64 protein-coding genes, 8 tRNA genes and 5 riboswitches (1 of these 77 running past the window's edge) are annotated in these 56,717 nt (G+C 36.2%); of the genes, 22 read left to right on the top strand and 50 right to left on the bottom strand.

Going from position 1 to position 56,717, the window contains the following annotated elements; translation table 11 throughout:
• Both AC1DS7_RS04665 and AC1DS7_RS04660 read right to left on the bottom strand, forming a co-directional pair.
• Positions 1-270: the start of a BglG family transcription antiterminator gene (locus AC1DS7_RS04665; RefSeq protein WP_471653273.1), read on the bottom strand. 1,671 nt of this gene lie to the left of the window's left edge; the window shows 270 of its 1,941 coding nt (coding positions 1-270); it begins with the start codon at positions 268-270; the stop codon falls past the left edge of the window.
• Positions 271-348: 78 nt separating this feature from the next.
• Positions 349-1,437: a DUF871 domain-containing protein gene (locus tag AC1DS7_RS04660; protein WP_002029923.1), complete on the bottom strand. Its 1,089-nt coding sequence runs from the start codon at positions 1,435-1,437 to the stop codon at positions 349-351.
• Positions 1,438-1,756: 319 nt separating this feature from the next.
• Here AC1DS7_RS04660 and AC1DS7_RS04655 point away from each other — a divergent pair, with 319 nt between their 5' ends.
• The 3 genes from AC1DS7_RS04655 to AC1DS7_RS04645 all read left to right on the top strand — a co-directional run bounded on the left by AC1DS7_RS04655 (position 1,757) and on the right by AC1DS7_RS04645 (position 6,302).
• Positions 1,757-2,959, top strand: coding sequence for an MFS transporter (locus AC1DS7_RS04655; RefSeq protein WP_016101757.1), 1,203 nt, complete (start codon positions 1,757-1,759; stop codon positions 2,957-2,959).
• Between the two features lie 186 nt (positions 2,960-3,145).
• Positions 3,146-4,135, top strand: a complete 990-nt coding sequence (locus AC1DS7_RS04650) for an NAD(P)-dependent alcohol dehydrogenase (RefSeq protein WP_016101758.1) — start codon at positions 3,146-3,148, stop codon at positions 4,133-4,135.
• A gap of 511 nt (positions 4,136-4,646) precedes the next feature.
• Positions 4,647-6,302, top strand: coding sequence for a Na/Pi cotransporter family protein (locus AC1DS7_RS04645; protein ID WP_002010739.1), 1,656 nt, complete (start codon positions 4,647-4,649; stop codon positions 6,300-6,302).
• Positions 6,303-6,336: 34 nt separating this feature from the next.
• On the opposite strand, the gene AC1DS7_RS04640 is transcribed toward AC1DS7_RS04645, so the two are convergent.
• Positions 6,337-7,335 carry a YhdH/YhfP family quinone oxidoreductase gene (locus AC1DS7_RS04640; protein ID WP_016101759.1) on the bottom strand — a complete coding sequence of 333 codons (999 nt, stop codon included), beginning with the start codon at positions 7,333-7,335 and terminating at the stop codon, positions 6,337-6,339.
• A 314-nt stretch (positions 7,336-7,649) separates the two neighbouring features.
• Here AC1DS7_RS04640 and AC1DS7_RS04635 point away from each other — a divergent pair, with 314 nt between their 5' ends.
• Both AC1DS7_RS04635 and AC1DS7_RS04630 read left to right on the top strand, forming a co-directional pair.
• A complete protein-coding gene (locus AC1DS7_RS04635) occupies positions 7,650-8,855 on the top strand; it encodes an LCP family protein (protein WP_002140463.1) in 1,206 nt (401 codons plus the stop codon).
• A gap of 148 nt (positions 8,856-9,003) precedes the next feature.
• Positions 9,004-9,444, top strand: coding sequence for a hypothetical protein (locus tag AC1DS7_RS04630; protein ID WP_002029912.1), 441 nt, complete (start codon positions 9,004-9,006; stop codon positions 9,442-9,444).
• A 33-nt stretch (positions 9,445-9,477) separates the two neighbouring features.
• On the opposite strand, the gene AC1DS7_RS04625 is transcribed toward AC1DS7_RS04630, so the two are convergent.
• The 10 genes from AC1DS7_RS04625 to AC1DS7_RS04580 all read right to left on the bottom strand — a co-directional run bounded on the left by AC1DS7_RS04625 (position 9,478) and on the right by AC1DS7_RS04580 (position 15,436).
• Positions 9,478-10,251, bottom strand: a complete 774-nt coding sequence (locus AC1DS7_RS04625) for a sulfite exporter TauE/SafE family protein (RefSeq protein ID WP_002029911.1) — start codon at positions 10,249-10,251, stop codon at positions 9,478-9,480.
• Positions 10,252-10,284: 33 nt separating this feature from the next.
• Positions 10,285-10,764, bottom strand: a complete 480-nt coding sequence (locus tag AC1DS7_RS04620; protein ID WP_002029908.1) for a DsrE/DsrF/DrsH-like family protein — start codon at positions 10,762-10,764, stop codon at positions 10,285-10,287.
• 72 nt (positions 10,765-10,836) lie between these two features.
• Entirely contained in the window at positions 10,837-11,133 is a 297-nt protein-coding gene (locus AC1DS7_RS04615) for a rhodanese-like domain-containing protein (RefSeq protein WP_002140461.1), read from the bottom strand.
• A gap of 15 nt (positions 11,134-11,148) precedes the next feature.
• Complete coding sequence (locus AC1DS7_RS04610; RefSeq protein WP_002140460.1) at positions 11,149-11,511, bottom strand: rhodanese-like domain-containing protein; 363 nt, start codon at positions 11,509-11,511, stop codon at positions 11,149-11,151.
• 38 nt (positions 11,512-11,549) lie between these two features.
• On the bottom strand, positions 11,550-11,780 hold the full coding sequence (locus AC1DS7_RS04605) for a sulfurtransferase TusA family protein (RefSeq protein WP_002029907.1): 231 nt from the start codon (positions 11,778-11,780) through the stop codon (positions 11,550-11,552).
• A 21-nt stretch (positions 11,781-11,801) separates the two neighbouring features.
• Positions 11,802-12,938, bottom strand: a complete 1,137-nt coding sequence (locus AC1DS7_RS04600) for an MBL fold metallo-hydrolase (protein ID WP_476998798.1) — start codon at positions 12,936-12,938, stop codon at positions 11,802-11,804.
• Between the two features lie 38 nt (positions 12,939-12,976).
• Positions 12,977-13,537: a sulfurtransferase TusA family protein gene (locus AC1DS7_RS04595; protein WP_002140458.1), complete on the bottom strand. Its 561-nt coding sequence runs from the start codon at positions 13,535-13,537 to the stop codon at positions 12,977-12,979.
• A gap of 88 nt (positions 13,538-13,625) precedes the next feature.
• Positions 13,626-13,889 carry a metal-sensitive transcriptional regulator gene (locus AC1DS7_RS04590; protein WP_000456201.1) on the bottom strand — a complete coding sequence of 88 codons (264 nt, stop codon included), beginning with the start codon at positions 13,887-13,889 and terminating at the stop codon, positions 13,626-13,628.
• Positions 13,890-14,130: 241 nt separating this feature from the next.
• Positions 14,131-14,715 carry a DUF3238 domain-containing protein gene (locus tag AC1DS7_RS04585; RefSeq protein ID WP_002140456.1) on the bottom strand — a complete coding sequence of 195 codons (585 nt, stop codon included), beginning with the start codon at positions 14,713-14,715 and terminating at the stop codon, positions 14,131-14,133.
• A 136-nt stretch (positions 14,716-14,851) separates the two neighbouring features.
• Positions 14,852-15,436, bottom strand: coding sequence for a DUF3238 domain-containing protein (locus tag AC1DS7_RS04580; RefSeq protein ID WP_002140455.1), 585 nt, complete (start codon positions 15,434-15,436; stop codon positions 14,852-14,854).
• A gap of 152 nt (positions 15,437-15,588) precedes the next feature.
• Here AC1DS7_RS04580 and AC1DS7_RS04575 point away from each other — a divergent pair, with 152 nt between their 5' ends.
• Positions 15,589-16,062 (top strand): MarR family winged helix-turn-helix transcriptional regulator, encoded by a 474-nt coding sequence (locus AC1DS7_RS04575; RefSeq protein WP_002140454.1) that lies wholly within the window; start codon positions 15,589-15,591, stop codon positions 16,060-16,062.
• 58 nt (positions 16,063-16,120) lie between these two features.
• Here AC1DS7_RS04575 and spoVR read toward each other — a convergent pair whose 3' ends face one another.
• Positions 16,121-17,536: a stage V sporulation protein SpoVR gene (spoVR, locus tag AC1DS7_RS04570; protein WP_002029894.1), complete on the bottom strand. Its 1,416-nt coding sequence runs from the start codon at positions 17,534-17,536 to the stop codon at positions 16,121-16,123.
• Between the two features lie 117 nt (positions 17,537-17,653).
• A complete protein-coding gene (locus AC1DS7_RS04565; RefSeq protein WP_159146255.1) occupies positions 17,654-18,214 on the bottom strand; it encodes a nitroreductase family protein in 561 nt (186 codons plus the stop codon).
• A 231-nt stretch (positions 18,215-18,445) separates the two neighbouring features.
• Between AC1DS7_RS04565 and AC1DS7_RS04560 the strand changes: the two genes are divergently transcribed.
• The 9 genes from AC1DS7_RS04560 (at position 18,446) to AC1DS7_RS04520 (ending at position 25,246) form a co-directional block, all read left to right on the top strand.
• Positions 18,446-19,042, top strand: a complete 597-nt coding sequence (locus AC1DS7_RS04560; RefSeq protein WP_002140453.1) for a hypothetical protein — start codon at positions 18,446-18,448, stop codon at positions 19,040-19,042.
• 234 nt (positions 19,043-19,276) lie between these two features.
• The gene (locus AC1DS7_RS04555) at positions 19,277-20,782 is read left to right on the top strand and encodes a spore germination protein (protein ID WP_159146253.1); all 1,506 of its coding nucleotides are present in this window, start codon (positions 19,277-19,279) and stop codon (positions 20,780-20,782) included.
• Positions 20,779-21,861 (top strand): spore germination protein GerYC, encoded by a 1,083-nt coding sequence (gene gerYC / locus AC1DS7_RS04550; RefSeq protein ID WP_002140451.1) that lies wholly within the window; start codon positions 20,779-20,781, stop codon positions 21,859-21,861. Before AC1DS7_RS04555 ends, gerYC begins: the two co-directional genes overlap by 4 nt.
• 12 nt (positions 21,862-21,873) lie before the next feature.
• Complete coding sequence (locus AC1DS7_RS04545; protein WP_372488997.1) at positions 21,874-22,983, top strand: GerAB/ArcD/ProY family transporter; 1,110 nt, start codon at positions 21,874-21,876, stop codon at positions 22,981-22,983.
• A gap of 45 nt (positions 22,984-23,028) precedes the next feature.
• A complete protein-coding gene (locus AC1DS7_RS04540; protein WP_002140449.1) occupies positions 23,029-23,538 on the top strand; it encodes a PCYCGC domain-containing protein in 510 nt (169 codons plus the stop codon).
• Between the two features lie 121 nt (positions 23,539-23,659).
• Positions 23,660-23,908 carry a YhdB family protein gene (locus AC1DS7_RS04535; RefSeq protein ID WP_001195459.1) on the top strand — a complete coding sequence of 83 codons (249 nt, stop codon included), beginning with the start codon at positions 23,660-23,662 and terminating at the stop codon, positions 23,906-23,908.
• Positions 23,909-24,073: 165 nt separating this feature from the next.
• Positions 24,074-24,493, top strand: coding sequence for a disulfide formation protein C (locus AC1DS7_RS04530; RefSeq protein WP_002140448.1), 420 nt, complete (start codon positions 24,074-24,076; stop codon positions 24,491-24,493).
• A gap of 12 nt (positions 24,494-24,505) precedes the next feature.
• Positions 24,506-24,958 carry a thioredoxin family protein gene (locus AC1DS7_RS04525; RefSeq protein WP_002029885.1) on the top strand — a complete coding sequence of 151 codons (453 nt, stop codon included), beginning with the start codon at positions 24,506-24,508 and terminating at the stop codon, positions 24,956-24,958.
• Positions 24,959-25,030: 72 nt separating this feature from the next.
• Entirely contained in the window at positions 25,031-25,246 is a 216-nt protein-coding gene (locus tag AC1DS7_RS04520; RefSeq protein ID WP_002029883.1) for a DUF1540 domain-containing protein, read from the top strand.
• Positions 25,247-25,278: 32 nt separating this feature from the next.
• Here AC1DS7_RS04520 and AC1DS7_RS04515 read toward each other — a convergent pair whose 3' ends face one another.
• The 3 genes from AC1DS7_RS04515 to AC1DS7_RS04505 all read right to left on the bottom strand — a co-directional run bounded on the left by AC1DS7_RS04515 (position 25,279) and on the right by AC1DS7_RS04505 (position 27,696).
• Positions 25,279-25,530, bottom strand: a complete 252-nt coding sequence (locus AC1DS7_RS04515) for a hypothetical protein (RefSeq protein ID WP_002029881.1) — start codon at positions 25,528-25,530, stop codon at positions 25,279-25,281.
• Positions 25,531-25,693: 163 nt separating this feature from the next.
• Positions 25,694-26,455 carry a L,D-transpeptidase gene (locus AC1DS7_RS04510; RefSeq protein ID WP_002029880.1) on the bottom strand — a complete coding sequence of 254 codons (762 nt, stop codon included), beginning with the start codon at positions 26,453-26,455 and terminating at the stop codon, positions 25,694-25,696.
• 374 nt (positions 26,456-26,829) lie between these two features.
• The gene (locus tag AC1DS7_RS04505) at positions 26,830-27,696 is read right to left on the bottom strand and encodes an SDR family oxidoreductase (RefSeq protein WP_476998855.1); all 867 of its coding nucleotides are present in this window, start codon (positions 27,694-27,696) and stop codon (positions 26,830-26,832) included.
• 224 nt (positions 27,697-27,920) lie between these two features.
• Between AC1DS7_RS04505 and AC1DS7_RS04500 the strand changes: the two genes are divergently transcribed.
• The 4 genes from AC1DS7_RS04500 to AC1DS7_RS04485 all read left to right on the top strand — a co-directional run bounded on the left by AC1DS7_RS04500 (position 27,921) and on the right by AC1DS7_RS04485 (position 33,083).
• A complete protein-coding gene (locus AC1DS7_RS04500) occupies positions 27,921-29,222 on the top strand; it encodes an NCS2 family permease (protein ID WP_002029878.1) in 1,302 nt (433 codons plus the stop codon).
• 92 nt (positions 29,223-29,314) lie between these two features.
• Positions 29,315-29,420, top strand: a riboswitch (SAM riboswitch).
• Between the two features lie 87 nt (positions 29,421-29,507).
• Positions 29,508-30,620: a sugar ABC transporter substrate-binding protein gene (locus AC1DS7_RS04495; protein ID WP_016101769.1), complete on the top strand. Its 1,113-nt coding sequence runs from the start codon at positions 29,508-29,510 to the stop codon at positions 30,618-30,620.
• Positions 30,617-32,104, top strand: a complete 1,488-nt coding sequence (locus tag AC1DS7_RS04490; RefSeq protein WP_016101770.1) for a sugar ABC transporter ATP-binding protein — start codon at positions 30,617-30,619, stop codon at positions 32,102-32,104. The genes AC1DS7_RS04495 and AC1DS7_RS04490 overlap by 4 nt, the downstream gene beginning before the upstream one ends.
• Positions 32,088-33,083, top strand: a complete 996-nt coding sequence (locus tag AC1DS7_RS04485; protein WP_001054974.1) for an ABC transporter permease — start codon at positions 32,088-32,090, stop codon at positions 33,081-33,083. Before AC1DS7_RS04490 ends, AC1DS7_RS04485 begins: the two co-directional genes overlap by 17 nt.
• Positions 33,084-33,110: 27 nt before the next feature.
• Here AC1DS7_RS04485 and AC1DS7_RS04480 read toward each other — a convergent pair whose 3' ends face one another.
• From AC1DS7_RS04480 to AC1DS7_RS04465, 4 genes are all read right to left on the bottom strand, one after another.
• Positions 33,111-33,383, bottom strand: coding sequence for a hypothetical protein (locus AC1DS7_RS04480; protein WP_016101771.1), 273 nt, complete (start codon positions 33,381-33,383; stop codon positions 33,111-33,113).
• 48 nt (positions 33,384-33,431) lie between these two features.
• Entirely contained in the window at positions 33,432-33,635 is a 204-nt protein-coding gene (locus AC1DS7_RS04475; protein WP_000432819.1) for a hypothetical protein, read from the bottom strand.
• A gap of 127 nt (positions 33,636-33,762) precedes the next feature.
• Positions 33,763-34,617 carry a patatin-like phospholipase family protein gene (locus AC1DS7_RS04470; RefSeq protein WP_476998797.1) on the bottom strand — a complete coding sequence of 285 codons (855 nt, stop codon included), beginning with the start codon at positions 34,615-34,617 and terminating at the stop codon, positions 33,763-33,765.
• 130 nt (positions 34,618-34,747) lie between these two features.
• A complete protein-coding gene (locus AC1DS7_RS04465; protein ID WP_369811978.1) occupies positions 34,748-35,188 on the bottom strand; it encodes a MarR family transcriptional regulator in 441 nt (146 codons plus the stop codon).
• A 161-nt stretch (positions 35,189-35,349) separates the two neighbouring features.
• Between AC1DS7_RS04465 and AC1DS7_RS04460 the strand changes: the two genes are divergently transcribed.
• Complete coding sequence (locus AC1DS7_RS04460; RefSeq protein WP_476998796.1) at positions 35,350-36,528, top strand: MFS transporter; 1,179 nt, start codon at positions 35,350-35,352, stop codon at positions 36,526-36,528.
• A gap of 19 nt (positions 36,529-36,547) precedes the next feature.
• On the opposite strand, the gene kdpDN is transcribed toward AC1DS7_RS04460, so the two are convergent.
• From kdpDN to tenA, 18 genes are all read right to left on the bottom strand, one after another.
• On the bottom strand, positions 36,548-37,702 hold the full coding sequence (gene kdpDN / locus AC1DS7_RS04455) for a KdpD-like non-kinase potassium sensor (protein ID WP_154214139.1): 1,155 nt from the start codon (positions 37,700-37,702) through the stop codon (positions 36,548-36,550).
• A 56-nt stretch (positions 37,703-37,758) separates the two neighbouring features.
• Complete coding sequence (gene kdpC, locus AC1DS7_RS04450; RefSeq protein ID WP_016101775.1) at positions 37,759-38,340, bottom strand: K(+)-transporting ATPase subunit C; 582 nt, start codon at positions 38,338-38,340, stop codon at positions 37,759-37,761.
• A gap of 18 nt (positions 38,341-38,358) precedes the next feature.
• Entirely contained in the window at positions 38,359-40,449 is a 2,091-nt protein-coding gene (gene kdpB, locus AC1DS7_RS04445; RefSeq protein WP_002140441.1) for a potassium-transporting ATPase subunit KdpB, read from the bottom strand.
• A 13-nt stretch (positions 40,450-40,462) separates the two neighbouring features.
• Complete coding sequence (gene kdpA, locus AC1DS7_RS04440) at positions 40,463-42,130, bottom strand: potassium-transporting ATPase subunit KdpA (protein WP_016101778.1); 1,668 nt, start codon at positions 42,128-42,130, stop codon at positions 40,463-40,465.
• A 19-nt stretch (positions 42,131-42,149) separates the two neighbouring features.
• Positions 42,150-42,227, bottom strand: coding sequence for a K(+)-transporting ATPase subunit F (gene kdpF / locus AC1DS7_RS04435; RefSeq protein ID WP_223153441.1), 78 nt, complete (start codon positions 42,225-42,227; stop codon positions 42,150-42,152).
• Entirely contained in the window at positions 42,227-42,331 is a 105-nt protein-coding gene (locus AC1DS7_RS04430) for a SipW-dependent-type signal peptide-containing protein (RefSeq protein ID WP_000887888.1), read from the bottom strand. Before AC1DS7_RS04430 ends, kdpF begins: the two co-directional genes overlap by 1 nt.
• A 95-nt stretch (positions 42,332-42,426) precedes the next feature.
• Positions 42,427-42,572: riboswitch (cyclic di-AMP (ydaO/yuaA leader) on the bottom strand.
• Between the two features lie 262 nt (positions 42,573-42,834).
• Complete coding sequence (locus tag AC1DS7_RS04425) at positions 42,835-43,065, bottom strand: hypothetical protein (RefSeq protein WP_016101779.1); 231 nt, start codon at positions 43,063-43,065, stop codon at positions 42,835-42,837.
• A gap of 16 nt (positions 43,066-43,081) precedes the next feature.
• Complete coding sequence (locus AC1DS7_RS04420) at positions 43,082-43,468, bottom strand: hypothetical protein (RefSeq protein ID WP_016101780.1); 387 nt, start codon at positions 43,466-43,468, stop codon at positions 43,082-43,084.
• Between the two features lie 93 nt (positions 43,469-43,561).
• Positions 43,562-43,709: riboswitch (cyclic di-AMP (ydaO/yuaA leader) on the bottom strand.
• An 85-nt stretch (positions 43,710-43,794) separates the two neighbouring features.
• Entirely contained in the window at positions 43,795-44,607 is an 813-nt protein-coding gene (gene thiD, locus AC1DS7_RS04415; RefSeq protein ID WP_016101781.1) for a bifunctional hydroxymethylpyrimidine kinase/phosphomethylpyrimidine kinase, read from the bottom strand.
• A gap of 15 nt (positions 44,608-44,622) precedes the next feature.
• The gene (locus AC1DS7_RS04410) at positions 44,623-45,642 is read right to left on the bottom strand and encodes a thiazole biosynthesis adenylyltransferase ThiF (RefSeq protein WP_016101782.1); all 1,020 of its coding nucleotides are present in this window, start codon (positions 45,640-45,642) and stop codon (positions 44,623-44,625) included.
• Positions 45,635-46,405, bottom strand: coding sequence for a thiazole synthase (thiG, locus tag AC1DS7_RS04405; RefSeq protein WP_016101783.1), 771 nt, complete (start codon positions 46,403-46,405; stop codon positions 45,635-45,637). The genes AC1DS7_RS04410 and thiG overlap by 8 nt, the downstream gene beginning before the upstream one ends.
• 2 nt (positions 46,406-46,407) lie before the next feature.
• Positions 46,408-46,611, bottom strand: coding sequence for a sulfur carrier protein ThiS (gene thiS / locus AC1DS7_RS04400; protein WP_002010653.1), 204 nt, complete (start codon positions 46,609-46,611; stop codon positions 46,408-46,410).
• A 15-nt stretch (positions 46,612-46,626) separates the two neighbouring features.
• On the bottom strand, positions 46,627-47,736 hold the full coding sequence (gene thiO, locus AC1DS7_RS04395) for a glycine oxidase ThiO (protein WP_016101784.1): 1,110 nt from the start codon (positions 47,734-47,736) through the stop codon (positions 46,627-46,629).
• Positions 47,729-48,349, bottom strand: a complete 621-nt coding sequence (gene tenI / locus AC1DS7_RS04390) for a thiazole tautomerase TenI (RefSeq protein ID WP_016101785.1) — start codon at positions 48,347-48,349, stop codon at positions 47,729-47,731. The genes thiO and tenI overlap by 8 nt, the downstream gene beginning before the upstream one ends.
• Before the next feature lie 10 nt (positions 48,350-48,359).
• Positions 48,360-49,361: an ABC transporter substrate-binding protein gene (locus tag AC1DS7_RS04385; protein WP_002140427.1), complete on the bottom strand. Its 1,002-nt coding sequence runs from the start codon at positions 49,359-49,361 to the stop codon at positions 48,360-48,362.
• Positions 49,358-50,110, bottom strand: a complete 753-nt coding sequence (locus AC1DS7_RS04380; protein WP_033708337.1) for an ABC transporter permease — start codon at positions 50,108-50,110, stop codon at positions 49,358-49,360. Before AC1DS7_RS04380 ends, AC1DS7_RS04385 begins: the two co-directional genes overlap by 4 nt.
• Positions 50,110-50,859 carry an ABC transporter ATP-binding protein gene (locus AC1DS7_RS04375; RefSeq protein ID WP_215588731.1) on the bottom strand — a complete coding sequence of 250 codons (750 nt, stop codon included), beginning with the start codon at positions 50,857-50,859 and terminating at the stop codon, positions 50,110-50,112. Before AC1DS7_RS04375 ends, AC1DS7_RS04380 begins: the two co-directional genes overlap by 1 nt.
• Complete coding sequence (gene tenA / locus AC1DS7_RS04370) at positions 50,828-51,523, bottom strand: thiaminase II (RefSeq protein WP_061675219.1); 696 nt, start codon at positions 51,521-51,523, stop codon at positions 50,828-50,830. The genes AC1DS7_RS04375 and tenA overlap by 32 nt, the downstream gene beginning before the upstream one ends.
• An 89-nt stretch (positions 51,524-51,612) precedes the next feature.
• Positions 51,613-51,716: riboswitch (TPP riboswitch) on the bottom strand.
• 60 nt (positions 51,717-51,776) lie between these two features.
• Positions 51,777-51,889: riboswitch (TPP riboswitch) on the bottom strand.
• Between the two features lie 259 nt (positions 51,890-52,148).
• On the opposite strand from tenA, the gene AC1DS7_RS04365 reads away from it, so the two are divergent.
• Together AC1DS7_RS04365 and AC1DS7_RS04360 are read left to right on the top strand one after the other, a co-directional pair.
• Entirely contained in the window at positions 52,149-53,309 is a 1,161-nt protein-coding gene (locus tag AC1DS7_RS04365; RefSeq protein ID WP_002029853.1) for an SH3 domain-containing protein, read from the top strand.
• Between the two features lie 5 nt (positions 53,310-53,314).
• Complete coding sequence (locus AC1DS7_RS04360) at positions 53,315-53,647, top strand: hypothetical protein (RefSeq protein ID WP_002010638.1); 333 nt, start codon at positions 53,315-53,317, stop codon at positions 53,645-53,647.
• A gap of 241 nt (positions 53,648-53,888) precedes the next feature.
• Here AC1DS7_RS04360 and AC1DS7_RS04355 read toward each other — a convergent pair whose 3' ends face one another.
• The 10 genes from AC1DS7_RS04355 to AC1DS7_RS04310 all read right to left on the bottom strand — a co-directional run bounded on the left by AC1DS7_RS04355 (position 53,889) and on the right by AC1DS7_RS04310 (position 56,666).
• On the bottom strand, positions 53,889-55,040 hold the full coding sequence (locus AC1DS7_RS04355; protein WP_002188350.1) for a DUF3965 domain-containing protein: 1,152 nt from the start codon (positions 55,038-55,040) through the stop codon (positions 53,889-53,891).
• A gap of 423 nt (positions 55,041-55,463) precedes the next feature.
• Entirely contained in the window at positions 55,464-55,883 is a 420-nt protein-coding gene (locus AC1DS7_RS04350; protein ID WP_002010634.1) for a CBS domain-containing protein, read from the bottom strand.
• Positions 55,884-56,014: 131 nt separating this feature from the next.
• Positions 56,015-56,086: transfer RNA gene (locus tag AC1DS7_RS04345), tRNA-Glu, on the bottom strand.
• Position 56,087: 1 nt separating this feature from the next.
• Positions 56,088-56,162: transfer RNA gene (locus AC1DS7_RS04340), tRNA-Asn, on the bottom strand.
• Positions 56,163-56,169: 7 nt separating this feature from the next.
• Positions 56,170-56,246: transfer RNA gene (locus AC1DS7_RS04335), tRNA-Ile, on the bottom strand.
• Positions 56,247-56,256: 10 nt separating this feature from the next.
• Positions 56,257-56,327: transfer RNA gene (locus tag AC1DS7_RS04330), tRNA-Trp, on the bottom strand.
• A 3-nt stretch (positions 56,328-56,330) separates the two neighbouring features.
• A tRNA-Thr gene (locus AC1DS7_RS04325) sits at positions 56,331-56,406 on the bottom strand.
• Between the two features lie 20 nt (positions 56,407-56,426).
• A tRNA-Phe gene (locus tag AC1DS7_RS04320) sits at positions 56,427-56,502 on the bottom strand.
• A gap of 9 nt (positions 56,503-56,511) precedes the next feature.
• Positions 56,512-56,587: transfer RNA gene (locus AC1DS7_RS04315), tRNA-Asp, on the bottom strand.
• Positions 56,588-56,589: 2 nt separating this feature from the next.
• Positions 56,590-56,666, bottom strand: a tRNA-Met gene (locus tag AC1DS7_RS04310).
• Positions 56,667-56,717: the final 51 nt, after the last annotated feature.

The raw sequence follows: 56,717 nt of genomic DNA, 5'->3' as shown, positions 1-56,717 counted from the left end.
TGGAATCTTTTCTGTCTGTTTTTGAAATACATTTACGCAAAAATCTTCAAACTTCTTAGTTTGTATAATTTCTAGTTCGTACCCATTCCCTCTTTGTGATTCAATTTTCGCTCCGTGTTCTCCCAATATATCATTTAATAATTTTATATCCTTTTGAATCGTCTTCGTTGATACGTGTAAACGGCTCGCTAAAAAAGCTCGATTTAGCATCGATTTCTCTTCTAAAAACTCCTCCAAAATGGAAATTAATCGCTGATGCACTTTTGTCATAGCTCTTCCTCTCGCTCTTTATATAAAAGGGAAAAAGCCACTGAAATCAGTAGTTTTTTCCCTTTTATCCCGCGTTCATTATTTCTTTAGCGTAAATCCAAACTTATCCCAAGCTTGTAAATAATCTAATAAGAAGATTTCTTCCTCTATAATTCGGCCAACTACATTTGTTTTTCCTGTATTCACCATATCTTTTAAAGCAATTTGCAATTCACCTTTATATTGGCCATATTGCTCATTATCAATTAAAAGATCGCCACGCTTAATTTCACGCGTATTATGCGGTTTAAACTCTTCTTTTTTATATTTCACACGACTTTGTGTAGAACGAATCATATATTCAGATACATCCCCGCGATAAAAATGAGGCTCTTCTAATACGATTATTCTTTCTAAATCTGTTGTTGTATCGTATAGTTCTATATCAAATGTTTGTTTCTCTTTATTTAATGCACCTAGTGCTTGTAATTCTTCTTCTGAAGCATAAGCATTCGCAATAATAACATCATCAATTAATTCTGTTGCAAACAAATGCTTCGCCTGTGTTGTCATCGGTAATTCGCGATGCTGCTCTAACGTACATAACCCTTCTGTTACTGGCCAAGGCCCGTACGTTGCATCGAATGATGAAATAAAAGCAGCTGTTCTCATACCGTAATCTTTAAATTGTTTCGAGCATTTAATGAAATGATCGTATGATAATCCTGAATAACGATGTGGATAAAAATTATGGCAACCAATTAAATTTTCACGATTTGGTCTATGGCTCATAATGTTATCTACATATTTCGTACCGTTACTCATATTAATTTCAATTTTTAAGCCGTATGGATTGTAAGTCATAATCGATTCTTCTAAACCAGAGAATCCAACATCTAAACGGATACCGTACGCTCCTAACTCATGGAAGAACGATAAATCATTATATGAAATACCTAATTGTGTAAAGACAGACGGACTAATATCAACTAATACTTGGAACCCTAATGCATTTGCATGAGAGATCGTTTCTTTAAACTCTTCTATAATTTTCTCTTTTTCGCCATCTACAGATAATAAACATGTGAATACACGTGTAAATCCGTATTTACTCGCTAATGTTACATACTCTTTATCTTTCTCTACTGTCGAATGCTCTGGATAAATAGAAATACCTAATCGTCTCATATGTACACGCCTCTTTCTTCATCATATTGTAAACCTTTTCAAATATATGTAGTAAAAAAGTATGTATCCCCTTCTCGTCCACTACCATTTGAATCCGCTTTCTTTAAAGAAAAAATAATTTCTATCATTCATAACAACTACTAGTCTATACATCTATACTTTACATCTTTTTTTCAAAGTTGTGTAGTCTTTCCACAAATTTGTCAGTTTTTCGCCTTAAAAATTGTTATACGTTTTCAAGGCACCTTCCTTGACTGTTACGTTGACCAATACATATACTCGAAAGAATAGAGAAAACTTTTATATAGGGGATGAATATATGGGAGAGGCAGTACTCGTAAAACGAGAACCGTTATGGACGAAAGAGTTTATTGCGCTAATTCTAGCAAACTTATGTATGTTTTTAGGATTTCAAATGTTAATTCCAACTTTACCTGTTTATGTGAAAGAAATTGGAGGCACAAGTTCAAATATCGGATTCGTTGTCGGCATGTTTACCGTTGCAGCACTTTTTATTAGGCCGCTAACTGGAAATGCCTTGCAGAAATTCAACAAAAAAATCATTTTAATGATCGGTACCGCTATTTGTTTACTCGCTATGGGCAGTTATCTTTTCGCTTCAACCGTTTTCCTATTGCTTGCCGTTCGAATTTTACACGGAGCTGGTTTTGGTATTACAACGACTACATACGGAACTGTCGTTTCAGATTTAATTCCGCAAGCTCGCCGCGGTGAAGGCATGGGATATTTCGGTCTTTCTGGAACTATCGCCATGGCGCTCGGTCCGCTTATCGGACTTTGGCTTATGCAAGCATATAACTTCACGATTCTTTTTTTATGTGCACTTTCATGCACAATAGTTTCATTAATATTAACGAAACTACTTCAAATCAAAAAATCGCCGCAACCACCACAGCAAACATCTGGTACCTTTCTCGATGGGTTTATTGAGCGTAAAGCTTTACTTCCTTCACTATTAATATTATGTATTACATTAATGTACGGGGGAATTGGGAGCTTTATCACATTATTTGCTACAGAAGTCGGGATTGTTGATATCAGTCTCTTCTTTTTATTTAACGCACTTGCAATCGCTGTAACTCGCCCGTTTTCTGGAAGATTATATGATACGAAAGGCCATACATTCGTCATCATTCCAGGAGTTATTATTACGTTTACAGGTATTATCTTGCTGTCGTATACAACTACAATTCCGAGTTTAATTATTGCCGCAGCGTGCTACGGCAGTGGTTTCGGAGCAATTCAACCGGCACTACAAGCATGGATGATTGACCGAGTAGCACCGCACCGGAGAGGAGTAGCAACAGCAACATTCTTCTCAGCATTTGATCTTGGAATTGGTGCTGGAGCGATTATTTTTGGATTCATTGCACACTTTACCAACTATGCAACTGTATATCGATATTCCTCTCTATTACTTATCGCTTTTCTTTTCATTTACATCACAAGCTTACGGAAGCAAAAACAGGGGGATAAAGCAAAAGAAAAAGCCGTTGGGTAATGGCTAGTTGGTTCTTTTTCGAAGTACTTAGACCAAAAAATCATGTATACACATTTGTAAAAAGCAGTGGATTCCTAAAAAAATCACACTGCTTTTTGCATTGTATTGAAGAGTGAACCGCTGTTCTATTTATTCATGTTGTTCGTATGATATTAATATATATAGAACGAATTGGAGGAAATATTAATGAAAGCAATAGTGTACACAAAATACGGTCTCCCCGACGTTCTTCAACTGAAAGAGATAGAAAAACCTGCTCCTAAGGACAATGAAATACTAGTAAAAATAAAAGCGACAACCGTAACAGCAGGAGATATTCGCTCACGAAGTTTTACGGTTCCCTCTTCTGTTTGGCTACCCGCTCGAATCGCACTTGGCTTTAAGCAACCGAAAAAACAAATACTCGGAATGGAATTGGCTGGTGAAGTTGAATCGGTAGGAAAAGACGTCACACGTTTTAAAAAAGGAGACCAAGTTTTTGCAGCTACCCAAGTAAATTTTGGTTCTTATGCTGAGTATATTTGTCTACCTGAAGGTGGAGCAGTGTGCATGAAGCCCTCCAATATATCCTATGAAGAAGCCGCAGCCATCCCAATTGGAGCACGTACAGCTTTGTTTTTCCTTAGGAAAGCTAACGTTCAAAGCGGTCAAAACATTCTTATTTACGGGGCTTCTGGAAGTGTCGGAAGTTATGCAGTACAAATTTCCAAGTATTTCGGCGCAACAGTTACAGGTGTGTGCAGTAGCTCAAATTTAGAATTGGTCAAATCTCTAGGAGCTGACGAAGTAATTGATTACACCACAAAAAATTTTTCTACTACAGACGAAACTTATGATGTTATCTTTGAAGCGGTAAACAGGAGCTCCTTTTCAGAGTGTATTAAAATGTTAAAAGAAGATGGTACCTATATAAATATCGTTGAACCGTTACCAAGTGCTCAAATGCTCTGGACTAAATTGACAAGTCGCGTGAAACTCATATTAAGTCAAAACGCACCTGAAACTTCCGAAGCATTAAATTTCCTTAAAAAACTTGTTGAGAACGGTAAAATAAAAGTGGTCATTGATAGGCAATACACTTTTGAGGAAATTATTGAGGCTCACATATATGTTGAAAAAGGACATAAGAAGGGAAATGTCGTCATAACTATGGAGCATAATGACGATTCTAAATAAAGAAAAAACACTTTGCATAATTGTTAAAATGCAAAGCACCGAAAGTTTTTAACATAAAAAAGCAGAGCAAATTCATATGCGAATTGCTCTTTTTTATTGTTGCGAGCATCTCAAAAGAAAACAGTTTAAAATAATTTAATCGTTTTTTACTTTCATTAAATAAATCCATTTCAAACCTCCCCCGTTTCCCTACATATTTTTCTAACTTTAATCAAAAAATATGCAAAGAACCATTATTATAAATAAGGTGACACTTTACTTAGCGCATCCAATTTGGATAGTTTACCTCTCCTATTTTTACTATCCGCAAATAGTGTGATAAATGTGACTTCTTTACAAACCGATCAGATATATCATCTGAAAAACCAATTAAATCCAGGTGTTTCTTTAAAGATTTGTAAACTTTTTATCCCTTTGTAAATTTAGTGTAAATTTTACTGATAAACCGTTTACAGTGCCTCAAGGTTTAGTTAATAATTACATCGTACATGAAATTTAAGGAGTGGAATGCGTGGAATACAATATTCAAGATATGATCTTCCAGTTCATTGGTGGATTAGGTATTTTCTTATTCGGGATTAAATACATGGGCGATGGACTGCAACAAGCAGCTGGAGATCGTCTTCGCGATATTCTAGATCGTTTTACAACAAACCCTCTTATGGGTGTACTAGCAGGTATGTTAGTTACAGTATTAATTCAATCAAGTTCAGGAACAACCGCTTTAACAGTCGGACTTGTAAGTGCCGGATTTATGACATTAAGACAAGCAATTGGTGTTATTATGGGTGCGAACATCGGTACGACAGTTACTGCATTTATTATCGGGATTAAAATCGGAGAATACGCTCTCCCAATCATGGCAGTTGGAGCAATCTTACTATTCTTCTTTAAAAATAAAAAAGTACATTCTGTAGGTCAAGTTGTATTCGGTTTTGGTATGTTATTCTTCGGTTTAGAATTAATGAGCGCAGGTATGAAACCTCTTCGTTCTTTAGAGTCATTCCAAGAGTTAATGGTTAGCATGAGTGATAATCCAATTTTAGGAATTGTTGTTGGTACAGTCTTCACTTTAATTGTACAAAGTTCAAGTGCGACAATCGGTATTTTGCAAGAACTATTCGGTCAAGGTGCAATCGATTTACAAGCTGCTCTTCCTGTATTGTTCGGTGATAACATCGGTACGACAATTACAGCCGTATTAGCAGCAATCGGTACTTCAATTGCAGCAAGACGTGCAGCATTAGTTCACGTTATCTTTAATATTATCGGTACCATTATCTTTACGATTATATTAATACCATTTACAAGTTTAATTCAATATTTCCAAACGTCATTAAACTTAAATCCAGAAATGACAATTGCATTTGCACACGGGACGTTTAACGTAACGAATACAATCATTCAGTTCCCATTCATTGCAGTATTAGCCTGGATTGTAACAAAAATTATTCGTGGTGAAGATGCATCTATTAACTTCAAACCGCAACATTTAAATCCAATCTTTATTGAGCAATCTCCAGCTATCGCTTTAACAGAGGCTCAAAAAGAAATCATTCGTATGGCTGAGTTTTCATTACATGGATTAAAAGAAGCAAACCAATTTTTAAATACACAAGATAAAAAACATGCTGACATGGCTACTCAATTAGAAGGAGCTATTAACAATTTAGATAAAAAAATTATTGAGTATTTAGTTTTACTATCAGAAAAACCACTTTCACCTACAGACTCTGAAAAACATTCAGTTTTAGCAGGTGTTGTTGGAGATATTGAACGTGTCGGTGATCATGTAGAAAACCTTGTAGAACTTGTAGATTTCCAAATTTCAAACCGCGTTTCACTATCAGATGAAGCACTAGCTGAATTAAATGAAATGCTTGAATTAACAATTTCAACATTACAAGATGCAATCAATGCTTTAACAAACTTCGATACTGAACTAGCACAAACGGTTATTGCAAAAGAACGTAAAATTGACCAAATGGAACGTGTTCTACGTAAACGTCACGTATTACGTCTGAACGAACGTAGCTGTTCAGGTGATGCAAGCATCATCTACGTTGATATGGTAAGTAACTTAGAGCGTATCGGTGATCACGCTGTAAATATCGCTGATGGTGTTTTAGGTGAACAAGGAAAAGTAAATTTAAAACAATCATTATAATAGGAAAGAGACGCTAATTTAAGCGTCTCTTTTTTCATTTCATCTTTACAACCGTTCTTCCTTTTAACTTTCCTTGCAGTATAAGTGTAAACTTCTCATCTAATTCTTTTAATGTACATACTTCTGTATAAGATAATAGCTCTGAATTTTTCCACTCACCTGCTAGCAATGCCCACACGTCTCTTCTCACATCTACTGGACATTGAACTGAATCTATTCCTAAAAGGCTAATCCCTCGTAATATGAATGGGTATACAGTTGTATTTAATTCATGCCCTGCTACGTTACCACACGTTGTTACACAGCCTCCATACTTAACTACCTTTAAAGAACTTTCTAACATGCCTCCGCCTACGGTATCGACAACCCCAGCGTATATTCCTTTAAGCATCGGTCTTCCTGATTCATCACTCAACTCCGCGCGATCAATCATCTTTTTTGCACCTAAACGTAGCAGCATCTGTTCCTCTTCCATTTTCCCAGTTGATCCTACTACGTCATATCCTAGCTTCGCTAAAATGCTAACTGCTACACTGCCTACTCCGCCCGTAGCACCCGTTACTAAAACATCTCCCGTACTAGGCGTAATTCCCGCTCTAATGAGCTTATATACCGATAAGGCAGCTGTAAAACCGGCTGTCCCGTACATCATACTTTCCTTCAAAGACATTTCTTTCGGTAACGGAACAACCCAAGATGATGGCACGCGAATATATTCTCCGAAACCACCAGAAGTATTCATACCTAAATCATATCCAGTTACAATAACTTGATCGCCTTCCTGAAAGGCGTTATTTTCACTACTAACTACCTCTCCCGCTGCATCGATACCTGGTGTATGAGGATATGTTCTCGTTACACCTTTATTACCCGTAGCTGAAAGGGCATCTTTATAGTTTAATGACGAATAATAAACACGTATTAATACGTCTCCTTCAGGTAAACTATTAATTTCTCTCTCAACAAGCTTTCTTTCAAATTGATTATTTTCTTTTTCGTTCACGACAATTGCTCGGAATGATGTATTATTCATTATGCTCTCTCCTTCATCCGTAAAATCTTTCTTTATTATATAAGAAGTACATATACAGCTAATCACATCTTATTGGCTATATTTCAACAAATCTTACTTCTCTATCACTTTCTCACATTACATATTTTCATTTCTACTAAAACACATTATACTTGTTCTACATCTTAAAAATAAAATATAGAAAATCTGACTTTTTATAAATAAATTGAATTTTTACGAAATGTAAATGATTTGTAATGTTTTTTTTCGCTAAATTTCATTATAATAAGTGGATATGAGTGTCGTATTTCAATTCAAATGAAGGAGTACAAGAAATGGAGCAAAACCCATCTTTGCAAGAAAATACACGCAATAAACCGAAAAAAGGTAAGAAAAAAACAAAAATTATTATAAGCGTTATTCTATTAGTTTTAATAATAGGTGGCGGTTATACATGGTTTTTAGTAAATAAAGCATCTTCTGCTGTTCGAAACGCCGCTCACGATTTAGCACGCGGTGATAAGTCTGATTTACGTGCTAAAGCTGTAAAACCTATTACAAATAACGTCTCTGTCTTAATAATGGGTGTTGATGAAAGCGATGTCCGTGGGAAAGAATATGGTGAAGCTATAAGAACGGATGCACTATTACTTGCAACGTTTAATAAAGATAGCAAAACTGTAAAGCTATTAAGTATTCCACGTGACACGTATACTTATATTCCAGTAGAAAAGAAAAAAGATAAAATTACACACGCTCATGCATTTGGTTCTACTAAAAACGGAAAAGATGGTGGACCACAAGCTAGTATTGATGCAGTTGAAAAATTAATGAATGTTCCCGTCGATTACTTTGTAAAATTCAACTTTAAATCATTCATGAAAATCGTTGATGATTTAGGCGGCATTGAAGTTGACGTACCAGTTGAGTTTACTGAACAAGATAGTAATGATAACGCCGAAGCAATTCACCTGAAAAAAGGTGTTCAAAAGTTAAATAGTGAAGAAGCTCTTGCTCTTGCTAGAACAAGGCACATTGATAGTGATGCGATGCGTGGTCAACGTCAGCAACTCGTTATCGAAGCCATTTTAAAGAAACTAACAAGCGTTGGATCCGTAACAAAAGTTGGTAACATCATTGATGATATTAACGGACAATTCGTTACAAACTTAACATTCGATGACATGCTTTCATTCTATAAATATGGATCGGATTCGGAAATTGAGAAATTACAACTTCAAGGTGAAGATTGTTACATGGCAAAAGGTGATGATACATGTAGTAAGTCAGCTGGTGGTGGTCGAACTTACTACTACAATCCAGATAAAAAAGAATTAGCTAATGTTACAAACGAACTTCGTAGTCACCTTGGACTACCTGCCTATACAAAATCTGATTCTGATTCGAAAAAAACAAACTCAGAGAAAACAAAAGAATCTACGTCTGAAAATACGAGTGAACGCGAATCAAGTAACGATGAAACTCAAAATAAGAAGAATAACAGTGAAGATACAGAAACATCGTCTAATGACAATGAATAAAGTGAAGCAGTGCTCTATGGAGGTAGAGCACTGCTTCTTTTTAATGCTTTCAAAATAAAAAATCAGAACTTTCCAACTATCTTTTTTAATATTTTTAAATTATAATAAATAGTAGTAATCTATTCCAATTATCAGGGGGCCCACGCATATGAAAGCTGCAGTAAAACATAACATTTCAGATTTTAAAGAGTACTTAAAATCAAACGATATATACATGGAAGAAAATATAGATGAAAATGATGGTTCGGTACATTTTTCAGTAGGATTAGAAACAGAAGCTGGCGCAAAAATTCAACTTATCGCTGCTTTCCAAAGCGAACATCCTGCTGTGGATATATACTGCTTCAATGTTGCTCTTGTACCTGATTCAACATCAACAAATGATATTTTACATGTCATCAATGAATTAAACACATCTTATCGATTTGCAAAATTCACGCTAAACAAACAAAATGCAATTGATATTTCAACATCTCTTGCATTCTCAGAACCAAACTTTAATCCCGCACTTGTCTTTGAACATACGAGAATGCTATATAAACTGGCAAACGATGAATATAAGAACTTAATGAAAGTTATTTGGGCGTAAATAAAAAGATGGTGCTACAAGAGCACCATCTTTTTATTTCGATATCATATCAACCCACATCTTTATCGCGGTTCCTACAATTAAAGTAGACAATACGTATTGCAAAACTTTTTGATTCACTCTCTTCCCTACTCTCACTCCAAGAGGAGCGGCAAATAAACTTGCTATCGCAACGATAAGAGCCGGAATAACAACTATTTGTCCAGTAATCACTTTCCCAGTAGTAATTCCTATCGAGGAAATAAAAGTAATAGCGATAGATGTTGCTATTGTCGTACGTATCGGTAGTTTTAAAACAACTAGCATAATCGGTACTAAAAGAAATGCACCACCAGCCCCAATAATGCCGGAAACACTTCCTACAATAAACGCTAGCAAACTAGCGAGCCACTTATTGTACGTAATTCCTTCTGTCCCCTTACGATTGCTTCGCTTCGGTATAAACATCATAATAGCCGCAATAGTAGCTAGTAATGTGTAAACAACGTTTACAGCATGCTCATTTAATAGATTCGCACTAAAGCTACCTACAAAGCTTCCTATTAATATACTAGCTCCCATATACACAACTAAAGTTTTATCCATATCGTTACTTTTCCTGTACGCCCACGCGCCTGCAAAAGTTGCAAAGAATACTTGAATCGCTGTAATACCGCTCACTTCATGTGATGTATATCCAGCAAATCCTAGCAATACTGGAATGTATAAGATCATCGGGTAATTAATAATTGCCCCGCCAATCCCAACCATTCCTGATATAAACGACCCTATAAACCCAATAATAAAAAGCAGTACTGTTAAACTCATATTGTATCCCCCGCCTTCTAAAAAGAAGGTGATTTAAATAAATAAATTCACATTCCCATCCGAAGCATCTGCTAAATATGCACCTACTCCTGCAAACTCTACCCCTTCCATAATCTCTTCCTCTTTTAACCCTAATAAATCTACTGTCATTTGACAAGCTACAAGTTTAACTCCCTGTTCTTTCGCCAAATCAATTAAATCTGGTAAAGGCATCGCATTATGTTTTTTCATAATACCTTTAATCATTTTTGGCCCCATACCAGCAAAATTCATTTTTGATAATCCCATCTTATCAGCGCCGCGCGGCATCATTTTTCCAAATACTTTTTCTATGAACGTTTTCTTTACTTTCACATGCTCATCTTTCCTTAAAGCATTTAATCCCCAAAAAGTATGAAAAATAGTCACCTCTTGATCATACGCCGCTGCACCATTTGCAATAATATAAGCAGCCATCGCTTTATCATAATCTCCGCTAAATAAAACAATTGTTGTTTTCTTCTGTTGTTCCATGTTGTTCTCCTCCTAATTACCTATAGGGGTATTTATCTTTTTGTAAAAAGGCTGAAATCATTTACCTCAGTCCTATATGACTTTACCTTCCCAAGCTAACATACCACCTACCATATTGATTGCTCGAAAACCGTAGCTCTCTAAAAACTGAACTGCTCTTGCACTTCTCCCGCCAGAGCGACAAACAATAATATATTCCTGATTTTTATTTAACTCATGCATACGAAATTCTAATAGGCCTAGTGGAATATTACATGCTTCTGGAATTTTCCCTTCAGCTACTTCTTCTACTTCACGTACATCTACAATATTTACTGCTTCTTTACGTAACAATTTTTCTTCTAACTCTTTTGCAGTCATTTCTTTCATTTTTCTATCTCCTTCTTAATTACAAGCATTCATGCCACCTGAAACATTGATAACGCGCTGAAACCCTAATTTTTTTAATACTTTTGCTGCTTGCTTACTCCTCATCCCGCTCTGACAAATAACGATTATTTCCTTATTTTTATCTAATTGATTTGCTCTACTAGCTAACTCATTTAGCGGGATATTCTGAAATCCCTTCATATGATTTCCTCTATATTCACCTACTGTACGAACATCGATAAACTGCTTTCCCTGTTTTCCCACTATACTCTTTAATTCTTTTCCATTTATATTTTGAACACCTTTCACCGGTAAAAAACGTGAAATAACAAACCATACAGCAATTACAATGAAAAGCGTACTTAATATTGTATTCATATAACCAACCTCTCCGCCTTTACAAAACTAGTTCTTCACTACGCCTTCTTAATCCAAAACTTCAGCACATCGTCTTCTATATTATGCTTTACTATTTCATGACCGCCTGTTTTTGACCATGCTGGAATATCTTTTACTGATCCTTTATCCGTTACATGTACTTCTAACACTTCTCCAGTTTGTAAAGTATCCATCGCTCTCTTCGTTCTTACGATCGGCATTGGACATGCTAAACCTTTCGCATCTAATACTTGTTTTACATTCATCATCTATTCCTCCAGTTTGTTATTTTATAATGAATCATGAACTGCACAGCGATTTGGACCAATCTCCATTTCACGCTCTTCTTCCACACTCGGATAAATCTTACCCATATTCGTTTGACGAATTTCTTCATAAGCATTCGGCTGAAGCGGTAAGTTCTCTGTCACAGTTTTACGAAACTCTACCTCATCGGCAATATTTAACCCTACATTCTCCTTAAATAAATCTTGTAAATGCGCACTCACAATGCCTCTGTCGTCCATTTCACTTATTTTTGAATAATGAGCTGGTAAAACAATTAAATCTTGAGATAATTCCTTATAACGTTTATATAAAGTATTTCGTAAATCCCCTACCCAGTCTTCCGCCTTCCCAGCAAGATCTGGACGCCCGATTGAATCTACAAATAAAATATCGCCTGATAATAAATAGGAATCATCTACAATAAATGATGTACTTCCAATCGTATGCCCCGGTGAGTATAATGCGTCAATTTCAATTTTGGTACCCCCCACCGTAATAACAGATCCTTCAACAAGCGGTTTATATGAGAAAACGACTTCCTCCGCATCTTTTGGAGGTAACCAATACGTACCCCCTACTTTTTCAGCTAACCTACGTCCTCCAGAAATATGGTCTGCATGTAAATGTGTATCCATGACATTCGTAATAGTAACACCATGCTCTTCCGCAAAATCTTCATATGCTTCAACCGTTCTGATTGCATCAATAACTGCTGCTTCACCGTTTGAGACGATCATATAAGATAAACAGCCTTTTCCAAGACGGTTAAATTGATATACACTTCCTCCGCCCTGTCCATCTCCTACTTTTAACGGCTTTACATATTCACTCCAAGCTTTCATACCACCAGCTAAATAATAAACATCATTGAATCCGGCATGTAACAATTGCTCTGCGACAAACTGCGAAGAACCTTCTTTCGCACATACGACTAAAATTTCTTTCTCCCTCGGCAATTCATCTACAATATGATCTACACCATCTAATAAGTCAAAATACGGTTTATTTATAGAAGAAACTTGTTTCCCTTCAATTTTCCAATCTTCATAGTCCGTTTCATTACGAACATCTAAAATAAACAATTCTCCGAATAAAACTTTCTCTGCGACATCTTTTGCTTGTAACAGTTTAACACTCATCCAATTACCCCCTGAGGTATATTTATATTTAAAAAATTTTATTTTTCTATATTTCCTTGCCACTCTAACATACCTGGAATGACATTTTTCACGTTTGAAAAACCTCTCTCTTTCAACACTTGGCAAGCTACATCACTACGGTTACCAGTTCGGCAAACAACATAAATTGGTTTCGCACTGTCTAACATAGCACTATCTATTTCACCTAATGGAACCGAAATGGCAGATGGAATATGACCAAAGGCAAATTCCGCCGCTTCACGAACATCTACTACAATACACTCTTCACCACTTAATAATAGATCTTGCAATTCCCCATTCGTAATTGTATGCGGATACTTCACAACTTCATTTACTTCATGTTCATGGGATTTTCGTACATAATGCTTTAATATATCTCCCTCTTGTTTCGTTCCGATATATTGATGCCCTACTTTACTTGACCAACTTTGAATATCTAGCATAGAACCTTTATCTGTCGCCTCTATTTCAATAACTTGCCCTGATGCCAACCCTTCCATCGCCTTTTTTGTCTTCACAATTGGCATCGGGCAAGCCAAGCCTTTACAGTCTAAATTCATATCAACTTTTATACTCATAATCATTTCCTCCCTAATTAGCATACATATACCTGTAGGGGTATAATAAAATATTTTTGAAAATCTGTCAACACATACGTTTGACAGATTATCGGCTTTTTACAAGTAATTGAACGGCTTCTTTAATTAACTCTTCATTTGAACCATTACCTGTTTCAAACTGCTCGCGCAAACATTGCTCTAAATTTGTTCCAACAACGAGTCCAATTGTACGATCAAGTGCAGAACGGGATGCAGTTAACTGTGTAATAACATCTCGGCAATCTTTTCCCTCTTCCATCATGCGAAGCACACCACGAACTTGACCTTCAATACGTTTCAATCTATTTTTCATATCTTGATTATATTCCACTGTAGATCACCTCCGTAATTATAACTATATTATACATTACTTTGTAAATTTGTATAATATCATATACCCTTAAGGGTATATTGTAAAGTGGTTTATTTTTTTGAAATCTCCTAGAGTATAGTAAAAATGCAAAAGCCACTGATTTCATTGGCTTTTGCATTTCTCAACTACACTGCTTGGTAGTCCAACTAATTCATTTCATTTACGAATCAAGGAATCAACCGTTTTATTATCCTACTTCTTATAATCTCTTTGTAAAACTATAATCCATTTCTCCACCTAACGCTTCAGGTGTATCACCAGTTTCTCTAAAATCATGTGTATAAATTTGTTCAAATGAACCGAAATCTACTTGCTTATAAAATTCGAAACAAGGGAATCCATCATGTTCTCCTTGAATATCGATACTACCATCCTTGTTCACACATACAGTTAATAAATAGTCCACAGGAGGGGCATACACATTTAACGGATTACTAGCGCTTGCACTCATTTTGAATTGCACACCATCAGAATTCCATGAAATATCCGTACACACAATATTTTCAGTACTCGCTTTTCCTGTTCTTTTATTCACAGAACCATCTGGATTTGTGACCTTCTCTGTCGTAATACCCGTGTTTGCATATGAAAACACTTCTTCTTTATAAAAGTCCACTACTACCTCTTGCTCAACTCTAGAGCGCATAGTATTTACCGCATGTGGTGTAAATTCACGTGAATCACCTTCAAACTGGATTACTTTCCCTGTTTGTGCATCCTTCCGCGGTTCTGTCCAAGACATTGGAATAAATACACTGGCTCTTATTTTAACGATATTCGTCATAAGAAACACCCCTATAATTCTAATTTTATATACTGCATGCTATTGAATAAAATAGACCACAATTTCAATCCTAGAACCAATAGCTTTCTCTTTTACGTTTGCTACTTCCTTCTAAAAAATAGCGCTATATTTATATCTAGATTTTCGTTTTAAAGCTATATTCCATTTCTCCAGCTAGTGCTGCTGGGGTATCATCCGTTTTTCTGAAATCATGTGTATATATTAATTCAAATGAACCAAAGTCGATTTGTTTATAAAATTCATAGCAAGGAAAACCATCATGTAAACCTTCAACATGCACAGTACCACTTTCATTAACTCGTATAGTCAAAAAATAATCAGCTGCAGGTGCTGCCGCGTTTAACGGATTACTTGCACTTGCTCTCATTTCAAATGAAACTTCATCTTCACTCCATACAATATTTGTACATGCAATGTTTTCTGTACTTGTTTCTCCTTTTTGATACTCAATTGAGCCATCTGGATTTGTAATTTTCACAGTAACGATACAAGCATCTGCATATGTGAAAATTTCTCTTTTATAAAAATCAACAACCACTTCTTGTTCTAATCTTGAACGCTTTGTGTTCACAGCGTATGGTGTAAATTCACGTGCATCTCCGGCATATTCAAACACTCTTCCCGTCGCAGGATCCTGAATAGGTTTCAGCAAAGCATACGGTGCAAATACACTCCCTCTAATTTTAACGATATTAACCATGTGAAACCTCCATAATTCATTAATATTATTTAGATAAATCATTATTTGTTCTATTACTATTATATAGTCAATTTGATTGACTATATCCTGTATAGTACAATAGATTCTACTTATAGTCAATTTAATTGACTATAAGTAAGGAGGTTATATACATGACTCATCAAACACTTAACGAACTAGATCTTACATCACTTTTATCACTATCTTTCAGCACATTAATTACTGAACTACATGATAGATTAAGTGAATTAGGATTTGAAGATATTAGGCCAGCGCACGGTTTTATGTTCAAACGCATCCTTCCTAATGGAGCAACCGGTATAGAACTAGCTGAATATTTAGGGGTTTCAAAACAAGCCATAAGTAAAATGGTAGATTCTCTTGAGAACAGTGGTTATGTCACGCGCCAAACGCATCCTACTGATAAAAGAGGTAAAATTATTGTTTTAACCGAGCGTGGTTTAGCAGTAATGAAAGCAAAAGAAGAAATAGTAGCTGAAATAGAACAACGATGGATTGCAAACATAGGTGCAGAACGAATGCAAATGCTTAAAGAGGATTTAACAACATTCGTTACTAAAGAAAATACAGGAAAATTATCATCGAGCATACGACCTGTTTGGTAAACAAAAACTCCATATAATAAAAAAGAACGGACAAGAAATTCTATGTCCGTTCTTTTCATCACACATACTTCCGATGCACCATCTTCCCATCATAAGAAAACACAACGCCCTTACTCTCCACAATCGATTCCATATGCACTGTTCTTCCCCATAGCTGATGAAGATACGGTAATACTTTTTCTAAGTATTTTAAATCTAACTCAATTCCTTCATAGCTATGTTTAATGTACAATTCCCCATTCTTTAAGTAGTCTCCATCTTCTACTACTAAGTACGGGAAACCTCCATTTGTGCGCATATTTACGAGTTGATCGCGTACATGCTCCCATTCTTTATCAATTACTTTATATTCTTTTCCTTGGCGCTGGAATAAGTACATATCTTCTCTCATTACAAGTTTTTTATTTAAATAGTTTCTTAGGAACGATACATCCCATTCAATTTCCCGTACTTCAAAGATTTTGTCACGACCAGAACCAGGTTTCACACCGCGTCGTTTCATTTCTTCTGTCGGGTTGTTATAGCGCTCTTCAATATCTTCGAACATTTTAATACCGAGGTAGTATGGATTAATACTTGTTTTTGATGGCTGTACGACACCTGCATTTAATTTCGCAAATTCAATTGCTTCACCAGATGTTAAGTCCATTTCACGAAGTATGCGTTGATGCCAGAAGGAAGCCCAACCTTCATTCATAATCTTCGTTTCAAGCTGTGGCCAGAAGTATAACATTTCTTCACGCATCATCGTTAATATGTCGCGCTGCCACTCTTCTAGCTCACGGCTATATTCTTCAATAAAGAGGAGTAAATCTTTTTCTGGCTGCGGTGGGATTTTCTTCTTTTTATGCATATTAGGTCGTTCTCTCTTTTTGTTTCGATCATCTAAATTCCATAAATCATCGTACTGTGATATCTTTTTCTTTTCTACATCCTCTTCTAAATCTTCAATACTCCATGCAAGTTTCGGACGCATAAGCGATGGATCAATATGTTCTTGAATGGCAAGTACGGCATCTAAAAATGTTTCTACCTCTTCTCTTCCATACTTATGTTCATACGCCTTCACACGATCTGCTGTCGCTGCCATACTCTCCACCATATCGCGCTTCGTATTAGAAAAACGAATATTATTTTTGAAGAAATCACAATGTGCTAAAACGTGCGCCACGATTAATTTATTTTGAATTAAAGAATTCGTATCTAATAAAAAGGCGTAACATGGATTAGAGTTAATAACGAGTTCATAAATTTTACTAAGTCCTAAATCGTATTGTAATTTCATTCTGAAAAATTGCTTTCCAAAACTCCAATGCGAAAACCTCGTCGGCATCCCATATGCACCAAATGTATAGATAATTTCCGCTGGACATACTTCATAGCGCATCGGATAAAAATCAAGACCAAATCCAGTCGCAATTTCCGTAATTTCAGCAATCGCATATTGTAGTGCTTTATCATCACTTGCTCTCATTATTTTCCCTCCTTACACTTTCCCTTAAGAAAGTGTATGATGAGGAACAAGCTTTCATGAGGATTGATTGCATAATAAAAAGGCACCCTCTAAAAAAACGAGAATGCCTCTTTCTAATTAACCTTCAATAATCTCCATCTTCTCCGTAATCGGCGTACGCGCTTTTCCTTCTGGTGCTTTATCGAAATAGCCGATATGAAGAATTCCAATGATGCGTTGGCCTCGTGTTAAACCAATTCCTTCTATAAATAGTGGATTGTAGTTTAATCCACCTGATTTCCAAACACAGCCTAATCCGCGTTCCCAAGCAAGTAATTGGAAGTTTTGCATAAATGCACATGCTGCAGCGTAATCTTCGTCACGTGGAATTTGACGCGGATCTTCATTAATGTAAACAACGATTTGTGCAGGCGTACTTAAGAAACGATCAGATAAAGTTTTGCCGCGTTTTGCTCTTTCTTCTTCTGTGAAAGAGTTTAATACTGCGTCTACTAATTTCTGACGGCCTTCTCCAATATATAATTTACAATTCCATGGTTCACGGTGTTTATGATTCGGTGCCCATGTTGCGTCGTTTAATAGTTCAATTAATAGCTCTTTTTCTACTGCTTTATTTGTAAATGTACGAACAGAGCGTCTTTCTTTAATAACATTTGCGATGGAAGTATATGTAGTCATATTTTTCTCTCCCTTATTTTTATCTATATGTATAATTCCGTTATTGATATTGATTTTCAATTTCGATTATAACCTAGTTTTTCACTATTAATCAATGTTTTATGTTGGAAAACCATGAAAAACTTCTTTTTATACTGTGAATAAAAAAACTTAACTTGTTCACAAGTTTTTCACATTTTATGGAAATGATATGTGTAAGTTTTCCACATTACCCATCTAGGAGGAGTTTATATGTACAAGAAAATCGCAGTAAGTATGACTATGGCAGCATTATTGTGCGGGATATCTGTCTTTCCTGCTTCCGCTGCCACGCCAAAAGAAGTAACAATGCACCATCATAAGCCTATTTCAGAAGAAGAAATGCAGTCGCTCGAAAAACTCGGCTATAATAAACATGAAATTTGGAAAGCTGCCCACATTGCAAGAATAAGTAAAAAAGAAATTAAGGACGTTTTAGCTTACTATAAGCAAAATAAATCTTGGGAGAAAACAGCACAGCATTTCGGTGTAGACCCAAGTAAATTGAAAAAGCATCATATGAATAAAGAAACGAAAAAAGCACTACTGCAAAAATTAGCAAATATGCAAAAGTCCACACCAGATGGACTGAAACAAAAAATGAAAGAATATAACATCGGCTTACGCCAACTTACCGTGTTAACAATCATCTCTCAAAAAAGTAATACCCCTCTTGACGATGTACTAAAAATGAAAAAAGATGGGATGGATATTAAACAAATTGCGGAAAAATTAAATGTGAAAAAAGAAGATATACGGGCAGAAATGATTAAATTAGTGAAGTCTATTAAAGAAAAGAAAACAAATTAGCCTGTCAAAAAGGAAGAGATATTCAATACTCTTCCTTTTCTTTATCCCGCTATTTGTGGGTAGTAAAACTCCCACCTCAAAATTCGGCTGGAGCAAAGAAGTTAGGTGGGAGTCGTGCCGCCCGTAAAATCCCTATTATTAGCCTTCACTTTATGAACTTTCAATTTTCAAGTATAAATTCCCGTCTTTCCCAAAAACTAACACAAGTAAATGATGTGTGTAAGGGGTGAGGAAATGTTCCGTGTATCATCTAAAAAGAAGAAAAAAGCACTCTGTTCTATTCCAGAGTTTATACACACTATGAAAGAATCCAGTGATTTCGTGTCTTATAACGTAGTAAACGATGGAACATTGTGCTTGTTTTATTATAAATCTACAGCTGAATCACTCCTCATTAATCGATTCATTTTAACACCTATTAAAAGAGAATTAGATCACATTGAAAATATAAGTGATATAGCAAATATCGTCACACTCGAGGACATCATCACCGACCCTTCTATTGATGATATTCGTGAAAAATTATTAAGTGGGTATGTACTTATTCAGCTAAAAAATGATTCTCACTCAGCAGAATATGCACTTATTCGTGCTGAAAGTTCAGTTTTAGGTACAAGGTTATATAACGATACAGAGAATGAATATAGTGTCATCGGTCCAAAAGTCGGCTTCGTTGAGAATATCGATACAAATATACACTTACTTCGACGAAATATCGTAACAGAACAATTAGTTTTCAAAGAAGTTATAGTTGGTTCTATATCAAAAACAAAGGTCGTAGTTGCTTACATCGAAGGCATTACAAATGATCAGCACGTCAATACTGCAATGCAGCGCCTACAAGGCATTGACTTTGATGTTCCTTTCGATGCGACTATGATCGAACAATTTATTAGCGATAATAGTAACTCTCCCTTCCCTGTTTTACTACCTACAGAGCGCTTAGATCGTTCTGTTTATGCACTCATTAATGGTGGTGTTGTCATTTTAACAGATGGTTCACCATACGCATTAGCTGGACCGGCGACATTACTCGATTTCTTCGTATCTCCAGAAGATTATTATTTACCATGGATAGCAGGCTCATTTCTTCGAATGGTTCGCTTTTTCGGAGCAGCATTCTCGCTATTTTCATCAGCTATTTATACAGCTGTATTAACGTATCACTATCAAATGATTCCTGCGGATTTACTAGGTCCGATTATTTTTTCAAGAGCTAATGTACCCTTTCCGCCCATTTTAGAAGCACTTTTTTTAGAAATCACAATCGAATTGCTCCGTGAAGCTGGAGCACGATTACCTACAAAAGTTGGACAAACAATCGGCATCGTTGGCGGGATTGTAATTGGCCAAGCATCTGTTCAGGCTGCTTTAACGAGTACCATTTTATTAATTGCAGTTGCTTTATCAGCACTCGCTTCTTTTACAACACCAACTGTAAAAATGTCTTCTACTATCCGGATACTACGATTTCCACTTATTCTTTTAGCTGGTGCATTTGGGGGCTTAGGTCTCATTGTAGGATTCGTACTCATATTAGCTCATTTAATTCGCTTAAAATCACTTGGATCACCTTATTTATTACCTCTATATCCATTTCGCGGTTTAGGAACGGCAGAAGGTCTCTTTCGCTTGCCATTTAGTCAAACTGCAGGACGTGCCTCTTTTCTAAGACCAAAAAAGAAATGGCGCTATGATCCAAACAAAGCGAAAGAAAAACATGATGGTGAAGAGAAATGAAAAATACTTTATTATGCTTTTCCATTATCATTTTAATTTTCCAATCCGGCTGTACACAACCGAATATAGTAGACACACAGCGAATGATTCATATAGGTGGATTTGATATAACGAAAGATAAAAAATTTCGCGGGACGATTTTATATCCCGATTACACAAAAGGCGTTCAATCAAAACCAGAAACTCAGTCAACTACCGCAGATACAATTGAAACAATTTCTTCACTTCTAAACGCCAAATCACCACATACGATCGCTGTAGGTCAAATGCGTGTTGTCCTATTTGGAAAATCATTTGGTGAACGTGGAATTGGGGATGTTATTAACAACTTACAACGTGATCCTAATATTGGCCGAGATGTGCAACTAGCGCTTGTAGATGGTTCAACAGAAGAATTACTTAAACATGTCAAAACGAATGGATCGCTATATCTATCTGATTTACTGGAGCAAAATATAGAAACCGAGACAATCCCTCGGACAGCTTTAAATATTTTTTTATATAACTTTTATTCATCTGGATGCGATCCATTTCTTCCTTATATTAAAGTTGATGAAGACAAGTCTGCTTCCATTAAAGGAATTGCTTTTTTAAAAAAGGATAAAGTGGTTATGTACACAGATAAAAAAGGATCTTTTTTATTAAAACTACTCATTAATCCAACTAAAAATGGTCGTTACGAAGTTCCGATACGTCAAGGTAAGCATAAAGGATTGATCGCTACTCAAAACTTATCCGGGAAAAGTTTTTGTTCTCTTTCCCAAAACGGTGACATTCCGAAAGTTAACATCCACTTAAAGTTAAACGGACTTATAAAAAATGCTCCCGACTGGCTCGATTTAGCAAAGCACGAAAATATAACTTACGTAAAAAAACATGTAGAAAAAACGCTTGAGAAGCATTTAAACGAATTAATAAAACAATTCCAAGAAAAAGAAATCGATCCGATAGGTATACAAGAAGAAATTCGTAGTCATTCAAGAAAATGGACTATAAAACAAATTCAAGAAATGTACCCTAATGTAGACGTTGCTGTTCATGTGCAAATCAATGTCGTGCAATCTGGTATCGGAGAATAGTGAGGTGCTGTAATGGCTGAACAAGATAAAACACATACTGTTTCCCCTTATTTCACATTTCTTCTATTACACTCCCTTCAAATTGGAGTAGGTGTGTTAGGATACCAAAGGATTATTGCGCAATATGCCGGTTATGATTCTTGGATTTCTCTTATTGTTGCGGGCATTGCAACTCATATCGTGCTATTTTGCATGCTTAAAATGTTAGAAAAAGATAATGATTTAATGAATATTCATACGACATGTTTCGGAAAGTGGATTGGAACATTTTTGTCCGTATGCTTTGCTGCATACCTTCTATTATTTTGCCTTACTGTCCTTCGTACATATATTGAAGTCATTCAAGTTTGGGTCTTCCCTACAATTAAACCGTGGAAATTAACTTTATTATTTTTACTTGTGACTTACTACGTAATTAAAGGTGGTTTTCGCTCTGTAACAGGAATGTGTTTTTGGGGCGTCGTAATACCGATTTTCGTCCTATTTTTCTTAGTTTTCCCAATGAAATACGCGCATGTCCGTAACATTCTCCCAATTCTAACTCATTCACCTTTAGAAATTCTAACTGCAGCGAAATCATCTGCATTAGAATTTCTTGGATTTGAAGCAATTCTTGTTTTTTATCCATTTATAAAAAAAGAAAAATCATTAAATAAATGGGCGCACGGTGGTATTGCTTTTACAACAATTCTATACGTAATACTAGCCATTGTTTCCCTTATGTACTATAGCCAAGGACAACTACATCATACAATTTGGCCAACATTAACAATGCTAAAAATCATAAAGATTCCTTTTATCCAAAGGTTTGAGTACATCATTATTTTCATGTGGTATCTTATTATTTTACCTAATCTTTGTTTAACAATTTGGTCTTCTTGTTGCATTAGTAAAAGGTCTTTTCACGTACCATTTAAAATTACACTTCCATTTTTTATTGCAGCTATATTTATTTCATCCTTATTTTTCACAAACCGTGAGAGTATCAATACATTAAATACAATACTATCTCAAGCTGGTCTGTATATTGTCTACGCTTATGTACCAATTTTATTTCTATTCCATTCACTACGATGGCGCTTCAAAAATCAGTCGAAAAAATCTTCACCCGACACACCATGATATTTGATACAATTTGGTTAATACATTTGTAAAGGGGACAAGCGAATGAAAAAGTATGTATTTTCTTTACTTGCAGTACTGAGCCTAATTCTTGTTGGATGCGGGAGTACTAGTACAAATGACAAAAAATCTTCTGAATCAAAAGAAGAGCATGACCATGCCACGCACACTCAGCAAGCTGATATTCAAGAAAAGACAAAAGGAGTCGACACACTCCCTACCTTCCTAGACAAGCTTGATCCGCAAATGAAAGATATCTACACTGTCGCTGGACAAAATGCAGAACTATTAGATTGGATTCCATGTTACTGCGGTTGCGGTGAGAGTGTAGGACATAAAAACAATAAAAACTGCTTTATTCGTGAAATTAAAAAGAATGGTGAAGTTGTTTGGGATTCCCACGCAACAACTTGTGTCAACTGCCTAGAAATCGCGGTTGAATCGGCTTCCATGAAACAAAAAGGAAAATCAACGCTCGAAATTCGTAACTATATCGACAATAAATACAAAGAAGGGTATGGCAAGCCAACACCTACGCCAATGCCAAAAGCATAAAAACGAGGAAATCCCTCGTTTTTCTCTTTTCATTCACCTTTTTTCTTAACAAATTCTTTCAAGTGTATTTCTCCTTACTTGTCACACACTATATATAACTCCTCGGTAAGGAGGGTACACAGTGCAAACATATAACGACTATGATAAAGCTCTCTATTACACGTATTGCTGTAATTGGGATAAATTACTCGTTCTCATGGTTCAAACGAACGATCAATTATTTTCTAAGCGTATTGAGCATTTTTTACACGCTTATCAATACAGTAAAGAACTACCAGAAGTTGATAAACAATTGCAGCTCCTATTTCAATATATTGACCACGCATCCCAAAAGTCACATGTAGAAGAAGTAGAGCAAATTCAAATGTAAAATATAGCGCTATTCTCTTTATGAGAATAGCGCTTTTTTAAAATGTTTATATCAATAAAAGTTTCTCCTTATAAAACTTTTATTGATAAACATATTTTTTCTTTCTTTTCCCTACCACTTCATACTATAATTTAGTATGTAACTATTATAAGTGAGGTATAAAATATGGGACGAGAAAAAAAGCAAGAATATGCTTTACTTACTGCATGGGGAGCTTCGTTTATTGCTACATTAGGAAGTCTATACTTTTCCGAAATTATGAAATTTGAGCCTTGTGTCCTTTGTTGGTATCAACGTATTTTTATGTATCCATTTGTTTTATGGCTCGGTATCGCTGTAGTAAAGAAAGACTATCGCATTGCAAGTTATTCTTTACCAATCGCAAGTATTGGTGCTTGTATTTCTTTATATCACTATGCAATTCAAAAAATCGCAGCATTTTCAGCTGCTGGGGCAGCTTGCGGCCGCGTACCTTGTACGGGAGAATACATAAACTGGTTCGGCTTTGTGACAATCCCGTTTTTAGCACTTATCGGCTTTATCACAATCGCTATTTGCAGCTTTATTGTAATTAAAAACAAATAAGGAGATGAAAGAATGAAAAAAATGCTTATATTTGGTGGTATTATTATCGCCTTGTTTGCAGCAATTTTCGCTGTAACACAAATGGAAGAAAAAAATGCTTCAACAAGCCAAAAAATTGATAATGCTACTAGTCAAACAGATGGTTCTGACTACTACACAAATAAAATCTCTCTTTCAGATCTCCAAAAGAATTTAAAAGAGAAAAAAGAAGAAACAGTATACTTTTATCAAACATCTTGCGTTCATTGCCAAAAATTATCTCCTATCGTAGTACCAATGGCTAAAGACTTGAATGTTGATATGAAAGTTATGGATATTGAAAAATTAGATGCTCCTTGGGATGAATATAAAATTAAAGGAACTCCAACAATCATTCATTTTAAAGATGGTAAAGAAGTGAGCCGTATTAGCGGCGAACAACCGGAGGACAAATTAAAAGAGTGGCTTGAGCAAACGAAAAAATAATAAGAAAAGGAAACTCCTTCTATACATGAAATGGGCGTAAAATCCCACACTAATGTATGAGGAGGGGGTTTTATGCCAGAAGTGAAATGCTCTGTTTCCAATTGCTCATTTTGGGGACAAGGTAACCTTTGTCAAGCAAGTGCAATCGTTGTTCAACCTGATGCACAAGAAGCAGGTCAAATTGAAAACAGTTCATATACAAACGCTACTTTAACAAACGAGACGCTTGAAAGTTCTGTAACAACGAGTGTAGAAACGTGTTGTCATACATTTAAACCGAAATATTAAACGTAAAAGCATACGATTAGTCGTATGCTTTTTTACATTCCTCTCCAAACATCATGCATCATAAAAAAGTACAAAATAACGAGAAGGACCGTCCCGCATAAAGTAATGCGCCGATATACACTCTTCTCCCCTTCCCTCGCTTTAACAAATGCCCAAATAAATCCAACGAACAATATTAAATCAATATATGGAACATAAAAGGAGAAGACGAGTAACGCATATAAATACACGATAAATAAACAAGTCGTGATTAAGAAAATTTTAAATGCAAATTCACTTTTCATAATGTGACCGCCCCCCAGTCTGTACTGTATTATATTCAGCAAAACATAATAGTTGCTGTTTCAATTTTTTTATCTCACTATTTACAGGCGCGCGATTGGTATGAAATCATTAAAACCAACTAAACTTCATCACAAATAAGCTACCGCCTATACACGGTAGCTATTATGGAACATTATATTTCCTTTTATATATGTTACTTAAAATCGAATAAGGTAATTGCTCATAACGAATTTTTTCTCCCGTTACATCTACAATATACAAATTGTTTCCTATATAATAGGTTCCATCTTTTCGTTTTGAATACACTGTATATTTTTCATTTGGCAATACCGTTTTTACTTTCGTCAATTGTCCATTTGGTTCTTGCCAATATATATTTACACGATCTACTAACGTAAGCATTCCAATTTGTTCTTCTTCTACTTTACGACCATTCCAACTCACAACCCGATAACCAAGCTTATACGCTTCATATTCGGGACTCGTATGAAAACGAGAAATAATTACTTTCGTCTGTAATTGTACCCGGTCGTATAACCATTGTATGTCCCGATCGTGCATGCGAATACAACCATTCGACTCCCTGCTTCCAATCGTCCATTCCCGATTTGTTCCATGAATTGCATATTCCTTTTTATCTAGACCTAACCACCTCGTACCGAGAGGGTTATTCGGAGCACCCCCAGCTATTTTTTTACGATGGTATTCTTTATTTTTATATTTAGTTATAATACAAAAATTACCCTCAGGCGTCGGGGTCCTGTCTTTTCCTGTCGTTATCGGAAATGTCTTAGTATAGTTTCCATCTTCAAAAAAAGACAGCTGATTCGTCGTAAGGTTAACTAATATTAAATGATCTGTATTAGCAAAAACGCTAGCTGGCAGGCAGAAAAATAGGATTACGATAAACCATACTTTCTTCATCTAAATCCTCCCTAGCACTAACATCATAATAAAGTGAAACTTTACTCGTTGGGGGATTTTGTCCATCCCCACTGAGAATTAGCCTTCACCAATCGAGCATTTACGGACATTTATCTCCCACCTAACTTCCTTGTATTCACCGAATTGTTAGGTAGGAATCTTACTGCCCGCAAATAGCGGGATAAAGTGAAACTTTAATCAGTGGGGGTTTTGTTCATCCCCCACTGATTATTAGCCTTCACCAATCGGGCATTTACGGGCAGTTAATCTCCCACCTAACTTCTGTGCTCCACCTGAATTTTGAGGTGGAATTTTACTGCCCGCAAATAGCGGGATAAATACAATTAACTTTACTTTGCTCTTATAAATGAAAACTATCCATTCACAATTACTCCACCATTTACATGCATCATCTGTCCCGTTACATATGCCGAATCACTAGACGCTAAATATACATATGCAGGTGCTAATTCATACGGCTGACCAGGCCTTTGCATAGGAACATTACTCCCAAACTGTGATACTTTTTTCTCATCAAAACTGGATGGAATAAGCGGTGTCCAAATTGGGCCTGGTGCAACACCATTTACACGAATTCCCTTTTGTACTAACGACTGAGATAGCGATCTTGTAAAAGCGACAATCGCTCCTTTCGTTGCAGAATAATCAATCAACGTTTCATTTCCTTCATACGCAACGATAGATGCCGTGTTTATAATTACATCCCCTTGCTTTAAATGAGAGAGGGCTGCTTTTGTAACATGAAAATAAGAAAAAATATTAATACGGAACGTTTTTTCTAACTGTTCCGCTGTAATATACTCTAGCCCTTGCTGCGGATATTGCTGTGCGACGTTATTCACAAGAACATTTAAACTCCCCAGCTGCCGGGCGGTCTCTTCTACAATCTCTTTACAATGTTGTTCATTACTCAAATCTCCCGGCAATAATACACAATTCACGCCTTCTTTTTCCACAAGTTGTTTCGTCTCAGTTGCATCTTCATCCTCATCTAAATAAGCAATCGCAATATTTGCACCCTCTTTTGCAAAAGCGATAGAAACAGCTCTTCCAATCCCGCTATCTCCTCCTGTAATTAATACATTCTTTCCTTTTAACTTTTCACTTCCTTTATAATTTGGATCTTCAAACTTTGGAAGAGGATTCATGAACGATTCAATACCAGGTTGCTTATTTTGATGTTGTGCTGGCATTGTTAAAAAGTTTTTTTGCTGCGGCATAACTTCCTTCAACTCCTTTCCCCTTATAATGCGCACAATAAAAAAAACTACTTACACATTAAAGAACCGCAATTCACACACAGTTTTACGATTAATATTCGAATTTACGACATAAAATATGAGTTGTTCTAAAGTTTTTATGCAAAACTATTGCAAAATAGTTAAAAAACGAATATTATATATAACTGTTGTGAAAATTATTCGTAAAAAGAAAGGATGTTTATATGTTTAACCTTTCAAAACATAAAACTTCTATTAAAACTGAAATTATGGCAGGTATTATTACCTTTTTAACAATGGCATATATCATTGTCGTAAACCCTGTCATCCTTGGGGATGCAGGTGTTCCGTTTGAACAAGCATTTACAGCTACAATTATCGCTGCTGTTGTCGGAACATTATTTATGGCGATCTTTACTAATTTACCAATCGCAATTGCACCAGGTATGGGATTAAATGCTTACTTCTCTTATTCTGTTGTAAAAGCTCATGAAGGCATGACTTTCGCGATTGCATTCTCTGCTGTATTCGTAGCAGGTATGATTTTAATTTTGTTATCATTCACATCTTTCCGTACGAAATTAATGGAAGTAATTCCTGAGAACTTAAAACATGCACTTACTGCTGGTATCGGTCTTTTTATTGCCTTTATCGGTTTGCGCTTAACGGGAATTGTTACAAAAAATGATGCAAACTTAGTTGGGCTTGGCGATCTTCACTCTGCTCCAGTTCTACTAGCATTAGCTGGTCTTGGAATTACAATTATCCTTATGTCTTTAAATATAAACGGGGCACTATTTATCGGAATGTTATTAACTGGTATTATTGCTTACTTCACAGGTCAATTAACATTCTCAAGCGGCGTTACATCAATGCCTGGATTACCAGAAGGAATTATCGTTTCAAATCCAATTACTGCTGTATCTGATGTAATTAACTACGGATTATACGGCGTTGTGTTCTCATTCTTCCTTGTTACACTATTTGATACAACAGGTACACTACTTGGCGTTGCACAACAAGGTGGATTTATGAAAGATGGAAAGCTTCCAAAAGCAGGACGAGCTCTTCTATCTGACTCATTCTCAGCAACAATTGGAGCTATGTTCGGAACAACACCATCAACAGCTTACATTGAATCATCTGCTGGTGTTGCAGCTGGTGGTCGTACAGGTTTAACAACTGTTACAGTAGCTGTTCTATTTGCATTAGCAGCATTCTTCGGACCGTTAGTGAGCGCTGTTTCTGGCGTTTCAGCTATTACAGCACCATCACTAATTATCGTTGGTAGTCTTATGATGGGCTCAGTTCGCCACATCGATTGGGATACATTCGATGAAGCATTCCCAGCATTTTTAGTAATCTTAAGCATGCCACTTACATCAAGTATCTCAACAGGTATTGCACTTGGATTTATTTCATACCCACTTATGAAAGTGGCAAAAGGACAATTCCGTGCTGTTCACCCACTTGTGTATTTATTCGGGATCTTGTTCGCTTATCAATTAGTTTTCTTACCACATTAAAATCCCTCATAAAGAGGGATTTTTTATTTACAAAAAAACATTTGACAACAGCATACACTTATGGAATAATTCGAAATAGTTGAATATTCGATGTCTTATCAAGAGCAGGTGGAGGGATGAGCCCTACGAAGCCCGGCAACCGACCCATTTATGGGCACGGTGCTAATTCTTACAACACATTGTGTTGAAAGATAAGAGTAATATGATAAGACGTCTTTTCTATATGAAAAGACGTTTTTATTTTCACTCCCTCCTCTCTTTTCTTAATTTAGGAGGGATTTTTTTATGAAAAAATTATGTTCCACCGTACTCATTATTCTCTTACTCGCATTAACAGCTTGCACAAATGAACAAGATGCTATCTCTTCACAAAAGCAACAAACGGTGAAGAAAGAAACTACTACAGCAGCAAATCATTTACAAACAGAAATTCCAAGCCAAGTAAAAAAGCCATTAAAAATCGCATTAATTATGCAAATGTCCATCGGAACTTTTTCCTCTCAATATATTGAGGGTGTCAAAAAACAAGTCGAGCTATTCGGCGGCAGTGTGCAAGTCTACAATTCTGATAATGATTTAGCAAAAATGGCAACAAATCTAGATACTGCTATTAATTCAAAAGTTGATGGTATTTTAATTGATCACGGTCGCTCTGAAGCACTAAAACCCGGAGTAGAAAAAGCATTACAAGCGAATATTCCTGTAGTTGCATTTGATAACGACCTACGCTTACCAGGCGTAACGATTATTGATCAAGATGACTATAGTCTTGCATGGAAATCATTAAAAACGTTAGCGGAAGATTTGAATGGACAAGGGAATATCGCCGTCGTATGGGTTGGCGGATTTGCCCCAATGGAACGTCGCAATATTATCATTGATGCTTTTTATAAACGTTATCCAAATATAAAAGAAGTTGCACGCTTTGGTACCGCTAGTAATAACACACCACTTGATACGCAAACACAAGTAGAGGCTTTACTAAAAAAATATCCGAAAAAAGGTGATTTACAAGCTATTTTCGCTTCGTGGGATGAGTTTGCTAAGGGGGCCGTCAAAGCACTCGAACAAGCTGGTCGTACAGATATAAAAGTATACAGCATTGACTTAAGTAATGAAGATTTACAACTCATGCAAAAAGAAAATTCACCTTGGACTGCTACGGCTGCAACCGATCCAGCTGAAGTCGGTAAAGTTCAAGTGCGTTTCTTATACAAGAAAATCGCTGGTGAACAAACGCCAGATATTTATTCACTAGAACCTTACTTAGTAAAGAAAAATAGTTTGCCACAAGAAAATATAACGATGGATCAATTATCAAAACATATAAACGGTTGGGGAGACTCGAAAGATGCATATTCACCTTGGATGAAAAAATTAGAGAAGGAGAAAAAATGATGACATTCTCTCTTCAAAACATTACACATTCTTATCACATCTCTACCCCTGTACTAGAAAATGTTTCTATTAACATACAAAAAGGAAAAGTTCACGCTTTACTAGGAATGAATGGTGCAGGAAAAAGTACTTTACTAAAAATAGCAACTGGTGAAATTCAACCAGTTGCTGGGAATATAAAAATTGATAATCAGTCTATTTCCTTTACTTCACCACGCGATGCAAAAAAGCATGGTATTTCTTTCGTAACACAAGAAGTGGATCACGGACTTATTCCTGGATTATCTGTATTAGAAAATGTACTAATCGATCATTTAGCAATGCAAAATAAAGTACTATTTTCAAAGTCAAAATTAGTCTCACTCGCTAAACAACATTTGCAAACTGTACAGGCTGATTTAAATGTTTCGGAAGATGTTTCAAACTGCTCATTACATGAAAAACAATTACTTCTTATCGCAAGAGCTTTATCCAACAATACAAATTATCTTTTATTAGATGAGCCTACTTCTTCTCTTGGACCGAAAGAAGTAGAAACCTTCGGGCAACTATTAAAAGATTTAACATTGAAAGGAATTGGCATCATCTTAATTTCTCATCGTTTATCAGAGATTCGAAATTTCGCGGATGATGTAACCGTATTACATAACGGTAAAGTTGCAATTTCTGAAGCGATTACAAAGGTTACAGATCAACAAATTGTGGAAGCGATGACTGGAAAACAACTTACACTTCCTATTAATACAGCGCCAAAACGAGGGAACGAAGAATTATTTAAAGTACAAGAACTTCCATTACACAAAGACCATTCTCCCCTTTCTCTCACCGTACGGAAAGGTGAAACTGTTGTGATATACGGATTAATTGGCAGTGGCAAAACAACACTTGCTGAAACGTTATTTGGTACTCGTCATACTTATCACGCAGAAATAGATGGTCAAACAATAACAATTAAAACACCGCGAGATGCGATTAAAGCAAAGATCGCACTTGTACCAGAGGAAAGAAGAAAACAAGGCGTATTTCTTTCGGAAGATATTATAAGCCACACTAATTTACACCAATCAGGTTGGAGACGAAAGCAAACCGAAGTAAATAATGCTACTACAGCAATTTCTTCTTTCAGCATTTCACCCAATGACCCAAAAGCATTTATTCATTCACTTAGCGGTGGAAACCAGCAAAAAGTCTCCATTGCAAAGTGGCATGGATTCAAACCGAATCTATTTCTTTTGGACGAGCCAACTAAAGGTGTAGACATAGCTGCAAAACAAGACATTTTTCAATTCATTCGTAACATTACTGAAAACGGAAGTTCCGTAATTTACTTCACAGGAGAACAAGATGAAGCACTACATATCGCTGATCGCATTCTTATACTCGCAAACGGAGAATTTGTAGGTGAATACTTACCAGACGAACTATCTCCTGAACAGCTTTTACATTTATCTGAAGGGAGTTATTCCATTGAATCTCGTTCATAAAACAAAAACTAAGAAACTATATTTACCTACTCATCTTTTTTATCAATTTAGTACGATTGCTATCATTATAGGTGTTACAATTTTCTTCTCTATCGTCAACGATTCTTTTTTAACATACAACAATATTAGTGATATTTTACGTTCCATTTCTATCGTAACGTTACTTGCAATTGGTGTTACCTTTACATTAATTGTAGATGGATTTGATTTATCAGTCGGCTCTACCGCTAGTTTAGCAACCATTGCCGCTGCTTCCTGTCTCATTTTATATCGACAAGAACTATTAGTCACACTCCTTGTTCCTATTCTTTGTGGGCTATTAGTTGGATTATTAAATGCACTACTCGTTATCCGAATTAAACTACCAGATTTACTAGCTACATTAAGTATCATGTATATCGTGAATGGACTACATTTAACATTTTCAAAAGGATCTTCTATTTATGAAGGAATGTCTGGTGCCAAAGGACATTTTATTCCATCCTTTTTATTTATCGGTCAAGGTTCTGTGTTAGGAATTCCAGTCCCTGTCATTATCATGCTTATCGTCGTTTTAATTGCATATGTATTTTTAGAAAAAACAACGTACGGTCGTTTCTTTTATATGACAGGTGGGAATCGAGAAGCTGCTAGACTAGCTGGTATTCCTACTGATCGTTACCGTGTATATGCTTATATGATTAGCGGTTTACTTGCCTCTATTGGCGGTATTATTCTATGTAGCCGCGTTGGAACAGGACAAGTTTCAGCTGGCGCCCCATTATTAATGGATGCAGTTGCAGCTGCCTATATCGGTTATGCAATGTTCGGTGCTAAGAAACCAAATGTCATCGGAACATTTCTTGGTTCCGTATTAATTGGAATCATATTAAACGGCCTTACAATGATGAACGTTCCTTATTATGCGCAAGATATCATTAAAGGCAGTATTTTAATTGCAGCTTTAGCCTTTTCATTTATTAAAAAGAAGCGTAAATAAAAAAGTAGCGCATCGAATTCCGATGCGCTACTTTCCTTTTGCAACAATCACACGAACTACTTTCAACGCAAAAAGCAAAAGACCGTTCGCTATTGCTGTAACACCTAAGAAGATTGCTATCATAAGCTCTCCCATTCCGTTATTAAATATAAAAATAATAGAAGAAATGAAAGCCAAAATAAACAATATGAACGCTGGTATATATTTAATAAAAGGCTTCTCAAATGATCTTTTAGAAAGAAGAAATGTAATTAACAATGTCATAATAAAAACAAAATATATCGCAAATAAAAAAGTCATATGAAAGCCTCCTCTACGACCAAATTACTTAAAAGAGGTTAGAAACCTTTAATATTTCTCATTTACCTGCAATTCTTTACTATACTTTTGAATGAACACTGATGAAATAACCATTACCATGCCTATACTAAAACCAATAAGCTGATCTAATAACATTTCATCATGAATGAACCAGCGCAGTAGAAATACGCCACCAAAAATAAGCAACATTGTAAATCCAGTATGTCTAAGCCCTTTATATACATTTTCCATATGTATCACCTCTCTACATACTTTTATCCATATTATACCACAATCCCAAAATGTATATAACCAACATTCGATATTGAAACCAATAATAAAAAAGGCTGCAGAGAACTCCTTCTCCACAGCCTAATTATTATTTTTGCAAAAACGCCTGTAAATCTGCAAATTGTCTCTTTGCATCTTCATAGCCTTGCTCATATAAACTTTGTAATTTAGCCGTATCCTTTTCCATACGATCTACTTGAAGCGGCACTTCTGGGCGAATAACAAATAAATTACCAGCTTGCTCTTCTTTTTCAATGTAGTGAAGTGTTTCATTATACACTTCATAACGATTCAGCATCGTATTTACAAGGTTTGGATACTTTTTATAAGCCTTTGCTGCAATCCAACCAAATTTTGATTTTTTCTTCGCGTAACCATGATTTCTCGTCAAAATAACGACTGATTTTTTAAATCCATCTTCCTGTGCTTTACGAACTGGAATCGGATCTGAAATCCCGCCATCTAACAATTGCTTACCTCGGTAGTTTACTGCCGGTGCAATGAAAGGTAATGAACTAGATGCTTGCAATAAATTTAGTGCATCATCATTCGTTCCCTCTTTTTCAAAATAAACAGACTGTCCTGTTTCACAATCAGTTGTTCCTACAAGGAAACGCTCTGGACTATTAAAGTATGTTTCAAAATCAAACGGTACATACTTTTCTGGAATTTCATGAAAAATGAATTCCATATCAAATAGCTGACGTTTTTTCCACAAGTTTTTATACGATAAATACTGCGGATGTGATGCATAATCAATATTTACTGTTTTATTTCTATTTCTTTGTCTGGAAAGATACGACGCTGCATGACAAGCACCAGCTGATACACCAATTACATATGGAAAATATAAATCTTGTTCCATAAAATATTCTAATATCCCGCCCGTATATACACCACGCATACCTCCGCCTTCTAATACTAAACCCGTATTTTCAAGCATGTTATTCTCTCCTCTTTATATATATTGACTCTTTAATTATTCACTATGTTAAGTATCTTTTTCTATTATATATGAGTTCTTTCAGAAATTATATTGAAAAGGCTTGAAATGGAGGGGTTTTTTCTTCCAATTATATTTCCAAATGACCAGAGACATCCTTTATAAACCTTTGAATAAAATCTTGCTCTTCTTTCGTATATCCATCTAAAAGTAACAGCCACTTTTCTTCAGCTTGTTTATGCAATTTTTCATGAGCTTTATATATTTCATTTCCTCTTTCCGTTAAGCGGAAGAAAATTTCTTTTTGATTATCTAACATTTGCATTTTCTCAACGAATTGCTTTTGAAACAACTTTGTACAAATTTTAGAGATTGCGCCTTTCGTCATTCCCATTTCTGTTGCAATAGCAGTTACATTCATCAGACCATTTTTTCCGATACACTCGATAACATGTAACTCAGATAAAGACATACCGCTTACACCTGTCTCACGAAGAAACTTATCATTATTTCCTTTCAACTGCTCTTCTTTTTTATGAAAAAGTGTACGAATATCCGAAAGTATTTCCATTTGTTTCGCTGTACGTTCCAATCCGTCCGCCTCCTAAGTTTCCAAAGAAACAATTTAACTATATACCATTTTAAAATCATTTCCCCATCTTTACAAGTGAGAAAATCATGTTAAAATGAATTTAGTTTCCAAGGAAACTAAATAACAAGGAGGTTAGCATTATGGAAAAAACCAAACTGAATTTCATTTTATATGTTGTCTGTACGAGTGCCTTACTCGGTTCCTTCTCTCAAAATATTTACACACCGATCTTACCGATGATTCAAAATTCGTTTCATACTTCTCTTTATCTTGTAAATTTAACAGTTTCACTTTTCACATTCGTTCTTGCGGTTATGCAGCTCATATACGGACCTTTAATTGATACAAAGGGAAGAAAATCTGTCCTTATCCCTAGTTTAATCATTAGTACAATCGGCTCAATTGGTTGTGCTTTCTCACCAAATATTTACTTATTTCTATTTTTTAGAGCTGTTCAAGCTATAGGAATAGCGGCTATACCTGTAGTTGCAGCAACGATTATCGGTGATTTATTTGAAGGAAAAGAACGCGGAGAAGCGATGAGCCTTTATCAAATGTTACTTGCTCTCGCACCTGCAATCGGTCCTCTCATAGGTGGCTATCTCGGCAGTATAAATGGCCACTTATCTGTATTTCTTTTTTTATCTACAATTGGCATCATCTTATTAATTATAAACATTTCACTACTTCCAGAAACAAAACCAAATGTAATTGAGAAACCTAAAGCAAAAAAGAATTACTGGCTTATCTTAAAAAATAAAACTGGATTTTCCATTACACTTATTGGCTTTATTCAATTTTGTATATATTTCTGTTTCCTCGTTTTTTTACCTAGCATATTAACAAATATATTTCATCTAAGCGCAAGCGAAGTTGGTCTTATGTTTGTACCGATGTCCCTTTCTCTTATGTTAGGAAGCTATTGCTACAAATTTTTGCAAAAACATTTCACAACAAAGCAGGCTTTATTCATCACTAGTTTCTTCAACATTATATGTGTCACTTTATTCTCTTTCACATATAGCATCAATATCCCATCCGTAATTATCGTTACCTCTTTATACGGTTTTAGTATGGGACTTTCTATGCCGACTCACACTACTTTATTAACGGAAGAATTCGTACAAGAACGCGCAACTGCCATCGGTATGTACAACTTCATTCGCTATCTTGGTATGGGTACAGGGCCTATTGTAGGTGGGTTTCTTTTATTTAATCAAAATTACTTTTGGATTTTCTTCCTAGGGGCAATTATATTTCTACTTATAGTTTTACACGCAATGAAAATGCTACATTCCCATGCTGCACAAAGAGCTTAAGAGACCTATAGATGGTCTCTTAAGCTCTTTGATCAGCAACGATATGAATATCAATATACTTCGTTTGTCTCATAATTTCATTTACAATAGAACCTTTTCGTATTTCTTCCCACCGTGTTCTCGCCGATTGCCCGAGTAAAACTTGTGTCACCTGTAGTCTTTTTGCAACTTCAATAATAACATCAGCGGGCTTTCTTCCCTTTGCTTCTTCTAATACAAAGCTCGCATCAAATTGATTCGTTAGCGATTTCCATTCTTCAATCGTTTGCTTTTTGCCTGCTGAAATAGAATCTATATTTTCTCTTTCAACGTTTAACACATACAATTCAGCATTTAGCCGATCAGCCATGCGCCAACCTCTCCGTATTAATTTCTCTGCTGTTGAACTGTATTGTACACAAACGAGAATTTTTTCTTTCACACCTATCGGTTCTATTACTGTTTGGCTAATTTTCTCATCCATATCATCTGCAACTTCTCGAAGTGATAACTCTCTTAATGCCCCTAAATTATTTATCGTAAAGAAGTTTTGTAAGCTTTGCTCTATTTTTTCTTCCTTATATATCTTTCCATCTATTAATCTCTTCCGGAGTACCTCAGGTGTTGCATCAACAAGCTGAATTTCATTTGCTTTTTGTAAAATAAAGTCTGGAATACGCTCTCGTACTTTGACATTCGTAATTTGAGCTACAATATCATGAACGCTTTCTAAATGTTGAATATTAAACGCTGATAATACAGATATACCGGCATCTAACAATTCCTGCACATCCATGTAACGTTTCTTATTTTTCGACCCGGGAATATTACTATGCGCAAGTTCATCCACAACAACAATTTGTGGTGCCCGCTTTATAATTCCTTCTACATCAAGTTCATAAAATACTTTCCCTTTATAATCTATTTCTTTTAAAGAAACTTTTTCTAAATCAGCAATTGCTTCTTCCGTCTCTTTTCTACCGTGTGTTTCAATTAAACCAACTACAATATCAATACCGTCTTTTTTCATCTCTCTTGCATCAAATAGCATTTTATAACTTTTCCCAACTCCAGGTGCAGCCCCTACGTATAGCTTTAGCTTTCCGCGATTTTGCTGCCGAATATATTCTAAATACTCTTCTGGCGTTCGCCTTTGAAACGTCGGTTTATAGTCATCCGCATACAAAACACTCACAACCTTTCTTTCGAAACAACGCTACCTCAATCCATTAGATTGAGGTAGCACTGTTACTATTTCATTAATTTCTGCAATTCTAAATTTAGCTTTAAGACGTTTACACGATCCTCTCCAAATAAACCAAGTGCAGCTCCTTCTGTTTGATCCTTAATCAATTGATCTAGCTTTTCTTTCGGAATATTCGTTAATTTTGAGATGCGATCTACCTGTACGGAAGCCGCCTTCGGACTAATGTCAGGATCAAGCCCTGAACCTGAATTCGTCACTAAATCTATCGGTACTTCTGTAACTGGAACGGCCCGGTTTTGTTTCTTCCAGTCATCAATACTTTTCTCAACTCGTTTTGCTAAATCTGGATTAGACGGTGCATAGTTATTTGAACCAGATGCTTCTGCTTTATATTCTATACTAGAGACACGTCCATGAAAATAACGTGGATCTGTGAAATTTTGACCGATTAATTTTGAACCAACTACTTCATCTTTATCATTATATATAAGACTTCCATCCGCATTATCCTTCATTACCGCTTGCGCAATACCAGTTACAATAAGCGGGTATACGAGGCCGCACAAAACTAGAAATGTAAAAGTAATACGAATAATTGGTGAAAGTATACTTTGTTTTTTCGCCATCTTTTTTTCCCCTCTTCCTTATATGAACAAGCCGACAATCATATCAATTACTTTAATTCCAATGAATGGAACGATAACTCCACCAAGCCCATAAATGAGTAAGTTTCGGCTAAGTAGTGCATTCGAACTCATCGGTTTATATGCGATACCTTTCATCGCTAGAGGAATAAGTAACGGAATAATAACCGCATTAAATATTAATGCTGATAAGATTGCTGAAAGCGGTGATGTTAATTTCATAATGTTTAATGCTTCCATTTGCGGAATCGCAAGTGTAAACATTGCTGGAATGATTGCAAAGTATTTTGCAATATCGTTCGCAATACTAAACGTCGTTAACGCACCACGTGTCATTAACAATTGCTTACCGATTCCTACAACCTCAATAATTTTCGTTGGATTCGAATCTAAATCAATCATATTTGCTGCTTCTTTCGCAGCTGTCGTCCCACTATTCATTGCTAATCCAACGTCAGCCTGTGCTAATGCCGGAGCATCATTTGTACCATCACCTGTCATCGCTACAAGTTTCCCTTTATCTTGCTCTGCTTTAATAACTGCAATTTTATCTTCTGGTTTACACTCAGCAACGAATTCATCTACCCCTGCTTCTTTTGCAATTGTTGCTGCTGTTAATGGGTTATCCCCTGTACACATAACCGTTTTAATCCCCATTTGGCGCAATTGTTCAAAACGCTCACGCATACCAGGTTTTACTGTATCCTTTAAATAAATTAAACCGTAAATACGATCATCCACTGCAACTAAAAGTGGTGTTCCGCCTTCTTTTGAAATTAAATCTGCTTTTTGATTCACATCTTTCGGAATCGTTCCGCCTTGTGATTGAACCCATTCAATAACGGCACCGACAGCACCTTTTCTCACTTTCGTTCCATCCTGTAAATCAACACCGCTCATTCTTGTTTCTGCTTTAAATGGAACAAATTCACCTTGTTCTGCAATTTCTCTATTATATGATATAGATTTCGTTTGTACATATTCTATAACAGATCGACCTTCTGGTGTTTCATCTAAAACTGAGCTAATCGCAGCCCATTTTCCTACTTGCTCAATCGTTTCATTTCCTACTGGTAGCAGTGTATGTGCCATCCGGTTCCCGAAAGTAATCGTACCTGTTTTATCTAAAATAATTGTATTAATATCACCCGCAGCTTCTACTGCTTTCCCTGACATCGCTAATACATTAAACTTTGTTACGCGGTCCATCCCAGCAATACCAATTGCTGATAATAACCCACCAATTGTCGTTGGAATTAAACAAACTAACAATGCTACAAGTACAGCTGTATCAATTTGAAACCCTAAATAGTTTGTAAAAATCGGCAACGTCACAACGACGATTAAGAAAATTAGAGTTAAACTCGTTAATACTGTATTTAAGGCAATTTCATTCGGCGTTTTTTGACGCGCAGCTCCTTCTACTAAAGAAATCATTTTATCAATAAATGATTCGCCAGGATTACTCGTAATTACAATCGTAATCTCATCACTTACGACCATCGTACCGCCTGTCACTGAACAAAAATCGCCACCCGCCTCTTTTATTACAGGAGCTGATTCCCCTGTAATTGCAGATTCATCGACAGACGCTAAACCTTTAATCACTTCACCATCATTTGGAATCATTTCTCCTTGTTTTACAATAACAACGTCACCTTTTCTCAGATCAGTTGCTGAAACTTGAACAATATCTCCATTTTCTTTTACAACATTTGCAAACACATCTTTCTTCGATTGTTTTAAAGAATCGGCTTGCGCTTTACCACGCCCTTCAGCTAAAGCTTCTGCAAAGTTAGCAAATAAAACTGTAAATAATAGAATGAGAGAAACTGTTATATTAAACCACCCTGGTACACTACTAGAACTACTTGGAAGAAAGGATAAAATTAACGTAATGATAAATCCAATTTCCACAACGAACATAATCGGATTCTTTATCATTACTTTCGGATTCAATTTCGCAAAGGATTGTTTCATTGCATGTGTCACGATATCACGATCCATCGTTTTTGCTTGTCTAACCTCATCTTCTACAGCATGTATTTGTGATTCATTTACTCTTTTTTCTTTTACTACTACCGGTCTCATCATTTACCCTCCATTACTTCAATGTAAGAAATTCTGCAATTGGGCCAAGTACTAACATCGGGAAGAATGTTAACGCACCAACAATTACAATTGTTCCGATAAAGATCCCTCCAAATAAACCATTATCCGTACGGAATGTCCCGACTGTTTCTGGTACTACCGTCTTCTCTTTCAGTGAAGCTGCAACAGCTAGCATCGTAATTAAACTGAAATAGCGTCCTAAAAACATAACTAAACCAGTCGTAATATTCCAAAACGGTGTATTGTCTGCTAAACCTTCAAATCCAGATCCGTTATTCGCAGCTGACGATGTGTACTCATATACAACTTGCGTTAAACCGTGGAAACCTGAATGAGAAATTGCATCCGTTCCTAAGCTTGTTGAAAGAGCTAATGCTGAAAACCCTAAAATAAGCAATGGATGAAATAAAATCGTTACCGCAATCAATTTCATTTCCTTACCTTCAATTTTCTTACCTAAAAACTCCGGTGTCCGTCCAACCATTAACCCAGATATAAAGACTGCAATAATTGCATACATAATAATGTTCACAAAACCTGCTCCAACACCGCCGTATACTGTATTTAACATCATATTTACGAGTGGAACTAGACCACCAATTGGTGTTAACGTATCATGCATCGTATTAACGGCCCCTGTTTCAGCAGCTGTCGTTACTGTTGCGTATAGTGAAGAAAATACTGTTCCAAATCGCACTTCTTTTCCTTCTGTACTTCCTTGTACATGTTCGATACCCATTCCATTTAATGCCGGATTACCATTTAATTCAGATGTAGTAATCGTTATAAATCCGAGTAAAAACACCATGAATAGTGAAACGAAAAGGATACGACCTTGTTTTTTATTTCCTACCATTCGTCCGTACGTAAATGGAAGTGCTGTTGGCAATAACATCATAAGCATCATTTGCAAAATATTACTCATTTGCCCTGGATTTTCGAAAGGATGTGTAGAGTTTGCTCCGAAAAATCCACCGCCGTTATTTCCGAGTTCCTTAATGGACACGAATGATGCAACAGGCCCACGTAATATACTTTGCTTTGCCCCATCGATTGTTTGTGCTGTAACTGCCCCGTCTAACGTTTGTGGTACACCAAGTGCGACAAAGATTAGCGCTGCAACAAACGCAATAGGAAGAAATACTCTCGTTAAAGCTCTCGTAAAATCAACGAAAAAGTTACCAAGTTCTTTTCCAGCGAGTCCTCTTATAAATGCCATAACGAGCGCTAACGTCGTTGCTGGTGCTGCAAACATTAAAAATGTAATCCCGATTAATTGTGATAAATAAGACAAACCATTTTCACCGCTATAATGCTGTAAATTTGTATCAGCCATAAAACTAATTGCTGTATTAAAAGCAAGCGTAGGCTCCATTCCCTCGATATGCGCTGGATTTAGCGGCAGCACACCTTGTAATCTGAAAATGAAATATACAACAACAATCATAAATCCGTTGAGTAAAACGAGTGATAATGCGTACTGTTTCCACGTTTGATTGTATTCTTTTACACCCGTAATTTTAAAAATAAGTTTTTCAAAAGGCCCGAATACTTTATCTAGCGTTTTGCTACCTTGAAAAGCTTTTTCTAAATAAATCCCCGTTGGCTTTGCTACTAGAATAAACAAGAGCATTGTAATAACGACTGCAACCCAAATCATAATGAATGATTCCCCCTAATTAAAACTTTTCTGGATTTAATAATGCGTACACTAAGTACACCGTAATCGCTGCAACAATAACCGATAAGACAATCATCATGATTGCTTCCCTTCTTTCACAACTTTATCTGACCAACTTGCAAGACTTGCCATCGATGCGACTAACCCAACAAAAATACCGATCATTACAACATCTAACATAACTACCCCTCGCTTTTTGTTAAAATTTACCATCTAGTTATCAAAAAAAGAACACTAAGCTCTACTTAGTGTTCGAAACGAACAACACAAAGTAAACCTCCTCTCTAAACGCTTACGAGGTTAGCTGTCGGATTCGGGCCTAAAGAGTAGCCCTACTTTCAAAATTGAAAGATTCACCCCAAGTGACAATGCACAAAATTGGTTCCCCCGCTCCATTTCTGGAACTCAGCGATTTTAGGTTTTTTTTGGAAATTTAATGAATGATTTATGAGAGTAAATATACTCCTCTATATTTAACTTGTAAAGGGGTAAATTACTGAAAATAAGAAAATATCCATCTATTTAAGCGTTTACATTAGTTGTTATTAATATTTTTTCATCTGTTTTCTCGTCTTTCCTTTCTTTTTCACAGAAATGATCTTTTAAATACGAAATAAAAAGAGCGAATTACATGAAGTGCATGGCTTGTTGCACTCAGCATTCGCTCTTTTTTCATTCAACCTTTATTCTCCACGCAAAAAAGCACGCAAATTTCTCCCTCGAATATAAACTTGTGATAATTCCGCATGTAACTGCTCATATTCGGTAATATCCGCCTCTAAATACAAAACATCTTTTGATGGTAATATAATATATGGACCTGGAAAAAGAGGATCGAGCACTACCAATTCGTGAACTCTCTCTACCGATATCGCCCAACGATTCGCTATATCTCCTAGTAACAACACTTTCATCTTCATTTCCCCCGCCCTATTCAAAAAATAAAAAAGAAATATTATCACAGTTCGTAAACACTACAAATTTAGCTCCAATTGTTTCATAGAGCCTGGCCGGATAGCGTTTATTCTTTGTAACAACAGTAATAGGCGCTTGAAAAGAAAAACGAATGTGTTCTGTGAAGAAACTAACTATCGGAAGCTCATCCCCTAGTAAAATCACCTTCTTAATACGTGTGCTAATACTAGTAAAATCCTTCTCCTTATTACAGCTATAAGCTGATTCAAACCCATACTCTCTAACTTCATCCGCTATCTCTTCATTGGCTGTAAAAATAATTAACTCATGCTGAAATGCTACTAGCTCTCTTAAACTCTTTACCTTGTTTTTTTCTCCAACACAAATAAGTGTTAGTTCCATGTACCTCATCCTCCTTAGCATAAAAGAACTCAAACATAGATTGATATTCTCCTATACTAATCAGACCGATGAAGTGATGTATCCATCATGGCACCGTCCTCTCTCAAGACGCTTACGAAGTTAGCTGTCGGATTCGGACTTTGAGAGTAGCCCTACTTTCAACATTGAAAGATTCACCCCTAGTGACGACGCACAAATTGGTTCCTCCGCTCCATACATTTGGACTCAGCGTATTACAAAAAATGTATTCTGGCTGATATATTACTCCTGTATTTTGAAAAAGTAAACACAAAAAAAGCCAGTTAACAAACTGGCTTCTCGTATCTTTATACATGCGTCTTATTCAATTTATATGCAAAATGATTCGTCGGCCCATGACCACTTCCAATATTCAATGGCTCTTCAATTGCTATACTAATAAATCGTTTTGCTTCTTGAACTGCCTCTTCCATCAAGTAGCCTTTCGCAAGTCCTGCTGTAACCGCTGAAGCAAATGTACACCCACTTCCGTGCGTTTGCTTCGAAGGAATTCGTTCACTTCTAAATTCAATAAACTGCTCACCATCAAAGAGTAAATCAATTACTTCATTACCTTGATATTCTGCATGTCCGCCCTTCATAAGCACATATTTAGCCCCTGATTCATGCAATACTTTTGCAGCTTCCTTACTATCTTCTACATTATGAATCTCCATTCCAGTTAACACTTCTGCTTCAGGAACATTCGGTGTGACAACAGTTGCTACTGGCAATAAATATTCTTTTAATGCTTGTACTGCTTCTTGTTGTAATAATGACGCACCGCCTTTAGCAATCATAACAGGATCTAGCACAATATTATTCCAGCCAAATTTCTTAATATGCTCTGCCACAATTTGAATAATTTCACTACTAAATAACATTCCCAGTTTTACAGCATCTGGCGTTAAATCCGTACCAATTGAATGCAGCTGCTCCGTAATCCCTTCTAAAGAAACAGGATATACCCCTTGAACGCCAAGCGTATTTTGAGCAGTAATTGCTGTAATAGCCGTCATTCCGTACACACCAAGCTCTTGGAAAGTTTTTAAATCTGCTTGAATTCCAGCGCCGCCTCCGCTATCAGATCCTGCAATCGTTAAAGCTTTATTCACTTTCATTCCACTCATCCTTTTCTACCCAAAATAGCGATGATAAATTGTTTTCGCTTCACTTATATCTTTCGTTCCATGTACAAGGACACGGCCATCTTTAAAAGCAACTAATCTCTTTTCTTCAACCGAAAATGATAATAAATATGGATTTACATTTAAATCAGTCACACGATCATTCAACAATTTTTTATATTGTTCAAAATCCATTTCCTCTTTATAAGGTGGTCTAATTTGAACTGTATTTCTCCCGCATAACACTGCTGTTTTTGAAGTGTTTTCCTTATTTAAATATGGATATACTGCTTGTTCACCACACGATAGACAATTATGTTTACGAAGCTTTCGCACATTCATACATGAATATTCATTTTTCCATACATCAAATGATACAAGCCCATCTCGAAGCGAGTCATAATCTTCTACTAACAGTTTAAGTGTTTCCGTTACTTGATGAGAAACGACAAGAGATACAGCAGGTGATATAATACCCGCCGTATCACATGTCGCTCCGCCAAGTGGAATCGATTGTAATAAACAAGATAAACATGGCGTTTTTCCTGGAAGAATAGTATAAGAAAGACCGTAACTTCCTACACATGCCCCATAAACCCATGGAATAGAATATTTTTGCGATATATCATTCACGATGAAACGTGTTTCGAAATTGTCAGTCGCATCGATGATTACATCAACATTTGTAACGAGTTCTTCTAACTCTTCAGCCGTTACATCCTGAACGAGAGCTTCTACTCTTACTTCACTATTAACCTCTTCTAGACGTTTTTTTGCCGCTACAGCCTTCGGAAGATTATTCTCTACATCACTCTCTGCATACAATTGTTGTCTTTGCAAATTACTCCAATCTACATAATCGCGGTCAACAATTGTTACCTTACCAACGCCTGCCCTTACAAACATCTCTGCATTTGCACTACCTAATGCACCTGCACCGATAATAAGTATATGCTTTTCTCCTAGCTTTTGTTGCCCTTCTTCCCCAATTGGAGAAAATAGTTCTTGGCGAGAATATCGATTATTCAACTACGCTCATTCCTTCTAAAGGACTACTTGCTGTCGCGCAGCGCTTGCGTGCAATACGACCTGCTTCAAACCCTAAACGACCTGCCTCAATACTTAATTTCATTGCTTGTGCCATCTTAATAGGATCTTTTGCTCCCGACACAGCTGTATTCAATAACACACCATCCGCTCCTAATTCCATCGCAAATGCCGCATCAGCTGGGCTACCAATACCTGCGTCAACGATAACTGGTACTGTCGCTTGTTCAATAATAAAGCTTAAATTTAATGGATTTACAATACCAAGTCCTGATCCGATGGGTGATGCTCCTGGCATAATCGCATGCACGCCAAGTTCTTGTAGTTTGCGTGCTAATACAACATCATCAGATGTGTAAGGAAGAACGATAAATCCTTCTTCTAGTAACATTTCAGATGCCTTTAACGTTTCTACTGGATCAGGTAATAACGTTCTATCATCACCAATAACTTCTACTTTTATCATGTCACAAAGTCCAGAAGCTTTTGCTAATTTTGCAATACGAACAGCTTCTTCAGCATTTTTTGCTCCTGCTGTATTCGGTAATAACGTATATTTTTTCACATCAAGTTTCTCTAATAAATTAGGCTGCTTCGCATCAAATATATCCATACGACGTACTGCGAATGTTAAAATCTCAGCCTCAGAAACATTAATTGCCTTTTGCTGCACATCAAAATCAGGGAATTTCCCTGTTCCTAATAAAAGTCTAGAATGAAATGAAAATTGTCCAATGTTTAACATAATCAACCGCCTCCTACGAAAGTTACAATCTCAATTTGGTCCCCATCAAAAACAGATGTATCGTTATGATCATCTTTTTGTAAAATATCTTTATTACGTTCTACTACAACAATTCTGTTATCTAACTCTAAATGTGTAAGTAGCCCAGCTACTGTTTTTATACTCTCTGGTACTTCAATTTGGTTACCATTAATTTTTAAATTCAAACTTCCATCCCCTTTCTAAACCGTTTTAGAAAGCAATGAATCTAGCAAGTGATTCTCCTGCTTTCCTTCTATTAAATCAGCCATATACTGACCAGAAACAGGACTTAATAAAATGCCGTTTCGATAATGGCCCGTACAAGCATATAAACCTTTTATTTCTTCATGCTCTCCCATATAAGGAGCTTCATTATTAGACTGCGGTCTTAACCCAGCCCACGTACTTTCCCATTCTGCTTCTTTTAAAGCAGGCAATATTGTGTAGGCACGCTCTAATATGGAAGTAATACTTTCTGGTTGTACAGACTTATTAAACGTATGAGGCTTCATTGTTGCCCCAATTACGTAACGGCCACCACGTTTCGGTGTAATATAAAAACGTTCTTGGAAAATAGGAGCTTTCAAGAGCTGTTTCTTGCTTCTTACTGCAACAACTTCACCCTTCACAGGATACGTGCCCCAATCACTATGGAAATAATGTAGTAATTTCGTACTCCATGAGCCTCCAGCGATAACGACTTTTTCACATGTGATTACACCTTCACTCGTAACAATTCCAGTCACTTTATTATTTTCAATACGAATATCAAACACTTCTGTTTGTTCATATATATCAGCACCGGAAATTGCTGCAGAATGTGCGAATGCTTTCGTAAGCTCTGGTGCAATAACTTGACCATCTTTCGGATAATATACCGCCCCTATAATTGACTCGGAAAGAAACGGCTCTTTTTCCCGTAAATGGTCCCCCGTTAGAAATCGGGAATCTTCACCTGTTTTCTGCTGCCAATCCATAATATGAAGAATTCTTTTCTTCTCATCTTCATTTTGAGCGATGCGATAAATGCCCTTTTCTTCATACCCAATATCGATGCCTGTTTTTTCACGTAAAACTGCTGCAAGTTGTGGAAATATAGCACGGCTTTCTCTAGCAAGCTCAAACAACGGATCATATGCATCCCATTCTGCCTGAACACCGAGCAAACCAGCAGCTGCTTTCGAAGCTTCAGATGCGATTCTTTGCTTCTCTACAATCGCTACTTTATGCCCTCTTTCTGCTAGAAAGTGTGCAACTGAACTACCAATTACACCTCCGCCAATAATCGCTACATCATACTTCTTACACATGTTTTTCCGCCCACTTTCTTATTGATTCCTTATAAGATTTCGCCTTGCTATACGGATTACTACTGCTTATAATCCCGGACATAACAGCAATGCCACTTACACCATTTGCAAGAACATCACCTGTATTTTCAGGGGTAATCCCACCAATTGCAGTTATTGGTATGGATAAACAACTTGCCATATGAGCAATTTCTTCTAATCCTCTCGCTGGCACACCTTTTTTACAATCTGTCGGAAATACATGACCATAAACGAGTGAATCTGCCCCATTTTTAAATGCTACTATCGCTTCATCTAGCGAATGTACTGAATAACCGACATGCAAATAAGAAAACTTTTCTTTTACTAACCTTACATCTGCGCTTCGATATCCTAGCTGAACACGCGGAATATTTAATAGAATAGCAATATCAATTCGATCATTTATCACTATCTTCGATGCTGGAAAGCCTTTCCCCAAAAGACTTTCCACACCTTCATACAATTCCTTCGTACTTTTCTCACGCTCACGAATATGCAAATAATCGATCTCACTCTCAATTTGCATCGCTACATTCACTAACTCTTCGAATGGCATATGGCCATTTGAGATTACATGGAGCTCATTTTTCATATTCATTCGCCTACTTTAAAATGTTTTCAAATAATTCATCGGCTGGAACGATTTCTTTCGTCATTCCTTTGTCTTTCAACCATTTGTTTTGTTTCTCCCATGACTCTTTTGAATCCGATAAGAATGGCTCATCTTTCGTTTCCATCTTCTCTAATAAAATTTTCATACTTTCTTTTTCAACTTCTGGTACAAGCGGGAAGTTTTCTTTTTCTTGATGATCTAATAAAATATTTAATGCTTCATCGGGTTTTTTCTTCATAAAGTCATACCCTTTTTGTGCCCCACGTAAAAAGGCTTGCAATGCTTCTTTATCTTTTTTCAACGTTTTATCACCCGTTACAAACACAAGCTCATGATAGTTCGGTACACCATAATCTGCTGGATTAAAGTATGCTGGTTCATGACCTTCATGACGCATAACAGGTACTTCATGGTTAATGTATGCCCCTGTTACCGCATCCACTTTTTTCGTAATTAATGCTGGTACTAAATCAAAGCCAACATCGACTACTTTCACTGTATCTGGATTACCACCAGCTTCTTTTACCATCGTTTTTAAATACATCTCACTTAAAGGTGTTCCAGAATATCCAACTGTTTTCCCCTCTAAATCTTTTGGCGATTGAATGCCTGCTGACTTCAGTGATACAACATGATTTAACGGTGAACGTACGACAGCTCCAATTGATTTCACTGGAATTTGTTCATTTGCTTTTGCCATGACAACATCTGGTTGATAATACAAACCAACTGTCACTTTCCCTGCTGCCGCTAGCGTTAATGGATCAGTCGGATTAGAAGGGAATTTAATATTCACCTTGACTCCTTCTTCTTTAAAGTATCCTTTTTCAATTGCCGTATAAATAAAGCTATGTACCGCATTCGGGTACCAATCAAGCATTACTGTTATTTCTTTTTCTGATTTATTCTTATCTGATGCCGAGTTACTCGAACATCCTGCAATCATTGCAACTAATAATGTAAACACAAAGATGCGTTTTAATAATTTCATGAATGTTTCCTCCAACTAATAAATTTCTTTTCCAATATGGAAATAAGTATGACGAAGAAAATAGCTAATAATGATAACAATACAATGGGTGCAAATACACCAGCTCCGTCTAACTGCGTCATCATTCTTTTACTGAAATATCCAAGCCCAGCTTGTGCACCGAGCCATTCTCCAATTGCTGCACCAATCACACTAAGCGGAACTGCAATTTTTAACGCTGAGAAAAAGTAAGGAAGAGCAGATGGCAACTTTAGCTTTAGAAAAATATCTTTTTTCGTTGCACCATATGTAACTAATAGCTCCTCCCATTCTTTTTTCGTACTGCGCAGTCCATCATACGTATTGACCGCAATTGGGAAAAACGTAATTAAAACGGTAACAACAACCTTACTCCAGATGGTATATCCAAACCATAAAACGAAGAGCGGCGCAAGCGCAGTAATCGGGATTGTTTGTGAAGCAACTAATAACGGATAAAATGCTCTTTCCATCCACGTACTCGCATTCATTAACATTGCTAGCCCTACGCCCAGTACGATAGAAATAACAACGCCTATTAAAACGACGTACAACGTTGCAGGTAAATGAACCGTAAATAATATATCTTTCAGCGCCCATATCTTCATTACAATTGCAGAAGGTGATGGCAAAATGTACATTTCATCTACAATTCTTGCTCCTACTTCCCACAGAGCAAGTAAAATTCCACTTAATATTAGGGCAGGTAATAACTCCTTCAAGCGATTCATCATACGAGTACCTGCCTTTGTAACATACTAAGGAGCTCTTCTTTAAGCGCTAACACTTCAGGCTTATATAAATCTTTTCTTGTTCGGTTACGATCAAGCGGCACAATTCGCTCAGTTAAAGTTGCTATCGGTTGATTTTCTACAACCAAAATTCGATTAGAAAGAAACAATGCTTCTTCAACATCATGAGTGATAAATAAAATTGTTTTTTCCCACTCTTTCCATTGTTCAAACAACCATTCTTGCAAAGATGCCTTCGTTAAAGCGTCCAATGCGCTAAACGGTTCATCTAACAATAATATCTCCCCGCCTGTTAATAAAGTTCGGATAAAAGATACGCGTTGCCTCATACCACCAGATAAATCTTTCGGATATTTTTTCTCGTACCCTTGTAAACCAAATTTATGTAACAGTTCTTTCACTTTTACTTGCGCTTCTTTCTTTTGCACACCTTGGCACTCTAGCGGCAGGGCAGCATTCTCAATAATCGTCCTCCACGGCAAGAGCATATCTTTTTGGGGCATATACCCTACAGGATGACTCTTTGTTTTTGTCAGCTCTATCTGTCCAGTACTTGCCTCTTCTAAGCCTGTAATAAGGCGAAATAAAGTACTTTTCCCACATCCACTCGGCCCGATAATACTTACAAACTCTTTATCTTGTATAGAAGCATTTAATTCATTGATGATTGGTTTCTCATCATAATGAAAGGAAACATTATGAAACTGTAGTATGTTCTTGCTCCTCAAAACCCCACATCTCCTTACGATAAGCCATATCCCAGAATAAATATTCAAATCGGCTGGAATATAAGAAAATCTCCTCTAATCGGTCTAGCTCTTTCTCTGACTTTCCAACTGCCATTTCATTTAATAAATCTATTAACCAAATACAAAGGTTACCGTATTCTTCAGAACTATATCCTTGAATCCACTCTCCAAAGAACTCATGATCGCTTGCTCCAGGAATATCATTTAAACGCTTTCCAATCTCCCAATAGCTCCACATACATGGAAGTAAAGCTGATATTAATTCTGCAAGTGTGCCATTTTGAGATACAGACATCATGTAATTTGTATAGGCTAAATTTTTAGCAGATGGTTTCGCAGATTCTATCTCCTCTACAGTAATGCCAAGTTTGTTTGCATACTGTTTATGGATCGTCATTTCTCCATTTAAAATCCCATCAATTTGCTCTGCAAATTTTGCCATAACTTGTGGATTCGTTGCCTTTACAACCCCAATTGCATATAGCTTTGCATAATCTAACAAATATAAATAATCTTGAATAATATAGTACTGGAATTTGTCTTTTTCCAACGTACCATCCCCCATACCTACTACAAACGGATGATTATGACTTTTCTCCCAAACAGGCTGCACCGTATCAAATAATCTTTCACAAAATTTCATTAATAATTCCCCTTCCTATATATCTATTTATCTCAATAAAAAAACCACTTCTGTATATAAGAAGTGGTTACAGCAAATAAAATTATAATTTATTCGTTGTTCCACTTCCCTTCGCTAGTATTATCTAGATCAGGTGTTGTAAGGGTTAAGGATTATTCCTCTCTCAGCACGAAAAGCACCCCTAGTGGTGTTAATATGAAATTTTCAAATAAAAAAGCCCCGTTTCTATACGCAAAGAAACGGGGACTCATTGTTAATGTCCGAATTGCTTCCCTACGCTAGCATAATCTAGATCAGGTAATAAAAAGGATCAAAGGCTTATGGCCCTACTCTCAGCTGGCAACACCAGCCCTCCTAGCAAACTATAAAATTATCACTGTCAGTATAACATCGCCATAAGACATCATCAACTGTTTTAATTTTCTTAATTAAGAATCAATTCTTAACATGTTAAACAAATATAAATGCGACCTCACAAATGATATATACAATATTTATATACGAATCTCTCTTCTGACATTATTTTTATTGATTTCATATTACATTTATGTGAATACGACCAATATATTATATCTTTATACTATAATAAAATTACAACTATACAACTAGAGGAGGTCTTTATTACATGAATATGAAAGCCACAGCTTTAACAGCAACTACTATCGCAATTGCTTCTTTACTTCCTTCTATGGGAGAATCCGATATACAAACAGCGGCTGCTAAGCAACCATCTACAGTAAAAACTGGATATGTAAAAATTGACAACGTTGCACTACATCAAAATAGCCATACAGACAGTGCAATAGTTGATACCATTCGATTTAATAGCCCGGTTACTATTCTTGAAACAGTTCAAGATTGGTATAAAGTATCTGTTAACAACAAAACAGGCTATATGAAAAAAGATGCAATTCTATTCAAAAAAAATGTTCAACCAAAGTCTCAATATATCGTAAATGCAAACGCATTAAACGTTCGTTCTGAACCTAATACAGAGTCTTCTATTCTAGATATATTACCAAATGGTCAATTCATTACCATTCAAGGTGAACAAGGAGATTGGTACAAAATATTACATAACGGTCAAATTGGTTACGTACAAAAAACATTTGTATCTAATGGATCCACACCTCTAGTAAAAGGTGTAACAGTACAAGGTTCTCCTTCTTATACTGTTGCAACACCAAAATTAAATGTACGTAGCAATGCTAGCACAAGTGGCACTCTACTTGGCTCATTACAAAATGGTACACAAGTACAAGTAGTAGAAACGGTAGGTACTTGGTATAAAATTCGTTTTGGCACAGGATACGGATATGTAGCAAAACACTATGTAGTGCAAAATCAAAATCAAGCACAAGCTAAAACAGCTCAACCTGCATCAATTCCAGCAGTTTTCAAATTCCCTACTCAAGGGAAAATCAGCTCCACTTTTGATATGCGCTGGGAGCAAATGCATTATGGTATAGATATAGCAGCACAAGGAAATGTCTCTATTCAAGCTGCTGCTGCAGGTAAGGTTGTGAAATCTTATTATTCGGCTAGCTACGGCAATGTCGTGTTCATCGCCCATCAAATAAATGGGAAATTATATACAACAGTTTATGCTCATATGAAGGATCGCACTGTACAAGCTGGTGATCAAGTACAAACTGGACAATTAGTAGGTCATATGGGAAACACAGGTCATTCATACGGGCAACATCTCCATTTTGAATTACATAATGGGGAATGGAATTTTGAAAAAACAAATGCAGTAAACCCACTGCCATATTTAGTTAGGTAAATTATATGCCACGCAATATACCTCTCTTTATTGAATACCTGGCCTTTTTAGGTTTAATCTGTTGTTTAATCATTTATAATACGAACACTGTATTTTTATCTATTATTATTGCTTTTGTTGCTTTAGAAATCATTATGGAAGCATTACAAATGCGGCTAAAACAAAAAATTGCCCATATTTATAATGTAATTTTTCTTTTAAGTGCTCTTATAACAAATATAATTAGTAATGGTTTTTATTTATCTACCGTACTTCCTGTATTCTTTATAGGTGTTTTATTATTCATAGCTAGATACGTTCATGTTCCTAATAACCAAAAACATGAACAAGAAGCTTAGAAAGAGGAGACACTGTGTACCAATCTTTCAAAGATAATCCAATGAAATATATATTGAATTTATATGAAAAAATGAATACTTTTTTTGGTATACAAGGAAGTTATACTGCACAATTTCTCCTTTATGGAATGTTATTTCTTATCTTAGTTACTTTCTCCTTGCTTTACTAACAAAAAAAGGATCTCACATAAACTTGAGATCCTTTTTAATTTATATTAATTTTTAATATGTAAAATATGGTTTATCCACAAGCATATTTTTCATAAATGAAACTAAGATTATATTTTTTCTCTAAGCTCATTCTTTGTTCATCGTCGCACCAATAGAAAAGAATATCATGAATCGTTGCATAACGCTTATTTTTAAGAAATAGTTTAAAGAATGATGGTAAACAATCATGTAATTGTATAAATATATAATTGCGTAGTATTTCTTCTTTGTATTCAATTCCCTTACAAATATAAAGTAATTCTTCACAATAATATGCATGCTGTGGAACTTGGATCATTTCGAAAAATGGTACATATGATAGTAGCTTTCCAATAAAATGACCATACCGATCCATTACCCCTATCGTCATATGCTCCATCATTTCTTTCATCACATATAAATAATCATCTACATGAGTTGTCTTTAAAGGGTCTAATCGATCGGAAATTTGTGAAAGTACAGCTCTTTGACAAGCTAAAACTGCTTGACTAGGTCCATAATATGATAGGAAGTCTGTACACTTACGATACTTTCGTAATAAGTCATGTGTATATAAATCATACACAAAAGTATTACAATACATTGCCAGACTCATCATATCACTATTTAATTTCTCTTTTGACAGTGTTTTCGCTCGCTTACACATATAAAAGAATGTAAATTCCAATACTTCTTTATGAGATAATAGATGTTTGCAATCTGTTATACATTTCTCACTAAATTTAACTCGATCCCAAATTTCTACATCCTCAGCTGTTAATTCACCAATACGATATTTAATAATTAAATAGTTTAAAGCAACTGCTTTCGTCAAAAGATCCCATGTTTCATACTCCAATGAAGTTCGGACAAATTCATCTAGCCCTTGGGTTATCATAAAAGCATTTGCCTCTTCATACCAACCAATCTCTTGACATAAACGAAGAATACGTACTAGAGTTGGAATTTCATCTTTATGAAACTGCGGTAAATTCTTTACTTTATTCATGCCATATACGATAAATGGCGCTAAATTTTCTTCTTTATAAAATTCTTTTTCTTTCCATACTAATATAGTTCGCTCTTTCCCTTCACCTTTTGGATGACAAGGTACAAGCAAAGAAAATAACTCAGCGAAATTATTTGGTTCTATATATGTATCTGTAACCAAATTCCAATTTGGATCGCCCTGTACAGCCCTCATATAATTCCCCTTCCCTTTTTATCCCGCTATTTGCGGGCAGTAAGACTCCCACCTCAAAATTCTGCGAATGCGAGGAAGTTAGGTGGGAGATAAAACTGCCCATAAAAGCCCGATTGGTTCAACTAATAATTATTGGGGGATGGACACCCCCCAATAATTAAAGTTTCACTTTATCTACGTAGGAAATATTAATTCATTATTACATCATTAACAACGAATATTGTTATATTCAAAATCTATAATAACACTTATATCTCTCAGTATATCATTTTTTCTCTTATTAAAAATTAGGAATGACAAATTTAAAAAAACTGTCAAAAATATTGACTCTATACTTATTATATAATGTCTCAGATACATCACGCTAACATATTAGTTTAATCCGTATATACTAGAATAATGTATCTGATCTTTATACATAATTTATTCCATATGCTCTGAGATTTCACTTAAAGCAAACCCTGCTTGATCATCTGCTGATTTTCTTATAGCTAAATCACCTAGTGCTAGCATCCCAACAAGTTGACCGCTCTCAACAACCGGTAACCGTCTAATTTGATATTGTGCCATTAATTCTGTAGCTTTTTCAATAGAATCGTCTGGAGAAACTGAAACAATGTTTGTTGTCATTACATTTGTAATTTGATTAGATCCAGGATGTTTTTCAGCAATCCCACGAACAACTAAGTCTCGATCAGTAACAAGCCCAACAACTTGTTTATTTTCAATAACAGGAATCAATCCAACCGATTCTTCCTTCATTTTTACAGCTGCCTCATATACATTGTCTAATGGTGTACAATGTACGATATGAGTACTCATAAGTTCTCTAACTTGCGTCATTTTTCATCTCCTCCTTTTAATACATACCATAGCTTTTCCTAAATCCCTTTATTTATTTCAGGAAAATAAGGTGATAAAAAGAGGCTTATACATAATAAAAAAGAGTCAGCAATATGCTGACTCTTTTTTTATGACCCGTACGGGATTCGAACCCGTGTTACCGCCGTGAAAGGGCGGTGTCTTAACCACTTGACCAACGGGCCATGGCTCCGCAGGTAGGACTCGAACCTACGACCGATCGGTTAACAGCCGATAGCTCTACCACTGAGCTACTGCGGAATATATATGGTGGGCCTAAATGGACTCGAACCATCGACCTCACGCTTATCAGGCGTGCGCTCTAACCAGCTGAGCTATAGGCCCATATACTTTACAGGGGCAGTAGGAATTGAACCCACACTGGAGGTTTTGGAGACCTCAGTTCTACCTTTAAACTATGCCCCTAAATGGTGCCGGCTAGAGGACTTGAACCCCCAACCTACTGATTACAAGTCAGTTGCTCTACCAATTGAGCTAAGCCGGCATAAAAAAAAAACAAAAAAATGGTGGCTCGGGACGGAATCGAACCGCCGACACGAGGATTTTCAGTCCTCTGCTCTACCGACTGAGCTACCGAGCCAACATAAAATGGCGGTCCCGACCGGGGTCGAACCGGCGATCTCCTGCGTGACAGGCAGGCATGTTAACCACTACACCACGGGACCATTGGTTGCGGGGACAGGATTTGAACCTGCGACCTTCGGATTATGAGCCCGACGAGCTACCGTACTGCTCCACCCCGCGACGATATTATGTTTTAAAAATAAATGGAGGAGGTAGAGGGATTCGAACCCC

It is taken from the genome of Bacillus sp. P4_E1 (assembly GCF_056401715.1).
This window is presented reverse-complemented; position numbering and strand designations above follow the sequence as displayed.

What these genes read in the sequence shown, in the direction of transcription:
- AC1DS7_RS04430 (WP_000887888.1), bottom strand. Translation starts at nt 42,331, where the DNA reads ATGTTAGATGTTGTAATGATCGGTATTTTTGTTGGGTTAGTCGCATCG.
- thiG (WP_016101783.1), bottom strand. Translation starts at nt 46,405, where the DNA reads ATGTTAAACATTGGACAATTTTCATTTCATTCTAGACTTTTATTAGGA.
- AC1DS7_RS04585 (WP_002140456.1), bottom strand. Translation starts at nt 14,715, where the DNA reads ATGACGAATATCGTTAAAATAAGAGCCAGTGTATTTATTCCAATGTCT.
- AC1DS7_RS04380 (WP_033708337.1), bottom strand. Translation starts at nt 50,110, where the DNA reads ATGAATCGCTTGAAGGAGTTATTACCTGCCCTAATATTAAGTGGAATT.
- tenI (WP_016101785.1), bottom strand. Translation starts at nt 48,349, where the DNA reads ATGAAAAATGAGCTCCATGTAATCTCAAATGGCCATATGCCATTCGAA.
- AC1DS7_RS04555 (WP_159146253.1), top strand. Translation starts at nt 19,277, where the DNA reads ATGTTCCGTGTATCATCTAAAAAGAAGAAAAAAGCACTCTGTTCTATT.
- AC1DS7_RS04635 (WP_002140463.1), top strand. Translation starts at nt 7,650, where the DNA reads ATGGAGCAAAACCCATCTTTGCAAGAAAATACACGCAATAAACCGAAA.
- AC1DS7_RS04480 (WP_016101771.1), bottom strand. Translation starts at nt 33,383, where the DNA reads ATGACTTTTTTATTTGCGATATATTTTGTTTTTATTATGACATTGTTA.
- AC1DS7_RS04580 (WP_002140455.1), bottom strand. Translation starts at nt 15,436, where the DNA reads ATGGTTAATATCGTTAAAATTAGAGGGAGTGTATTTGCACCGTATGCT.
- AC1DS7_RS04615 (WP_002140461.1), bottom strand. Translation starts at nt 11,133, where the DNA reads ATGAAAGAAATGACTGCAAAAGAGTTAGAAGAAAAATTGTTACGTAAA.
- AC1DS7_RS04595 (WP_002140458.1), bottom strand. Translation starts at nt 13,537, where the DNA reads ATGAGTATAAAAGTTGATATGAATTTAGACTGTAAAGGCTTGGCTTGC.
- AC1DS7_RS04515 (WP_002029881.1), bottom strand. Translation starts at nt 25,530, where the DNA reads ATGAAAAGTGAATTTGCATTTAAAATTTTCTTAATCACGACTTGTTTA.
- AC1DS7_RS04500 (WP_002029878.1), top strand. Translation starts at nt 27,921, where the DNA reads ATGTTTAACCTTTCAAAACATAAAACTTCTATTAAAACTGAAATTATG.
- AC1DS7_RS04420 (WP_016101780.1), bottom strand. Translation starts at nt 43,468, where the DNA reads ATGGAACTAACACTTATTTGTGTTGGAGAAAAAAACAAGGTAAAGAGT.
- AC1DS7_RS04360 (WP_002010638.1), top strand. Translation starts at nt 53,315, where the DNA reads ATGCCACGCAATATACCTCTCTTTATTGAATACCTGGCCTTTTTAGGT.
- AC1DS7_RS04565 (WP_159146255.1), bottom strand. Translation starts at nt 18,214, where the DNA reads ATGACTACATATACTTCCATCGCAAATGTTATTAAAGAAAGACGCTCT.
- kdpF (WP_223153441.1), bottom strand. Translation starts at nt 42,227, where the DNA reads ATGATTGTCTTATCGGTTATTGTTGCAGCGATTACGGTGTACTTAGTG.
- AC1DS7_RS04510 (WP_002029880.1), bottom strand. Translation starts at nt 26,455, where the DNA reads ATGAAGAAAGTATGGTTTATCGTAATCCTATTTTTCTGCCTGCCAGCT.
- AC1DS7_RS04560 (WP_002140453.1), top strand. Translation starts at nt 18,446, where the DNA reads ATGTACAAGAAAATCGCAGTAAGTATGACTATGGCAGCATTATTGTGC.
- AC1DS7_RS04425 (WP_016101779.1), bottom strand. Translation starts at nt 43,065, where the DNA reads ATGAAAGTGTTGTTACTAGGAGATATAGCGAATCGTTGGGCGATATCG.
- AC1DS7_RS04355 (WP_002188350.1), bottom strand. Translation starts at nt 55,040, where the DNA reads ATGAGGGCTGTACAGGGCGATCCAAATTGGAATTTGGTTACAGATACA.
- AC1DS7_RS04530 (WP_002140448.1), top strand. Translation starts at nt 24,074, where the DNA reads ATGGGACGAGAAAAAAAGCAAGAATATGCTTTACTTACTGCATGGGGA.
- AC1DS7_RS04495 (WP_016101769.1), top strand. Translation starts at nt 29,508, where the DNA reads ATGAAAAAATTATGTTCCACCGTACTCATTATTCTCTTACTCGCATTA.
- AC1DS7_RS04575 (WP_002140454.1), top strand. Translation starts at nt 15,589, where the DNA reads ATGACTCATCAAACACTTAACGAACTAGATCTTACATCACTTTTATCA.
- AC1DS7_RS04655 (WP_016101757.1), top strand. Translation starts at nt 1,757, where the DNA reads ATGGGAGAGGCAGTACTCGTAAAACGAGAACCGTTATGGACGAAAGAG.
- AC1DS7_RS04625 (WP_002029911.1), bottom strand. Translation starts at nt 10,251, where the DNA reads ATGAGTTTAACAGTACTGCTTTTTATTATTGGGTTTATAGGGTCGTTT.
- tenA (WP_061675219.1), bottom strand. Translation starts at nt 51,523, where the DNA reads ATGAAATTTTGTGAAAGATTATTTGATACGGTGCAGCCTGTTTGGGAG.
- AC1DS7_RS04605 (WP_002029907.1), bottom strand. Translation starts at nt 11,780, where the DNA reads ATGATGAATGTAAAACAAGTATTAGATGCGAAAGGTTTAGCATGTCCA.
- AC1DS7_RS04520 (WP_002029883.1), top strand. Translation starts at nt 25,031, where the DNA reads ATGCCAGAAGTGAAATGCTCTGTTTCCAATTGCTCATTTTGGGGACAA.
- AC1DS7_RS04610 (WP_002140460.1), bottom strand. Translation starts at nt 11,511, where the DNA reads ATGAATACAATATTAAGTACGCTTTTCATTGTAATTGCTGTATGGTTT.
- AC1DS7_RS04650 (WP_016101758.1), top strand. Translation starts at nt 3,146, where the DNA reads ATGAAAGCAATAGTGTACACAAAATACGGTCTCCCCGACGTTCTTCAA.
- AC1DS7_RS04505 (WP_476998855.1), bottom strand. Translation starts at nt 27,696, where the DNA reads ATGCCGCAGCAAAAAAACTTTTTAACAATGCCAGCACAACATCAAAAT.
- thiD (WP_016101781.1), bottom strand. Translation starts at nt 44,607, where the DNA reads ATGAAAGTGAATAAAGCTTTAACGATTGCAGGATCTGATAGCGGAGGC.
- kdpA (WP_016101778.1), bottom strand. Translation starts at nt 42,130, where the DNA reads ATGATTTGGGTTGCAGTCGTTATTACAATGCTCTTGTTTATTCTAGTA.
- AC1DS7_RS04490 (WP_016101770.1), top strand. Translation starts at nt 30,617, where the DNA reads ATGATGACATTCTCTCTTCAAAACATTACACATTCTTATCACATCTCT.
- AC1DS7_RS04470 (WP_476998797.1), bottom strand. Translation starts at nt 34,617, where the DNA reads ATGCTTGAAAATACGGGTTTAGTATTAGAAGGCGGAGGTATGCGTGGT.
- spoVR (WP_002029894.1), bottom strand. Translation starts at nt 17,536, where the DNA reads ATGAGAGCAAGTGATGATAAAGCACTACAATATGCGATTGCTGAAATT.
- kdpC (WP_016101775.1), bottom strand. Translation starts at nt 38,340, where the DNA reads ATGGCGAAAAAACAAAGTATACTTTCACCAATTATTCGTATTACTTTT.
- AC1DS7_RS04540 (WP_002140449.1), top strand. Translation starts at nt 23,029, where the DNA reads ATGAAAAAGTATGTATTTTCTTTACTTGCAGTACTGAGCCTAATTCTT.
- AC1DS7_RS04660 (WP_002029923.1), bottom strand. Translation starts at nt 1,437, where the DNA reads ATGAGACGATTAGGTATTTCTATTTATCCAGAGCATTCGACAGTAGAG.
- AC1DS7_RS04350 (WP_002010634.1), bottom strand. Translation starts at nt 55,883, where the DNA reads ATGACGCAAGTTAGAGAACTTATGAGTACTCATATCGTACATTGTACA.
- gerYC (WP_002140451.1), top strand. Translation starts at nt 20,779, where the DNA reads ATGAAAAATACTTTATTATGCTTTTCCATTATCATTTTAATTTTCCAA.
- AC1DS7_RS04385 (WP_002140427.1), bottom strand. Translation starts at nt 49,361, where the DNA reads ATGAAATTATTAAAACGCATCTTTGTGTTTACATTATTAGTTGCAATG.
- AC1DS7_RS04460 (WP_476998796.1), top strand. Translation starts at nt 35,350, where the DNA reads ATGGAAAAAACCAAACTGAATTTCATTTTATATGTTGTCTGTACGAGT.
- AC1DS7_RS04525 (WP_002029885.1), top strand. Translation starts at nt 24,506, where the DNA reads ATGAAAAAAATGCTTATATTTGGTGGTATTATTATCGCCTTGTTTGCA.
- kdpB (WP_002140441.1), bottom strand. Translation starts at nt 40,449, where the DNA reads ATGAGACCGGTAGTAGTAAAAGAAAAAAGAGTAAATGAATCACAAATA.
- AC1DS7_RS04465 (WP_369811978.1), bottom strand. Translation starts at nt 35,188, where the DNA reads ATGGAAATACTTTCGGATATTCGTACACTTTTTCATAAAAAAGAAGAG.
- AC1DS7_RS04630 (WP_002029912.1), top strand. Translation starts at nt 9,004, where the DNA reads ATGAAAGCTGCAGTAAAACATAACATTTCAGATTTTAAAGAGTACTTA.
- AC1DS7_RS04545 (WP_372488997.1), top strand. Translation starts at nt 21,874, where the DNA reads ATGGCTGAACAAGATAAAACACATACTGTTTCCCCTTATTTCACATTT.
- AC1DS7_RS04600 (WP_476998798.1), bottom strand. Translation starts at nt 12,938, where the DNA reads ATGAGTGTTAAACTGTTACAAGCAAAAGATGTCGCAGAGAAAGTTTTA.
- AC1DS7_RS04620 (WP_002029908.1), bottom strand. Translation starts at nt 10,764, where the DNA reads ATGGAACAACAGAAGAAAACAACAATTGTTTTATTTAGCGGAGATTAT.
- AC1DS7_RS04475 (WP_000432819.1), bottom strand. Translation starts at nt 33,635, where the DNA reads ATGGAAAATGTATATAAAGGGCTTAGACATACTGGATTTACAATGTTG.
- AC1DS7_RS04640 (WP_016101759.1), bottom strand. Translation starts at nt 7,335, where the DNA reads ATGAATAATACATCATTCCGAGCAATTGTCGTGAACGAAAAAGAAAAT.
- thiO (WP_016101784.1), bottom strand. Translation starts at nt 47,736, where the DNA reads ATGTGTAAGAAGTATGATGTAGCGATTATTGGCGGAGGTGTAATTGGT.
- AC1DS7_RS04365 (WP_002029853.1), top strand. Translation starts at nt 52,149, where the DNA reads ATGAATATGAAAGCCACAGCTTTAACAGCAACTACTATCGCAATTGCT.